The 46325-nt window shown below is 38.3% G+C and carries 51 protein-coding genes, 1 pseudogene and 2 riboswitches; of the genes and pseudogenes, 9 read left to right on the forward strand and 43 right to left on the reverse strand.

Translation table 11 applies throughout. From position 1 onward, the window contains the following. Positions 1-328: 328 nt before the first annotated feature. From HF078_RS08415 to HF078_RS08445, 7 genes are all read right to left on the reverse strand, one after another. A complete protein-coding gene (locus HF078_RS08415; protein ID WP_169290730.1) occupies positions 329-583 on the reverse strand; it encodes a hypothetical protein in 255 nt (84 codons plus the stop codon). A 146-nt stretch (positions 584-729) separates the two neighbouring features. After that, the gene (locus tag HF078_RS08420) at positions 730-1695 is read right to left on the reverse strand and encodes an ABC transporter permease (protein ID WP_169290731.1); all 966 of its coding nucleotides are present in this window, start codon (positions 1693-1695) and stop codon (positions 730-732) included. Positions 1696-1697: 2 nt separating this feature from the next. After that, positions 1698-2615, reverse strand: coding sequence for an ABC transporter ATP-binding protein (locus tag HF078_RS08425; protein WP_169290732.1), 918 nt, complete (start codon positions 2613-2615; stop codon positions 1698-1700). A 14-nt stretch (positions 2616-2629) separates the two neighbouring features. Continuing rightward, a complete protein-coding gene (locus HF078_RS08430; RefSeq protein WP_169290733.1) occupies positions 2630-3403 on the reverse strand; it encodes a hypothetical protein in 774 nt (257 codons plus the stop codon). Positions 3404-3414: 11 nt separating this feature from the next. Continuing rightward, positions 3415-4107: an ABC transporter ATP-binding protein gene (locus HF078_RS08435; RefSeq protein ID WP_169290734.1), complete on the reverse strand. Its 693-nt coding sequence runs from the start codon at positions 4105-4107 to the stop codon at positions 3415-3417. Then, on the reverse strand, positions 4104-4481 hold the full coding sequence (locus tag HF078_RS08440; RefSeq protein ID WP_169290735.1) for a GntR family transcriptional regulator: 378 nt from the start codon (positions 4479-4481) through the stop codon (positions 4104-4106). Before HF078_RS08440 ends, HF078_RS08435 begins: the two co-directional genes overlap by 4 nt. Further along, positions 4478-5257, reverse strand: coding sequence for a hypothetical protein (locus tag HF078_RS08445; protein ID WP_169290736.1), 780 nt, complete (start codon positions 5255-5257; stop codon positions 4478-4480). The genes HF078_RS08440 and HF078_RS08445 overlap by 4 nt, the downstream gene beginning before the upstream one ends. 292 nt (positions 5258-5549) lie before the next feature. Here HF078_RS08445 and HF078_RS08450 point away from each other — a divergent pair, with 292 nt between their 5' ends. Continuing rightward, a complete protein-coding gene (locus HF078_RS08450; RefSeq protein ID WP_169290737.1) occupies positions 5550-5705 on the forward strand; it encodes a hypothetical protein in 156 nt (51 codons plus the stop codon). Between the two features lie 44 nt (positions 5706-5749). Here the strand turns inward: HF078_RS08450 and HF078_RS08455 are convergent, their stop codons facing one another. From HF078_RS08455 to HF078_RS08485, 7 genes are all read right to left on the reverse strand, one after another. Beyond that, positions 5750-6094, reverse strand: a complete 345-nt coding sequence (locus HF078_RS08455) for a TIGR04104 family putative zinc finger protein (protein ID WP_169290738.1) — start codon at positions 6092-6094, stop codon at positions 5750-5752. 121 nt (positions 6095-6215) lie between these two features. Next, positions 6216-6596: a cytochrome-c oxidase gene (locus HF078_RS08460; RefSeq protein WP_169290739.1), complete on the reverse strand. Its 381-nt coding sequence runs from the start codon at positions 6594-6596 to the stop codon at positions 6216-6218. A gap of 88 nt (positions 6597-6684) precedes the next feature. After that, positions 6685-7644, reverse strand: coding sequence for a nucleoside hydrolase (locus HF078_RS08465; RefSeq protein ID WP_169290772.1), 960 nt, complete (start codon positions 7642-7644; stop codon positions 6685-6687). Between the two features lie 58 nt (positions 7645-7702). Next, a complete protein-coding gene (locus tag HF078_RS08470; RefSeq protein WP_169290740.1) occupies positions 7703-8779 on the reverse strand; it encodes a Ger(x)C family spore germination protein in 1077 nt (358 codons plus the stop codon). After that, positions 8766-9875 carry a GerAB/ArcD/ProY family transporter gene (locus tag HF078_RS08475; protein ID WP_169290741.1) on the reverse strand — a complete coding sequence of 370 codons (1110 nt, stop codon included), beginning with the start codon at positions 9873-9875 and terminating at the stop codon, positions 8766-8768. Before HF078_RS08475 ends, HF078_RS08470 begins: the two co-directional genes overlap by 14 nt. 17 nt (positions 9876-9892) lie before the next feature. After that, positions 9893-11413, reverse strand: a complete 1521-nt coding sequence (locus HF078_RS08480) for a spore germination protein (RefSeq protein ID WP_169290742.1) — start codon at positions 11411-11413, stop codon at positions 9893-9895. Between the two features lie 142 nt (positions 11414-11555). Then, complete coding sequence (locus tag HF078_RS08485) at positions 11556-11882, reverse strand: hypothetical protein (RefSeq protein WP_169290743.1); 327 nt, start codon at positions 11880-11882, stop codon at positions 11556-11558. Positions 11883-12086: 204 nt separating this feature from the next. Between HF078_RS08485 and HF078_RS08490 the strand changes: the two genes are divergently transcribed. Beyond that, positions 12087-12560, forward strand: coding sequence for a sigma-70 family RNA polymerase sigma factor (locus HF078_RS08490; protein ID WP_169290744.1), 474 nt, complete (start codon positions 12087-12089; stop codon positions 12558-12560). A 264-nt stretch (positions 12561-12824) separates the two neighbouring features. Here HF078_RS08490 and HF078_RS08495 read toward each other — a convergent pair whose 3' ends face one another. Next, the gene (locus HF078_RS08495; RefSeq protein WP_169290745.1) at positions 12825-13019 is read right to left on the reverse strand and encodes a hypothetical protein; all 195 of its coding nucleotides are present in this window, start codon (positions 13017-13019) and stop codon (positions 12825-12827) included. A gap of 355 nt (positions 13020-13374) precedes the next feature. On the opposite strand from HF078_RS08495, the gene HF078_RS08500 reads away from it, so the two are divergent. After that, positions 13375-13557 (forward strand): YkvS family protein, encoded by a 183-nt coding sequence (locus HF078_RS08500; RefSeq protein ID WP_148986847.1) that lies wholly within the window; start codon positions 13375-13377, stop codon positions 13555-13557. A gap of 49 nt (positions 13558-13606) precedes the next feature. Here HF078_RS08500 and HF078_RS08505 read toward each other — a convergent pair whose 3' ends face one another. The 8 genes and pseudogenes from HF078_RS08505 to queC form a co-directional block, all read right to left on the reverse strand. Beyond that, on the reverse strand, positions 13607-13921 hold the full coding sequence (locus HF078_RS08505; protein WP_169290746.1) for an AbrB/MazE/SpoVT family DNA-binding domain-containing protein: 315 nt from the start codon (positions 13919-13921) through the stop codon (positions 13607-13609). Positions 13922-14003: 82 nt separating this feature from the next. Continuing rightward, the gene (locus HF078_RS08510) at positions 14004-14672 is read right to left on the reverse strand and encodes an oxidoreductase (protein WP_169290747.1); all 669 of its coding nucleotides are present in this window, start codon (positions 14670-14672) and stop codon (positions 14004-14006) included. A gap of 59 nt (positions 14673-14731) precedes the next feature. Then, positions 14732-15307, reverse strand: coding sequence for a DUF3231 family protein (locus tag HF078_RS21185; protein WP_481748007.1), 576 nt, complete (start codon positions 15305-15307; stop codon positions 14732-14734). Further along, positions 15293-15559 (reverse strand): annotated as a pseudogene (locus HF078_RS21050) (DUF3231 family protein); the annotation flags it as partial. The gene HF078_RS21185 and the pseudogene HF078_RS21050, both read right to left, overlap by 15 nt. Before the next feature lie 266 nt (positions 15560-15825). Next, positions 15826-16323 carry a preQ(1) synthase gene (gene queF / locus HF078_RS08520; RefSeq protein ID WP_148986851.1) on the reverse strand — a complete coding sequence of 166 codons (498 nt, stop codon included), beginning with the start codon at positions 16321-16323 and terminating at the stop codon, positions 15826-15828. Positions 16324-16341: 18 nt separating this feature from the next. Beyond that, positions 16342-17061, reverse strand: coding sequence for a 7-carboxy-7-deazaguanine synthase QueE (queE, locus tag HF078_RS08525; protein WP_169290748.1), 720 nt, complete (start codon positions 17059-17061; stop codon positions 16342-16344). Next, complete coding sequence (gene queD, locus HF078_RS08530; protein WP_169290749.1) at positions 17058-17498, reverse strand: 6-carboxytetrahydropterin synthase QueD; 441 nt, start codon at positions 17496-17498, stop codon at positions 17058-17060. Before queD ends, queE begins: the two co-directional genes overlap by 4 nt. Continuing rightward, a complete protein-coding gene (gene queC, locus HF078_RS08535) occupies positions 17495-18166 on the reverse strand; it encodes a 7-cyano-7-deazaguanine synthase QueC (protein WP_169290750.1) in 672 nt (223 codons plus the stop codon). Before queC ends, queD begins: the two co-directional genes overlap by 4 nt. Before the next feature lie 128 nt (positions 18167-18294). After that, a riboswitch (PreQ1 riboswitch) is annotated at positions 18295-18340 on the reverse strand. A gap of 130 nt (positions 18341-18470) precedes the next feature. Between queC and HF078_RS08540 the strand changes: the two genes are divergently transcribed. After that, entirely contained in the window at positions 18471-19811 is a 1341-nt protein-coding gene (locus HF078_RS08540; protein ID WP_169290751.1) for a DUF2254 domain-containing protein, read from the forward strand. Positions 19812-19843: 32 nt separating this feature from the next. On the opposite strand, the gene HF078_RS08545 is transcribed toward HF078_RS08540, so the two are convergent. From HF078_RS08545 to HF078_RS20880, 3 genes are all read right to left on the reverse strand, one after another. Beyond that, on the reverse strand, positions 19844-20302 hold the full coding sequence (locus HF078_RS08545; RefSeq protein ID WP_169290752.1) for a hypothetical protein: 459 nt from the start codon (positions 20300-20302) through the stop codon (positions 19844-19846). A 17-nt stretch (positions 20303-20319) separates the two neighbouring features. Next, positions 20320-21084, reverse strand: coding sequence for a hypothetical protein (locus tag HF078_RS08550; RefSeq protein WP_169290753.1), 765 nt, complete (start codon positions 21082-21084; stop codon positions 20320-20322). A 121-nt stretch (positions 21085-21205) separates the two neighbouring features. Then, positions 21206-21325, reverse strand: a complete 120-nt coding sequence (locus tag HF078_RS20880; RefSeq protein ID WP_010193219.1) for a DUF6254 family protein — start codon at positions 21323-21325, stop codon at positions 21206-21208. A gap of 106 nt (positions 21326-21431) precedes the next feature. Between HF078_RS20880 and HF078_RS08555 the strand changes: the two genes are divergently transcribed. Both HF078_RS08555 and HF078_RS08560 read left to right on the forward strand, forming a co-directional pair. Next, positions 21432-22040: a CPBP family intramembrane glutamic endopeptidase gene (locus HF078_RS08555; protein WP_169290754.1), complete on the forward strand. Its 609-nt coding sequence runs from the start codon at positions 21432-21434 to the stop codon at positions 22038-22040. Positions 22041-22106: 66 nt separating this feature from the next. Then, on the forward strand, positions 22107-22508 hold the full coding sequence (locus HF078_RS08560) for a hypothetical protein (RefSeq protein WP_169290755.1): 402 nt from the start codon (positions 22107-22109) through the stop codon (positions 22506-22508). A gap of 415 nt (positions 22509-22923) precedes the next feature. Here HF078_RS08560 and HF078_RS08565 read toward each other — a convergent pair whose 3' ends face one another. The 4 genes from HF078_RS08565 to HF078_RS08580 all read right to left on the reverse strand — a co-directional run bounded on the left by HF078_RS08565 (position 22924) and on the right by HF078_RS08580 (position 27667). Continuing rightward, complete coding sequence (locus tag HF078_RS08565) at positions 22924-23946, reverse strand: hypothetical protein (protein WP_169290773.1); 1023 nt, start codon at positions 23944-23946, stop codon at positions 22924-22926. 110 nt (positions 23947-24056) lie between these two features. Then, on the reverse strand, positions 24057-25262 hold the full coding sequence (locus HF078_RS08570) for a homoserine dehydrogenase (RefSeq protein WP_169290756.1): 1206 nt from the start codon (positions 25260-25262) through the stop codon (positions 24057-24059). Further along, the gene (metX, locus tag HF078_RS08575) at positions 25250-26332 is read right to left on the reverse strand and encodes a homoserine O-acetyltransferase MetX (RefSeq protein ID WP_169290757.1); all 1083 of its coding nucleotides are present in this window, start codon (positions 26330-26332) and stop codon (positions 25250-25252) included. The genes HF078_RS08570 and metX overlap by 13 nt, the downstream gene beginning before the upstream one ends. Positions 26333-26347: 15 nt before the next feature. Beyond that, positions 26348-27667: an O-acetylhomoserine aminocarboxypropyltransferase/cysteine synthase family protein gene (locus tag HF078_RS08580; RefSeq protein WP_169290758.1), complete on the reverse strand. Its 1320-nt coding sequence runs from the start codon at positions 27665-27667 to the stop codon at positions 26348-26350. 70 nt (positions 27668-27737) lie between these two features. Then, positions 27738-27851: riboswitch (SAM riboswitch) on the reverse strand. A gap of 319 nt (positions 27852-28170) precedes the next feature. Here HF078_RS08580 and HF078_RS08585 point away from each other — a divergent pair. Continuing rightward, positions 28171-30303, forward strand: a complete 2133-nt coding sequence (locus HF078_RS08585) for an ATP-dependent Clp protease ATP-binding subunit (RefSeq protein ID WP_169290774.1) — start codon at positions 28171-28173, stop codon at positions 30301-30303. 370 nt (positions 30304-30673) lie between these two features. On the opposite strand, the gene HF078_RS08590 is transcribed toward HF078_RS08585, so the two are convergent. From HF078_RS08590 to HF078_RS08635, 10 genes are all read right to left on the reverse strand, one after another. Beyond that, positions 30674-31006, reverse strand: a complete 333-nt coding sequence (locus tag HF078_RS08590; RefSeq protein ID WP_169290759.1) for a hypothetical protein — start codon at positions 31004-31006, stop codon at positions 30674-30676. A 79-nt stretch (positions 31007-31085) separates the two neighbouring features. Then, positions 31086-31985 (reverse strand): polysaccharide deacetylase family protein, encoded by a 900-nt coding sequence (locus HF078_RS08595; RefSeq protein ID WP_169290760.1) that lies wholly within the window; start codon positions 31983-31985, stop codon positions 31086-31088. 126 nt (positions 31986-32111) lie between these two features. Next, a complete protein-coding gene (locus tag HF078_RS08600; protein ID WP_169290761.1) occupies positions 32112-33602 on the reverse strand; it encodes a UDP-N-acetylmuramoyl-L-alanyl-D-glutamate--2,6-diaminopimelate ligase in 1491 nt (496 codons plus the stop codon). 183 nt (positions 33603-33785) lie between these two features. Further along, positions 33786-35480: a M3 family oligoendopeptidase gene (locus tag HF078_RS08605; protein ID WP_169290762.1), complete on the reverse strand. Its 1695-nt coding sequence runs from the start codon at positions 35478-35480 to the stop codon at positions 33786-33788. A gap of 126 nt (positions 35481-35606) precedes the next feature. Beyond that, a complete protein-coding gene (locus HF078_RS08610; RefSeq protein ID WP_169290763.1) occupies positions 35607-36053 on the reverse strand; it encodes a MarR family winged helix-turn-helix transcriptional regulator in 447 nt (148 codons plus the stop codon). A 111-nt stretch (positions 36054-36164) separates the two neighbouring features. Further along, entirely contained in the window at positions 36165-37745 is a 1581-nt protein-coding gene (locus tag HF078_RS08615) for a bifunctional metallophosphatase/5'-nucleotidase (protein WP_169290764.1), read from the reverse strand. Positions 37746-37824: 79 nt separating this feature from the next. After that, a complete protein-coding gene (gene phnE, locus HF078_RS08620) occupies positions 37825-38622 on the reverse strand; it encodes a phosphonate ABC transporter, permease protein PhnE (RefSeq protein ID WP_169290765.1) in 798 nt (265 codons plus the stop codon). After that, positions 38622-39356, reverse strand: a complete 735-nt coding sequence (gene phnE, locus HF078_RS08625) for a phosphonate ABC transporter, permease protein PhnE (RefSeq protein WP_205831565.1) — start codon at positions 39354-39356, stop codon at positions 38622-38624. Before phnE (HF078_RS08625) ends, phnE (HF078_RS08620) begins: the two co-directional genes overlap by 1 nt. An 80-nt stretch (positions 39357-39436) precedes the next feature. After that, a complete protein-coding gene (gene phnC, locus HF078_RS08630) occupies positions 39437-40210 on the reverse strand; it encodes a phosphonate ABC transporter ATP-binding protein (RefSeq protein ID WP_169290767.1) in 774 nt (257 codons plus the stop codon). Between the two features lie 78 nt (positions 40211-40288). Beyond that, positions 40289-41233, reverse strand: a complete 945-nt coding sequence (locus HF078_RS08635; RefSeq protein WP_169290768.1) for a phosphate/phosphite/phosphonate ABC transporter substrate-binding protein — start codon at positions 41231-41233, stop codon at positions 40289-40291. A 396-nt stretch (positions 41234-41629) separates the two neighbouring features. Between HF078_RS08635 and HF078_RS08640 the strand changes: the two genes are divergently transcribed. After that, complete coding sequence (locus HF078_RS08640) at positions 41630-42361, forward strand: ZIP family metal transporter (protein WP_169290775.1); 732 nt, start codon at positions 41630-41632, stop codon at positions 42359-42361. Between the two features lie 34 nt (positions 42362-42395). On the opposite strand, the gene HF078_RS08645 is transcribed toward HF078_RS08640, so the two are convergent. Beyond that, positions 42396-42569 (reverse strand): aspartyl-phosphate phosphatase Spo0E family protein, encoded by a 174-nt coding sequence (locus HF078_RS08645; RefSeq protein ID WP_169290769.1) that lies wholly within the window; start codon positions 42567-42569, stop codon positions 42396-42398. A 231-nt stretch (positions 42570-42800) separates the two neighbouring features. Here HF078_RS08645 and HF078_RS08650 point away from each other — a divergent pair, with 231 nt between their 5' ends. Next, entirely contained in the window at positions 42801-43574 is a 774-nt protein-coding gene (locus HF078_RS08650; RefSeq protein WP_169290770.1) for a divergent polysaccharide deacetylase family protein, read from the forward strand. A 51-nt stretch (positions 43575-43625) separates the two neighbouring features. Here the strand turns inward: HF078_RS08650 and cbpA are convergent, their stop codons facing one another. Both cbpA and HF078_RS08660 read right to left on the reverse strand, forming a co-directional pair. After that, complete coding sequence (gene cbpA / locus HF078_RS08655) at positions 43626-44264, reverse strand: cyclic di-AMP binding protein CbpA (protein ID WP_168863443.1); 639 nt, start codon at positions 44262-44264, stop codon at positions 43626-43628. A gap of 129 nt (positions 44265-44393) precedes the next feature. After that, on the reverse strand, positions 44394-45731 hold the full coding sequence (locus HF078_RS08660) for a CoA-disulfide reductase (protein WP_169290771.1): 1338 nt from the start codon (positions 45729-45731) through the stop codon (positions 44394-44396). Between the last annotated feature and the right edge of the window lie 594 nt (positions 45732-46325).

Consider the following 46325-nt stretch of genomic DNA (forward strand, 5'->3'; position numbering starts at 1 on the left):
AGAGGATCAATTCGGTTTTAATTGATCCTCTAAGTAGAGGCGTGCAAGCGAAGTGAATACGTAGCGCGGAAGAAAAAAATACGCCAATCCTATACGTATTGATGTCTATTTTATTGACAGAACTCCAATTATGACCGAACACATCGTTATGCCATCCTCTTTTTGTCCAAAGAAAGTATCAAAGTGTCCGAACCATATATTCACGTCTAAAAAGCACCTAAAAAGAGGCTACTTTTATAAAAATTACAGGATTTTCTCTCATTCGTTTCCTACGCTTTTTCCATTGGTCCTCTCAAAGACCACTCACAAAAAAGAGGCACCTACACTATCAGGCACCTCCCACTCCAGTATCCGCTCTTTTCCTTTTCCGATAGAATGCTTCTCTCCCCATATAACTGTTAAAAAGCAGTTCCATTTTCTCCAAATCTTCCTCTAACACCACTGGGTCTCGTTCATCCCAATAAACATAAGAGACAAAATAATACTTCCGGATAGGAGAAAAAAGCACCTTGGAATGCGGAAACTTATCAAAGAAACCTTGTATCTGCCCTTTTTTCATATAGGAAATATTCACCAGTTCCATCAACATCACCTACTTGTTTAAAGGATAGTCGAATTCGAATTAAAGGCAAAGGGCTTATAGTTGTAATACCACAATTACACGTTAAATACACCATTTTAACTGTTAGCTAAACTATGTCAACTAGTTCCGTCCCACAAGCTAAAAAGTTAAGCTGCAATATCACGTTTCACAAATGTCCAGAAGCTTACTACATGCAACAACACAAAATAGATTAAAAACATGACAGCAGAAAAGCCAAAACTAACTCCTGGTACAATTTGCACGCCTTCAAGCAATGCTTCAAAGTGAATGTTTGCAAACGGAGAATATTTGGCCCATTCAAACTTCATGGCAATAAGCGTTGTAATCTGGGTTCCTGTAAATAAGAGAAATAACGAAATTCCGATTGCAAGCGAGTTATTTCGGAAAACACTCGATATCATGAATGCAATAGTAGCAAACATAATTACTCCCAAGCTGCTCAACGCCAGTTTCAATAGTAAATACAAGAATGGATGAACTTCAAGCACTTCACCACCAACATACAATAGGGAAGGCGTGCTATCAAAACCAAAAGCAATGGCACCTGTCACAAAAGTACTCACAAAAAGGATTGTATAAAAAATGACCATAAACACAAGTACACTGATGTATTTTGCCAACAATATCTTACTTCTGCTAATCGGTCTGATCATTAAGAGTTTAATGGTCCCCCAAGTAAACTCACTAGCTATCATACCAGCTGCAATGATGACAACGAATAGCGTTACTAGACTTGTTAACCCAAGATTTTCATTCATATAAGTCCAAACTGTATTTCCAGTTGCTGGTTCCCTATCATTTTCCAAACGGTGCTCATTGATTGCTAACTGTCGCTCTAGCGTGGATCTATCCCCTTCATCTGACTCTTTAATCGTCATTTCAAGGTACTGATTTTCCTGCTCCAAAGATTCCTGCCAGCTAAGCTCTTGCCCATTAGTACCACCTTCACTTCTCGCATCATCAAGCATCGACCCCATCATGATGGTAAAAATGACTCCAACGGCTGATAATAGCACCAATATCGCACTCATCACGTAAAAGCTTGGCCTTCTAAACCACTTAATCAACTCATTTTGAATTAGATTTTTCATTGTTAGACACCTCGCTCTTGTGACGTTTTTTCTAAAAACTTATCTTCGAGTGTTTTTGTAACTTCTTTCACTTCAAAAACAGCAATCTCTTTTTCTACTAAGCTTTTAATAAATACTGGGACAGTTGTACGATCCATTTCCACCTGTAGTCTGCCCTCTGTAAGATTATGAGGCATTTCCATTTCACGCATTAATGACATCGCCTCTTCCACCGGCTCACAGTCCAGTTGAAATAGCGTCTTGCCTCCATCGTTAATAAAGTCCCTGATACTTTGAATATCAATTAGCTCACCCTTTTGAATAATGCCGACCCTATCACACATCAATTCCATTTCAGATAAAAGATGGCTTGAAACAACAATCGCCATTCCTTCTTCCCTTGCTAGACTTCGCAAATAATCCCTTATCTCCCGTATACCTGCTGGATCCAGTCCGTTCGTTGGCTCATCAAGAATTAACACTTTTGGTTTATGTAATAGTGCCTGCGCTATTCCTAAGCGCTGTCTCATTCCCAGAGAATAAGTCTTTACCTTTTCCCGGATCCTTCCGGTTAAGCCGACCAGTTCTATCACCTCATCCAGTCGTTCCGATGTTATGCCTGGCATCATCCGAGCATATTGTTTCAAATTCTGATATCCCGTAAGAAACTTATACATTTCCGGATTTTCTACGATAGCGCCAACTTGGCGGACGGCCTTCTCATACTCAGTTTTGATGCTTGCTCCATCGATATGAATATCACCTGAAGTAATACTCATCAGTCCTACCATCATTCGGATGGTTGTCGTTTTTCCAGCACCGTTTGGTCCAAGAAAACCAAACACTTCTCCTTTATATACCTCGAATGAAACATCCTTGATGATCTCTTTGCTTCCGATGTCCTTGCAAACATTTGTCAGCTTTACTGCAGCATCATTCATGATCATAGCTCCTTTTAAACTTCTATTTTCTTCACATTCCTGACGGTAAGAAAAAACAATATCATACTGATAAGTGTGAATACCGCTACCAAACCAAGGGAAAAATCGGACATTGTCACTCCCATCGATATTTCCTGATAACCATCTTCAGATTCTAATACTTTCGTACCAATTGATACAGCTGGAAAGCTGCCAACTTCGTTGAGGCCTTCAAACCAAATACTTCTTCTGAACCCCTCATGTACTTGAAAGGCAACATACGCTATTACCCCTCCTATGATTGCACGTATAAATTCACCAGGCTTTCCTCTTGCTGCTGCAAAACGCGACCAAAAATAGACTGCCCATACACAAAGGTACAAACCAAAGCCCAATATAGACCAAATCAGCGCTAAACCCTCAATAAACATTTTTCCTTGAAGAAAAGGCTGCCCACTTATAAAGGTTGAAATTGCATAAAAAACAATTGCAATAGAAATAGATATTAGACAATGGACCAATGAAATAACTAATTTACTAGAGATAAGAGAACGTACAGGGTTTGGATTATGAAGCCAAATTTTTAATCTTTGTTCTTTTACAAGGTTCATCACCATGTCAGTGCCCATATAAAAGATATGGATGCTCACTATAGTCAGACTTACCGCAATGGCAACACTTGGTTGGTTTAAGCTAAATGAAGCTCCTATCCCAACTAGCCAGAAGATCAAGATAAATAAATAATTCTGCCATAGTCCTTTGAGCGATACCTTCCATTCTTTTGACATTAACCCTAAATAATAGCTCATATCTTCACCCCCTATTCCTGTAAATTTGCAATCATCCAGTCTTTAACCGACACTCCATCCGATTCCCTAATCTGTTCTACGTTGTGATGAGCAATAAAGTTTCCATTTTTTATTAACACCACTTCATCTAGCAATGATTCTATTTCATCTATTTCGTGCGTGGCAATGATAATCGTCTGTTTACCGAAATTCAAAAAAGTCAGAAGTCCCTTTACAATTGAATCTCTCACCATGGGGTCCAATCCTGAAAACGGCTCATCCAACAGAATGTAATCCGCTTGCCTAGATAGGGCCAGCACAAGCTTTAACCTTCCTCTATTACCCTTGGACAATGCTTTTATCTTTTTGGTTGGCTCAAGTTTCATAAACATCAAAAGCTCTTTCGCTTTCTTCTTGTCGAAATCTCCGAATTGGGATGCATAGAATTTGACCATGTCCTCTACCGACAAGGCATCATAAAATACGTCAAGTTCTGTCATATAGGCTACCTTTCTGGCAATCTGGCGGTTTGCTATTTCTCCATCCACTGTCACCTTACCTTTATCTGGTCTAACTAACCCGGCTATCATCTTGAGACTGGTAGATTTTCCGCTACCGTTTGGACCAAGCAGTCCAATAATTTTTCCTTTTTCAAATGACAGATCCCCATCCTTCACCGCAATATCTGTGCCGTATTTTTTACTAACCTGTTCGAATCTAATCATTTCTGATTTTCCCCCTTCTCCAAGAATCTTTCCACACTTTCAACCATCTCCCTTTTTGATGCACCTATTTCTCTCATGCTCTGGACAAAGCTTTCTACGACTTTTGTTTCCATGTCTTTTTTCAATCGCATGAGCATCCCCTCATTTTCTGTTACGAATGTCCCTTGACCTCTTTTGGTTTCCACGATTTCCATCCTCTCCATTTCACTGTATGTTCTTTGAATGGTATTCGGATTCACACCTGACTGAATTGCCATTTCCCGAACGGAAGGAAGCTTATCTCCAGGCTTTAACACACCTCGGACGATTTCTTTACTTATACGATCAATGATCTGCAGATATATTGGTTTATCAGCATCGTATTTTACCGTCATTTTACCTCCACCGCCTTATTTAACAACAAACTTGATATGAAAAAGAGAACCGTTATCTTTATAGATGAAATTAACAAGCCTGCCAATGAAATCTTTTCACTACCAGATTTAACCCCGAGGCCATCTTCTTCTATATAGACATTCATAAATTTTGTCAGTTCAATTGGAACAGGTAGAACTGATTGCAGTCCTGCCAACAACTGATTTTCTAGAAATAGGATCAAAATGATGCTAGCAATAATAAATAAAGTGAAAAGGACCTTTTTAAACTTGGCTACAAAAACGAACTTCCCCATCGAATGGTAAACTGTCCAATAAAACGTGTAAAAAATGGCGAGTTCCAATCCGCTGAATGTTAATTGTATACACATTTGAAATAAAGATCCTGCAGTTAAGAAGTTCTCACTCGGACTGTCTAAAATAATCACCGTTAACCCTAATAATATGCAAGCCAGAAATAGGCTGATGAATTGGAGCAAAATCCCTGTCAGAAGTTTACTGCCTAAGATCATAGATGTAGAACGTGGATTATGTAGCCACATTTGCGACTTTTCCTCCAAGCTCAGTCCTGAACCTACTATCATGGTGATATATATTACATGAATACCGACAATCATGGATGTCGCAATATACAAAAGTTCAGGGTTCTTGGTGATCACACTCCCCCCCAATACAACAGCCCAAATAAAGAGCTTGAAACATAAAAGAAGTATGAAAGTGTTTTTAGATAGCAGCCATTCTTTTCTCATCAATCCTTTAAATGCATTTGTTTCCATTAAAACTCCCCTTTTTGTTTTAGTGTTCTAGTTAGATAGTACACTAAGACAAACTGGAGCGTCAATCCTTTAATTCAATTTTTTTACAATAAGTATCTTGCCGAAATTCATGTTAAACATTTCAATCATTATACCGATAAAATAAATACCTCTTTTATATAAGTGTGGTAAAATGACACTGGTGTACATATATTTAGTTTTTTTTACAAAATTCTACTTAATTACTTATTATTTGTTAGAATATTTTGTATAATATACTTACAAATTTCTTCATGTGTGTAGGAGTGAAGTGATGGATACGAGAGCTAGAAGAATTGTACGTAATAATAAAAAAAGCCAATTCCATTATTTAATTGTATTAAAAGATTTTATCGGTTCTTTTATACTTCATGCTATTTCACTGGTCATTGTGGCTGCTTTCCTGATTTGGGTATTAGATCAGGTGTAAAAACAAAATAAAAAACGAGAAGGAATCAAAATCCTTCTCGTTTTTTATTTTGCTTTTTTCTCTTCCTTTTCCTCCATTGGCTGTTGTAGCGATTTTCTATATCGCACTTTGGTTGCTGCATAAAACACACCTGCTGATCCAAAAACCAATACAATTAGCACTTGACTCCACCTTGTATGTAAGACTCCCATCATCGCACTTAACATATAGGCAATGAGAATTGGGATTAGGACTGTATAAAGAGATAGGATGAAACGGAATTTTTCATCTACTTCATAAACGGTACCGCAACTCTCACATTTAATAGGTCGATAGCCAAAAAACACTGAGGTTAACTTGGTTTTATATTTTATTTCTTCTTGACAGGTAGGACATTGATGAAATGACATGTACTCGACCCCTTTTAAGTAATTCTTCTTCCATTCATCATATCAAAAGCCATGCTGAAGGAGTAGTTGAAATACAAAAAAGATCCAGTACACTACCTAGGGTACTGGATAGAACAATAAATTATTCATTTTCAGTAGCTTGTTTAACGTTCTTGAATACATTTATCACAAATAGCAACACACCTAGGGTTGTTAAATTCGCCCCGATAATGGTCAAAATCAATAAAGTATCATTACCATGCACCACAAAAGCCAAGCCTACCATCATCATCAGCAAGCCTATATTGTGTAACCAAAAATGCCATGTAGCAAGCCTCGTTTTTCCCGCTGCAGGAAATAAAATATAAATGATACCAGCAAGTGTCAAAGCGGTCCAACCAAGAAGATTAATATGAACGTGTACAGGTGTCAAATTGTATGCATGTGCCGTTGACATATAATAACCAATCCCCACACCTATCAAAAAATAAATAACAGAAATCTTAATCAATCTAACTCCCATCGCCAACCCTCCAGTTCTAAACGTTCACGCATTACTATCGTACGTACAGTCATGAGTCTATAGAACTGGTTAATTCCAAATATTACAATTATTGATTGTTGTTTGGATTAGTAGAAGACATGATTCTAACAAAATTTTCAGCGAAATCATCTGTATTTACTTCTAATGCAACGGTCACTTTATTTCCTTTTTCATCTGGTTTTGGGCGAAAGTCTGCTATACTAACTCCTCTAAGGTTTCCTTCATTTAACCCCACTGTAACTACTTTCTCGACATATTTGAAAGCTTGCGGCGTTGTTACAGCAAACAATGTCATCACATCATGCAAAGGGCTTCCATCTATACCCGGAACAAGCTTCTGGTAAGCTTTAAAATAATAATCAAATATGTCTTTTATTAGGTTTTGATACGGATTGTTTTGTTGTTTGCTAATCTCATTAATCATTGTAGGAGTGATAATTGCATCTTTTGTGACATTCAACGGGTAAAGCACACCATTTTTTACTTTTTCCATCACAATACCAGCTGCAATCGGATCGCCATAGAAATTTGCTTCTGCTCCAGCTGTTACATTTCCTGGTATAAGGAAGGCACCTCCCATTAAATAATACCCCTTAACTGAATTCATCGTATCTGCACCTGCTAGATTAAAGGAAATGGCAAGGGAAGTTGACCTCCCAACATCTACAATGATTAATTCCTCTCCATATTCCTCAATCAATTGAAAGATCGCATCAAAATTCAGCAACTCTCCCTTAATTGTGGCTGGCGGGTTAATAGGCCCTAATCCATCTTCTCCATGTATCTCTGGATAATAGGATGCAAACTCACCAGATAGCGGTGTCTTTGCTCCACCAATTAACACAATATCCTTTCTGCCTCCTAGTTCCAGAAGATATGCCACATTTTGAGTGGCTTGCTCTTGATCGACATTGCCATAGCTTGTCACAACACCAACCAGTTCAATTTCCGGATTAAGTAGTGCATAAATGATGGCTAGCGAATCATCAATTCCCGGATCACAGTATAAAAGAACCTTCTGAGGCATCATTCTCCCCCTCTATTGGTTGTTATCCAATTATATTCACCGGGATCGTGAAATTGACCTATTCAATAATTCCAGAGCTGATAAGTCTTACTTCTGCCTCAACTTGTACAGTTATAGTTGGATAAGTAGAATCTTTCCATTTTTTAAAGTCAAATCCTCTTTTTCGAGATTTTGCTTCATATCCTAAGCCAATTGGGTCTACACCTTTTTCCTGGAATTCCTTTATCATTGATTCTGATTCCTTGATGATCTTTTCTTCCATCATCTTCTGAAACTCCTTCAACTCCTTAGGTGTCACTTTATTACCTGTATACTCTCTCACTGCTCCATCCAAGCTTACAATCATCCTAATAGATGGAATGTCGTCTTTCCATTTCACCTTAAACTTCCTGTCTGTCTTTATACTTCTGATTGAAACGAATTGTTCCTTATCTTTCACTTTCAATGAAACGGTCCCGTCTGCATGCTTGTCAACGAGTGTTTTAAAATAAAACAGTTTTTCATTTGGAATGGTCATTTCATATTTATCTTCTTTCAATACTGCCGCACCAACAATTTCTGCACTTTTTTCTGTCTTCTTCAAAATTGGTAAGTTTGGGTCTTTCCCTTTTTGATAAAAATCAGACAAAAAAATATGCAAGTTGGTTTCTGGCACATCTCTTCGGTCAATATTATGTTTTAAAAGATTATATAAGTGATCTCCTGTGCCTCTTGTACCAAGATCTTGCTGCAGGAGGTCTTTTGTGTCCCCTTCTACAATCGCCAAATATAATCCTGTACCAATACTTGCATCGCGCTGTAAACCATCTACAAGATCGATAACACCTTTTTCCGCCAATGCTTTGTTGAACAAAACCAACTCTAAGCTTCCATTAACAATTGGTGCAGACGATTCCTTCTGCGCATTCCTCAATATATCTTTATTTAAATTAGAGATTCCAGTAAATCTTTCATTCACTATGGTTTGATCAGCTTTATAAACAGGGACGACAAAAATACCCTCCACTTCATTTTCTCCAATTAAATCAAAGCCTTCTACTGATTCAATATTAATATCATCGACAATTTCCTTTTCCAGGCACCCAGTTAGAGACAGACAGATTGTAATAATCCAGATGATATTATGACGAGGCATTTTCTTTTTTCCCCTTTCTCCAATATATAAAGGTAATGAATAGGAATAATATTGGAATATATATATAAACCATATAAAATCCGACTTTTCCAAGATAACTGTTCAAATCATTAATTAATTTTCTGTCTTCAAATTGATTCATAAGAATAAAAACGACAATTGTAATGATCATTAATGAGGTTCTGTGTTTTAGCTTGGTCATCCTTTTCGCAAGCCTACTAGAACACCATAGAAACAAGCACACATTTGGAAGAATAATTAGACACCAGTTTGCAATCCCGATGTATTCTACACGCTCTACGAAAGGAAGCTCAATGATTTTCCAAATGGATAGTGTTGCCCAAATACTCTTCTGCAGCTTACCTTCACTGAAATAGGCAAACGTAATTAGGGCAAATATGAGATAAATGGAAGAGGTGACGAACACCCCTAAATGAGCCCATTTTTTCGATTGCTGAGGTTTGCTAATGAATGGATAAAATACTAATAGTGTCTCAAAACCAAGCATACTTAAAGTCATATCCTTACCGGAGAGGAAAATCTCCTTAAACGAGTGATCAAAAATTGGTAACAGGTTACGAAAATTTGCATATTCCAATGGTAGCACAATGGTTAGAAATAAATAGGAGGGTAGCATAACACCCAAAAATGCAACTCCTGTAATGACCCTGAACCCACCAGTAATAATATAATAAACAAGTAGTAAAAATAACAAAGAGAAAAACCATGTACTCAAATCTGGGAACAACCAAACTTGAACTACCTCTATATAAGTTCTGAGCACTGTTACAACTGTCATGATAAAGTAAAAAACAAAGAAAAGGTTTAATAGGTTGCCTATCCATTTTCCAAAAGCAATTCGGTGCGCACTCGCCAAATCACCATCGCTCTTTTCACAAATCTTATAAATCATATAAATGATGATATGAGTAAAGAAACCAAATAGAATAATTCCCATCCATGCATCATAGCCGGCAGACATTGCAATGACCCTCTGATAACCAAGTGCCCCAACTCCAAACTGTGTGCTATGAATTAAATAAAACACTAAAAAAGGTGATATTTGAAAATTTTTAGGAACTGTTTGCAATGTCATACCTCCCTTCTATTTCTTCACTCATCAATATCTTTTTTGGGCTTGGTTTTTGTCTTAGTCGTTCGTTGTGGTTTATTGGTTCTTAATTGCCCAGGTCTTTCTGTTTGCATGGAGAATGGTAACCGTAACAGAGCATCTTTCATATCTTTAACCCTTGGAGGGTAAATGGGCTCCAAATAAGGCCTTCCGAGAGATGTCAGCCTTAACAAGTGAGCTGCCAAGATACAGAAACAAAAAACAATGCCAAGCAATCCCCATAATTCTGCAAACAAAAGAAAAGGGAACCTCAATAGTCGAATGGTGTTACCCATTTTATAAACAGGTGTCGTAAAAGATGCTAGCGCAGCAAGCGCAACTATAATTAAGAGAACGTTACTTGTCAGACCAGCTTCAACCGAAGCCGTTCCAATAACGATTCCACCCACGATACCGATGGTCTGACCTACCTTTGTTGGAAGTCTTGCTCCAGCTTCCCGTAGTAATTCGATAGTCAATTCAAGAAAAACCGCTTCTAAAATAGGCGGCAAAGGAACCTCTCGCCTTGAAGAAATCAATGTGCTCAGTAGATCTTTTGGAATCAATTCATAGTGATAGCTTAAAACTGCTACATAGACCGGGGTAACCAAGATAGAAAAGGCAACACCAAACAGTCTTATTAGACGAAAAAATGAAGAAAGCCAATAACTTAAATAATAATCTTCAAAGGAAGAGAAAAATTCAACCAGAGTAGTCGGACCTATTAGTCCATGTGGGGAGCCGTCCACCATGATCACTACTTTTCCTTCAGTCAATGCCGACACAATTCGGTCGGGCCTTTCTGTGTCCAGAAGGAGCGGAAATATCGTATTACCGTCATCGGATATTAGTTGTGTGATATAAGAACTGTCATTAATATGATCGAATTCTACGTCATCAAGCCGTTGCGTTACAGTCTGAACATTATCCTTATTGACAATTCCATCCAAGTAGATTACAGCAATTCGTGTCCTAGAGATAGTACCTAACTTCTTTTGCTCCACTGTTAACATTGGAGTACTTAAGCGTCTTCTTATAAGGTTTATATTAGAATCTATATTTTCCACGAAGGATTCTTTTGGTCCAATAACGCTGAACTCTACTTCTGGCAAAGAAACAGCACGTGTCTGTACAAATTCTGAACGTACTAACAACCCTTTTTTGTCTTTCTCCCCAATCTGCACAAAAATGAATCCTGATAACAGCTTTTCTCTTACTTCCTTAGGGTCGGAGCTAATGGTCACTACTTCAATTGGTAAAATGTTTTTTAAATCTTGCAAATTGCTCCACGGTCTGGTGGAAATGCTATGTAATATGTCACGATGCAGGAAATCAGTATCTACTAATGTGTAGTAATAGTTAATCCACACTTTCCTATTGCCATCATTGGTCTCATTTGTAAATCTCAAAAAATCTATAGACTTCTCCATTTGTAATAATAATTGCGTTACAGTCATGTCTTCTACTTTGTTAGATGTTTCACCGTTTCTGGGTGAAAACAGTTTTTTAAGCAGTTTTTTCATCAAACTCCCCCCTCTCTTTAGGTACTGGACGTCACAATTCTTCTCTTATTTTTCCTATAAAGTTATGTAATATACCAACTGTTAAATGGGCAGATATTCAGGCCATAAAAAAAAGAGTCCTATTTGGACTCTGAAGTGCTGACTATTTTTGTGGCCGTCTAATAATCTCTACCACATCAAAAATACGAATATGATAAATGTTCTTATCCACATCTTTGATTGTAAGTTTGTTCGCTTTATAGCGGAAAGATTGTATACGACCGGTAATTTGGATGACATCTCCTTCAAACCAGATTGACATCTTGAAAATTTCCTTTGCCATATACATATGACGTAATAACTTCTTTATATATTGAATATCCGGAATATTTTCCGGGTACAACAGAAATCCTTGTACTGTCCGGTCCGCGTCATTTTTCCATAAATACATGGATTGATTTGATAGTTTATCTTCTTTTTTATGTTCCATGGCAATTACCCCTTTTCTTACAATATCGTTGATACACTCTTACAGGTAACCTCCATACACAACAGAACATATAACTATACAAGCCATATGCCATTTCTACTACACAGTTTATTCCTGATATCCTGACATGTCAACCAAACAACCGTGCACTATAGTGGATGTACCGGGAATAAAGAAAAGCTAGCTTTTCGTTAGGATCTCCTAATGAAACCACCTTTTGAAAGTGTATTAGATGAGTACACTCCTATGATACACCATATCATTAAGACTTTGAACATATACAAAGATAAAGATCGATACGTTCATGAAGCAACAATCGCTTTATGGGAAGCTTACTGTTCTCAAGACTGCTCAAAGGGGTCATTTACTTCTTATGCTTATTCATCCATAAGGGGAAAATTGCTAAATTATTTAAAAAAAGAGGTGCGTTGGGAAAATACACACATGTTTGTAGATGAGCTGCCGAAAACTTCAACTGATTTTTTTAATCCATCGATGGGTAATTTGGAGGAATACACTTGCTATTTAACAGAAAAGCAGAAGAAGTGGGTCGTTGAATGCATTATTAAAGGCAAGAAATTGGAGGAAGTTGCGGTACAGGAAGGGGTTACGGTTAGTGCGGTTAAGTCTTGGCGGGCAGAGGCACTGAAAAAGCTTAGGAGAGAAATTTCAAAGTAACAATAAGAAACTTTAAGGGGGCCACTGAAAAACTCTTTGAATTTAGATGTTGTTTAGACACCGCTGTTGATTTCCGCAAATGGCTTCGCTTTCCTAGGGGCGCTGCTGGAGCCTCCTCGGCTTCGCCTGTGGGGTCTCCACCTAGCGCTATCTCCCTAAGGAGTCTTCGCCTTTTGCTCCAATCACCAGCTAGGAATCATTAAAAACTTTACGTTATCAATTTCTCAGTGGCCCCATAAAAAGCTGGCTCCGATCCGCTTCTTTTTAGCTTCTTGCTTCTTGCATATATTGATAGACTACCTCACCATTGTGCTTGGCAATGCCTCTAAAGTGTTTAAAGTCCTCACGAGCAACCAGCACTTTACGAAAAATCATGAAATCCTCTTTTTGAATTTTATATTCATGAAGCTCTCCAGTTTTAAGCTTGTCCAATATTTCTGTTGCTAAATTTTCATTCACAATCATCACTCCATCTTTCCAAAATACTATTGTATATTTTATCACTGTAGACCTGATGTGAAAATAAGAAGCAAAAAAACCCCTTCTAAAGAAGGGGTTTTATGGGGGATAAGGAATAAAATGAATGGGGCAATTAGGTAGCCCTAGTATTATATATGCTATTCATCCATTAACGGTCACAAAGCAGAACAAAATAAATTAAAAGAAAATTTAGAAAAAATAGTATGAAACTATTTACGTTTCTGCAAAAATAATGCAAACTGTATGTAACACTTTTAAATCCACTATTTCACAAAAATAAAAAGCCAGACAGAGTAAGTAGCTGTTGGTGAACACTATTTAGGGGGAGATATCGTTGAAAAAAGCAGAAGTGGGAAACATCATAGAATTTCGTGAAGGTCTTCAAGGGGTAGTAGAGAAAGTAAATGAAAACTCTGTCATAGTTGACCTAACCTATATGAACAATTATCGTGATTTAGAATTGGAACAACGAACCGTGGTTAATCATAAAAACTATAAGATTGTAAAATCCGTATAGAATAATGCCAAAAAAGACTTCCCAAAATTCTAAGGGGAAGTCTTTTTTACTAACCAGTTTCCTCTTCTAAAATTTCCAAAACGACGGCTGATCGCTCTTTATCAAGGCGAACAGAAAAATGTGTTTCTTCATTGATATTTAAGTTGCGCCTAATCTCAATAGGAATGTTAACTTTTCCGTTATTGGAAACAATGGATTCATTAAAAATGTGCTCTTCATTAATTGGTTTCATGACTAACCCTAAAGGTTGTTCCATAATCATCAAGACATCGCCATCGGAAATATCAAGTTGTTCTCTTATTGACTTGGGAATGGTTAAATGGCCAGATTTACGAATTCTCCTAAGCTCTTTCGTTTGGCTCATAAGGGACACTCCTATTTTTTATTTCTTATTCCCTGCTATGCTGAAATGAAAACGAACTTTGCCAATAAAGATATAATAAGGGTCAAAGGTCACCTATTTTTGCAATAAGATCTGATTCTACAATATGCACACCGTTTCTTCCATCTTTTAAAAATCTTACCATCGCTTTTGCAACTGTTTGTCCATGTACAGAACGGTATTTTTTCAACTTTCCACGCAATACTGGCTGAATGGCAGTGCCTAGAACTTCTCCAATTCTTTCCCCCAGTCTAAACTCCTCTCGATCTCCAAGAAGTAAGGAAGGCCTAAAGAAATAGGTAGACGGAATGCCAATTGCCGAAACGGCTTTTTCCATCTCACCTTTTACATGATTGTAGAAAAATCTAGAATTTTCATCGGCTCCAATAGCTGATACTACAGCGATTCTGGTTACTCCATTTTCTTTGGCAAGACGGGCTGCTTCCACTACATAATCAAAGTCCACTTTTCGAAAGTTTTCTTGTGTGCCTGCTTTTTTCTTAGTTGTTCCTAAACAAACGAAGAGATCATCGACCTTAAAATGTTCCTTATAGTCAGACATTTTATCGAAATCAATTTTCACTTCATTTAACTTAGGTTGAGTCTCAGTCGTTTGCTTCCTTACAAATGTGGTAAGGTTTTCGTAATCAGAATTTTGCGAAATCTCCCTCTTTACGTATGCTCCTACTAAACCGGTTGCACCAATTAATAGAGCGCTTCTATTTAAATTCATATAAGGTTCTCCTCTACCTTTGTTATTTACTTTATAACAGAATTAGCGTTTTCCTACAACTATTCACGCTCTTGAGACAATTCCTCTCTATCAGCGGTTGAAGGTGGTTTTTCCATCCAGCGATTGTTAACCATAATGTCAGCACCTGACTTTGCAAGTAACGCTGACTCTGAAGAAAGTTTTTCATATTTCATCGCAAGATCTGTCCGTTGACTTGCAGCGAAAGCAGTAGCATAATTCCCGATTCCAGCTGCAACCATCAAACTATTATGAAACATCATTAATTTATCAGAAAATGGTGGAATGTGAGAAGCAGTTACGGAATAGTCTGCTGCCATAGGTGCTTGGATATCATCTTTCAGCAATATATCTACAAAAGCTTTTATATGAGAATGAGCTAACTGTTTCGCAGATACCATAAACTCACGAACCTCACTGCTGACAGCTGTCTGGGAAAAGGCAGTACAAAGAAGCATTCCAATCTGATTAGTTTCGATATTCAGACTTAAATGAGTGACTTCTATTGTATTTAATGTCCGTTTGTTTACAAGAGGGTTTAAGCCGCTGAAATATTTTTTGCTTTCTACTAAATATGCTCGATTAGGAATAACCGTATATGGCTTCTTAATATATATACCTCTTTCTAATAGAAGGTCTGTTGTTATATCAAAAATTTCGATAGTTCTCTGCAGGAATGTCGTAAAAAGCGTTCTGATATCTTTATTGAATACTGCGCTTAGACTTGCGCTATATGTAGCCATTCCAATTTTGGCCATTTGGAGTACATAAGATAGTTGGAATGTGTCTGAAAATAGCCTCGGCGCTTTAAGATTTATGTCATTTTCCGAGAATGCAATTGGAAGGGGATATTTCCCTTTCCAGAAAACGGCCTTTAGTTCAGGTGGAGACCCCGCAGGCGTAGCTGAGGAGGCTCACGTCAGCCCCTAGGAAAGCGAAGCCATTTGCGGAAATCAACAGCGGTGTTTAAAGAAATTCTAAAAACAATGACTTTTTCAGCGGCCTCCATCGGAGTGAGGAGACTCACGGACCGCCCGCAGGCAAGCGAAGCGCCTGGAACGGAAATCAACTGTATTTAAAACTTGCTTTATTAAAAAAAAGAAAACACAAAAGGAGCTGTGTTTTCTTAAGTGATTTATCTGTTATCGATTTTTTCTGGATATAGGTCGTGGTTCATTAGGCGGTATTGTGCCATTTCCTCATATTTTGTTCCCGGTTTTCCGTAGTTAGTGTACGGATCGATGGAGATGCCACCACGCGGAGTGAATTTGCCCCATACTTCTATATAGCGAGGGTCCATTAATTCAATCAGGTCGTTCATAATAATATTCATGCAATCCTCGTGGAAATCTCCATGGTTACGGAAACTGAATAGGTACAGCTTCAATGATTTGCTCTCCACCATCAACTCACCCGGGATATAACTGATATAAATGGTTGCAAAATCTGGCTGATTCGTTTTTGGACATAAGCTTGTGAATTCAGGGCAATTGAATTTCACAAAGTAATCTCTGTTAGGATGCTTGTTTTCAAAAGTCTCCAAGACGTCCGGGGAATAGTTGAACAAGTAATTTGTCCCTTGATTCCCTAGCAATGTTACACCTTCTAATTCTGAATCTTTTCTTCCTGACATTTACAATCTCTCCTTTAATTAAACTCCTCGTTTGTTACCCCATACTAGTGTGTGCAGTTGTGGCAACACGCGGACGTTATTCATTTCATCATCTTTCATTACTTGATCGATTAACCACTCATATTTACCCAACAATTGGTTGACTAATTTTTCATCATCCTCTGTGGTGGTATCATCATTTCCGACTTGCACATAAAAAGCTACATCCGGATACTCTTTGTGAACTTTCTTTGCATAAGTCAAATCGTCCTCATCAAATACCACTACTTTTAGAGATACACTACTTTTATTAACTTTTCCGAGCAGGTCACTCAGTATCGAAAAGTTTGTATCCATTCCGGAGCTTGGCGGTTTAGGAGAGATGGTTAAGTCATCTATTTCCATTAGCCAATCCTGCCATTTGCTTCCTTGTGTTTCAAGTGCCACCTTAATCTCGTTTTGATGCAGGAGCTTTACAAGATCCCCTATATTTTTTAGAAGAGCTGGATTCCCTCCAGAAATAGTGACGTGATTAAAGGCTTTCCCACCAATCTCACACAATTGACTATAGATTTCTTCCGGAGACATCATCAAAATATCGTCCTTAGCACTGCCATCCCATGTGAACGCAGAATCACACCAAGAGCAGCGGTAATCACACCCAGCAGTCCGAACGAACATCGTTTTCTGCCCGATGACCATTCCTTCCCCTTGGATTGTAGGGCCGAATATTTCTAAAACTGGTATCAGGCTGCTCATTGTTTTTTCCCCTTCTTAGGTCGGTAAATACAATAACTTGTCGGTGTTTCCCGTACATATACTTGAAGACAGGTTGGTTTGGATGGCAAAGTCTTCAAATGATTTTCTATCGTTTCCCACATGACTCTTGCCACCACTTCCGTTGTTGGGAAAAAATTCGGGTCCTGGTCATTAAAGACATCTTTATGGTCATTAAGAACGGTATGATCAAATTTGTCGTGCAAAAGCTTTTTTAACACTTGAAAATTAACAAGAAAACCAGCCTCATCGAGTTCATCTCCTGCAACTGTTACATTGACGAAGTAGGTATGCCCATGTACTTGTTTGCATTTCCCGGCAGCATCTGTTGGAACAAAATGTGCCGCTGCTATTTGCATATCCTTGTTTAATTCATAGCAATAATCATGTTGTACTTGTGGATAGATTTGTTGCATCATGAGGACACAACTCCTTTATCTTTTTTAGCAAGATAGTCATCCAACCCACGTTTTCTTAGTTTACATGCAGGGCACTCTCCGCACCCTTCCGCAATAACTCCATTATAGCAAGTCAAAGTCTTTGTCCTTACAAAGTCTAGGGATTCAAGATCATCTGCAAGTTTCCATGTTTCTTCTTTGTTTAGCCACATTAAAGGCGTGTGGATGACAAACGGATAATCCATTGAAAGATTTAATGTAACATTCATGGATTTAATAAAAACATCGCGACAGTCAGGGTAACCGCTGAAGTCTGTTTCACATACTCCTGTTACTATATGTCTCGCACCTATCTGTTTAGCTGCAACCGCTGCAAAAGATAGGAATAAAAGGTTTCTTCCGTCTACAAAGGTACTTGGAAGTTCCCCTTCTTTTTCTTCAATTTCAATATCATTTCTTGTAAGAGCATTTGGTGTTAATTGTCCTAGAAGGGACATATCAAGAATTCGGTGTTTTACTCCAAGTTCTTTTGCAATATTTTTCGCACAATCAATTTCTAGTTCATGTCGTTGTCCGTAATGGAACGTGACTGCTTCCACTTCATCAAATTCTTTCATTGCCCAAATTAGGCAAGTAGTGCTGTCCTGCCCGCCACTGAACACGACCATCGCTTTTTCCTGTTGCTTCATCGTGTCTTCACTCCTTTAATCTTCTCAATCTATAGTCATAGAAAAAACGCTAACCAAAAATAATGGAGGCTAGCGCATAACATCGGAAAAAATAAAAAAACTATATCCTAAGGAATATAGTTTGGTATCTGTCCTTAGTTTTTTATAGAGGGTATTTGCTAGAACCTCTCCTGACGCTAATATCGGCGTAAGACTTTATTCAATTTAACTTTGTTACTATAACATATTAAGATAAAATATTCTACTTTTACTTATGTGAATGATTTGTATTTATTCCAGTTTATTAAATAAAAGGAGTGTTAGTATGGCACGTTCTGTGAATATGTTGCGTTTAAGGACCAACTTTTGGTTCCTGCCCGTTTTTTATGGCGGGGTGGCACTTCTTTTAGCAATAGGAACCCTTCTATTAGATCATTATATTATGTCAGGGAAAGTCGAGAAACTAATTCCCTCCATCTTCTTATCAAATATTGATCTTGCACAAACAATATTAAGTTCGATTGCTTCTTCTCTCTTAACAATGACAACCATTACTTTTTCGACCATCCTTGTTGTATTGACCACTTACCTTTCGCAGTTTTCTCCAAGAGCCCTGCAAAATTTCATAACGGACCATGCTACACAAAGAGTACTTGGTATTTTTACAGCAGGTTTTATCTATTCCATTATTCTGCTGTTATTTCTTAAAGAAACGAGAGAAGAACAGCTTTTTCTTGTCCCTTCCTTTGCGGTCGCTATAGCTATTCTTTGTCTAATAGTATTCGTTTTTTTCATTCAGCATGTTACAACATGGATTCAAGTAAGCAATTTATTACACAACATAACCGTAGAAACTTTGGAATGTATGGAAGAGTTATTTAATGATAGTGACAACTCCACCCAAGATGCTCCTTGGGATGATTGGGAGAGTAAAGAAATAACCACAAAGGAACCCATTACCATCATGTCGGACAAACCTGGCTATGTACAATATATTGATATAGACGCACTAGTAAAAATTGCATATGAAACGGATTGTATTGTTCGTGTGGAAAGACAACAAGGTGATTATATAAATGAGCATACGCCTATGCTTTCCATTTGGGGTTCAGGTGAAAAAATCCAAAAAGATGTCTTCCGATCTTTAATTACCGTTTCCATAGCAAGAGCTCCTCTTGAAGATGTAGAATTTGGAATAAGAAAGGTAACAGAAATTGGAGTCAGGGCACTTTCACCGGGGATAAATGATCCAAGCACAGCAGTTCATTGTATTGAGCAATTAGGCACTCTTCTATCTAAACTTACTTCTATGAAAGGCATTAAACCTTATTTCAATGATGTTTATAGGAATTTGCGGGTAATTGTAAAAACACCCGATTTTTTTAGTTATCTTGATATCGCTTTTTCTCCCATTGTTCGCTATGGAAAAATGGACTTTGATGTTATGCATTCTGTTCTTGATGTTCTCAAATTGGTTTCCGATCACTCTCCCCCTTTTCGAAAAGAAGCTATTTGGAAGTATACAATACATACGATTGAATCAATAAAGAAAGAAAAGTATCTCGAACTGGAAAGAGAGAGATTAAATACAAATATTAAGGATTTATGTTATTCACTTGGATACGCTAAAGACATTGAAAGAATGAAGTTGAAAAACAATCTTTAAAGGCCTTTCCTATTAATAGGAAAGGCCCTTTGTCATCTATTCAAAATACCCACACCCAGCACCATGTTGTTCCACAGAACATCCTCCACTTTTTCCTGCTTTTCTTTTGGGCATTGAATCATGATCACCATATCAGCATCCGATCCACGTTTACTAAATGATTTCTCGCTTTTTTTAGTAAAATAATAATCAATCAAAAAACCGAAGATACCTCCAAACACTAGCCCAAAAAGCCCCCAGAGAATTGGACCCAAGTAAAAGATGTATCCGTAAATGACTCCCAACAACATAAAAATGATACCGAAAATAGCAGCTAAGTCGACTAGACTTCTCCCATCAGATCGATGCATAGAGTCAATCGCTTTTGTTTGGTATTTAATCTTATCCAGTGGTACTACTAAGATTTGCTCTTTCGTTAGGCCAAGCTCTTCTAATTCACGTAATGTAAGTTCCATTTCCATGTTGTATTTAAATGTGGCGAAAATGTACATTACTTTCCAGCTCTTTTCTATATCGGCATTTTAAACTGAATATCCTGGTATTTATCTTTCAATTCTCTAGATAAATACTTATCAATAAATTTATTGAGTTCCACTGCACTCACATAGGAATCATATACTGCAAAACAATAAATAGAAGGGACAAATAAGAGCCACTGAGGCACCAAAATATCCGTAGCCCCTTGGAAATTGCCAACCAATGTCATGTGAATGGCTGGAAAGACATTTGCTTCATATGTAATAATTACCCACCAAGTTAAGAAGAAGATTACTGACAAGATTCTTGTTACATAGAGATTACCTAACCCAGGAGTTAATAAAGACCAAATAATTGCAAGCAAAGGATTCTTTTTGTCAAGAACATTTATTTCTATATAAGATGTATTATTAATCAGTAGTGGAAACTCTTCATGGTAGGCTAATGTATAATGCTTATTCAATTCAATCGTGAGCCGGTAACTGTCCCATATTGAAAACACATACATGCAAATATATAATATGATCCAATGTTGGTCCAATACCGCAATCGCCTCTTCAAATCGTCCTGTCATGGAAAAGAAAATAGCTTCGTTTAAATGTGAGAACGAATTAATTACTACTTCCCATGTAATTAATATGAAAGCTGTCAGGTATTTCGATAACATAAAATGCCCAAACCCTGGAAATGCAGCCCCCCACCACGCAACAACAAAAGGTTTGCGATAATGTATAAGACTTGTAGTATATGGGCTAAAGATGCCAACATATCTTTTTTTATCATGCTGAAAACCCATTCTCTAAGCCTCATTTCTGTAATATCTTCCAATAGTATGCATTTATCCTACCCTCAATATACACTGCTCGTTTATAAAAACAGAGGTCATCCCCAAATTTGGAATGACCATCGGTTGGGATTTATTTATTTTTTCCAGCTTCATCTGCAAGCTGTTCAAAACTCTTTACTTTTCCATGTTCATTTTGCGACTGCTTTCTCACTTTTCTTTGTCTTTCCTGCTGGCTTTTGGATTGAGTCATCTTTCCCATCTCCTTACATATATTAAGTATTTACCCCAATAGTATGTACGTTTCTTCAATCGAGCTTTCCTGTTAAAATAAGGGCAACCCCTACTAGGAGAAAATTATGATGAAAAAGACTTTTATGATTTTGGTATTAGCAAACCTTTTACTTGCAAGTAGCTTTCTGCTAACTGATTATTTTTGGACGCTCTTTCCTGTTTCGTTATTCATCCTTATTGTTATTAGCATGAATGAAAAGAAAATTGAACGCCCTTTTGTGCGATTTTTCAACTTCCCTAAGATCTCCTATGGTATCTTATCAGGAACCATATTATACGCAATATTTTTAGTGACCTATTTAATACTAAAAGTACTTCCCTTTCCGCTGATAATTTTTGTGGAAGAATTATATCTGATTGTAGGGCCAAATAGTTGGTGGCATTACTTCGCATTGATTCTTATCATTATTCCAGGAGAGGAAATTTTCTGGAGATGGTATCTTCAATCCAAGCTAGTAGATCGATACGGTCAGTTATTGGGGGTTGTGGCAGGCGCATGTCTGTATGCCTTAGCTCACATTTGGACAGGTAATCCGATGTTGGTTGCCGCAGCAGCTACGGCAGGTGTTGTGTGGGGCACCTTGTATGTATGGAAAAACTCTCTTCCTCTTGTCATCCTCTCCCACCTTGTATTTGATATATGGCTACTCATCATTTTCCCTTTAAACTTCTGATATCTCAATTGGAAGTTTTCAGGTAAAATATAAACTTATTGTGTATTTTTTAGGAGGAGATGTTTCGTGGATGCTTTATACTTATTTGTTATAGCTGCCGTGATTGCAAGTTTTGGGATCTCAATTGTATTACGTTTTAATATGGAGAAACTTGTGTTAGAGCCAGAAACCTTTGCACAAATACAAACCAGGTTCTTTATTTATGTTGCTGTCATTGAAGCCCTGCCAATCATTCTAATTGTTTTCGGGTTTATGTCATTGATGGAATCAACGGTTAATGTATTCATCCCAATTACAATTGTCGCAGTGAGTGTGTTAGTGAACTTTATTCTTAACATTATTAAAAAGAATGAACTTGTAAGCGGTGCACCGGAACTGCAAGAAAAACTTATGACATTCTTCCTGATCGGCAACGTCCTAATGACCGCCATCCCACTAGTCGCAATCGTCGCTACATTTGTACGATAAAACACCATATTATATTGAACAAAACGAATCAGGGAGTTAGAGAGATATACATTGAAGATTACTATCCACCCTGTTGACTGAAGTGCAAGGTGTGAGACTCCTGTGGGGGATAACGGTAGCTTGAGACCCCGCAGGCGAAGCCGAGGAGGCTTAAGCACCGTCCTCTGGATAAGCGAACACCTGGAACGAAAGGAAACAGGGAGTTAGAGAGATATCCGTTGGAGATTTCTATCCACCCTGTTGACTGAAGTGCAAGGTGTGAGACTCCTGTGGGGGGTAACGGTAGCTTGAGACCCCGCAGGCGAAGCCGAGGAGGCTCAACCACCGTCCTCTGGATAAGCGAACACCTGGAACGAAAGGAAACAGGGAGTTAGAGAGATATCCAGTGAAAAAACATGTCCAACCTACATCCCACTCACTTCCTCGCAACCAACAACACCAAAAACGCCATACTCACATACCCAAAAAACGGATACAAATGCTCAATCAAACTACCATACCCAATCTGACTTATCATATAAATAATACTCACCAACACAATCGTCACCACATACCTAGACACCCTCAACATACTCTCCAACTGCCGCTGCAACCCAAAAATATCACTCACAACAGACGTAAATATCTCCCCATAAATCACAAAAACATAAATACCAAAAAACGAAAGCATACTCAACTTCACCACTTCTGCCATCGGTATTTCAAACGTATGGAAATCAGGAAGAGAAGCAATCGATATATGACAGGTTAATAAAATAAAACATAAAACCAATCCACCAATGAACCCGCCACGCTTAATAATCCAATCATCCTTCGCTTCCGTTGCCAACGGGACAAGAACCGGCTGTGCCATGGCAAGATTGAATGACACATACATAAAAGGTGCCAACCATCCCTTTAAACTATCCTGTACAGGCGTGAGACTTAAGAAAGATAGCCCATTATCAGCAATCGAATTTCCTGCAATAATAAAACTGAAAATAATCATGACCGGTACTACAATAACATTGACCCCAACCAACCCTTTTACACCAAAAAGGACAACACCTACAGAGAGCACAACTGTAATGAGCAAACCAAGCTGAAAGGACCAACCCAGTTGTTCCTCAAAAACTGCACCTGCTCCAGAAAGCATTACTGCCCCCACACAAATCAAAATGACTAACATAAAGAGATTCACTACCGTTCCGGCAGACATACCAAATAAATACTCGTTAAACTCTTTATAGGAATTTGCTTTGATTCTTTTGGAAATCAGCATCATTTTTGTTCCCAGCCAAATAAATAAAAAACCGCTCATAAGTATTGTGATAAAACCCATCCATCCATATTGAGTAAAAAACTGAACAATCTCTTTTCCTGTTGCAAAACCTGCCCCTACAATGGTGCCTACATACACCGCCCCTATCTGACAAGCACTAAGCCAGCTGCGTTTCACGATTGCCACACCCTCTTCTCCCTAAACATTCCACCAAAATAAAACCAGCTTGTCACATATATATGAGACAAGCCGGTAAGAAAGAAGAGAGATTTACATCAGCCTAAAGATTATACGTTTACTTTTTCAACTGTATGTCGATAATTCCCTTTAAGTTTAAAGGAGGCTACATATGGGTTTTCTAATAGAATCCTATCAACTTCCTCTGTTTCCACTACAGCCGCTTTATCAGATAAACGAGCTAAAACATGGATGTCATAAGGTATATCTAGTTTTCCATTCTTACTAAAAAGCACCCATTTAAATGAAGGTTCGGAGTCCTCTTGATACTCTACATAAGCTGGTTTTGAATAAACAGGACGGCCAATTTGAATGATATCTTCAAGAATAGCACTTGCTGTTGGATACATACCTGCTCCAGGTCCTTGCAGTTGAACATTTCCAACAAGGTCGGTCTCAATGGAAATCGCGTTTTGCACACCATCTACTTGATAAAATGGATGTTCTACTGAAATTAAAGCCGGCTCTACCCTGCACTGTACCCCTTTTTCCCCTTTAAATAATGTGACAATATGCCTGAATCGTAGTCCAAGCTCATCGGCTATTTCCACATATTCTGCCGTGATTTCTTTAATTCCCTTGCGTATAATGGACTGCTCAACTGGTTTTTCTCCATAGATTAGCCCGCTCAAAATCACTCCCTTGTAATAGGCATCAAACCCCTCAATATCATTGGCAGGATCAGCCTCTGCAAATCCATTTTCTTGAGCTGCTAGTAAAGTCGCTTCAAAAGAATGGCCATCTTTTCTCATGCTAGATAAGATGAAATTGGAAGTTCCATTTAATATTGCTTCTACTTTTTGAATCCGATTTACCTGCAACAGTTGCCTTAGAGTCTGAATGATAGGGACTCCACCAGCTACTGTTGCTTCAAAGCCTACCGAAACTCCCCTCTTTTTAGCCAAGGCTAGAAGCTCTTCTCCATGATGGGCAAACATTTCCTTGTTCGCCGTCACCACGTGAATCCTTTTTTCTATTGCCTGTTCTAAATAGGTGCGTCCTGGCTCACATCCCACAATTGCATCCACTATTACATGCAAGTTTGGCAATTTAATTATCTCTTTAAAGTTCGTCGTTAGCAGAATCCCTTCCTCACGAAATTCTTGATGTTTTTCGAGATTTTTAACAAGGATTGCCACAACCCTCACACGTTTCCCCAAAACCTGCTCTAACCTTTTTTGGTGTGATTTAATGGAGTGATGGACTCCTTTGCCTACTGTACCGAATCCAAGGATTGCTATATTTAAGTCAGACATTCTGCCACTTCCTTTCTTTCTAATATGTTTTTGACATGATGGCCCCATTTCTCAAATTCTACAAGAAACCCGTCATGCCCAAACCTCGTCTCCACATGTAAATATGTTGCATCTTTATTAAGTTCCTTCATTTCTTTAACGAGTTCCTCTGCTAGAGGTGGAGGATAAAGAAGATCACCATAAAAACTAAGCATGAATATTTTTGCCTCGACCCGCTCCAGCGCTCTTTGCCAACCGCCTCTATTGAGACCGATATCGTATTGATCCATAGCCTGAAGAAGAATCAGGTAGCTATTCGCATCAAAGCGTTCTGAAAATTTTGTTCCCTGGTACTTTAGATAAGAGTCAACCTGATATTCAATCTCCACTCCTTCTTTTCTTTCCCTCTTAAAACGATCATTAAATAAACTTTCTGATCGGTAGGTAACCAGGCCTACCATTCTTGCGATTTCCATGCCTTTAATGCTCGTTCCTTCCGAATAATTTCCGTTATCCCAAAGTGGATCTGACTTTATCGCATGGCGACCAATGGAATTGTAAGCTAAGGCATAATCCGTGAAATATGGCGACACTGCCATTGGTATAAGTATTTCTGAGAATTGAGGATATAAATGTCCCCACTCAAGTACTTGCATTCCACCAAGCGATCCGCCGATAATCGCTTTTACTCGTTTTACACCTAACTTTTGTAAAGCTTTATACTGAGAATGCACCATATCTCTGATAGTTACGGCGGGAAAGGTGGCGCCATATTTTTTATCCGTTTCGGGGTTTATGCTTTTTGGCCCTGTGCTACCATTACATCCTCCAAGTACGTTTATTGTTATAACTTGGTATCTGTTTGTGTCAACATAAAGACCAGGGCCGATAAATTCACTCCACCAACCTGGTGATTCTTTTGAACCGACAGTGGCTTGATTTCCAGATAGTGCGTGGCAAACCACAATAACTTCACCAGCCAGGTTACCTTTTCGTTCATACGCAATCTCCACATTAGGGAGATTAATTCCGTTTTCTAAAAGCAACGTTCCGATCGATACCTTATTGGTATGTTCCGATTGACAGCTCACAAATCCCACTCATTTCTATATGTTTTGACTGACTGTAGCATGTTTAGATTTTCCGGTAGCAACAAATAGTGCTTGATCTAGGTCATTTTGAAGATCCTTTAGAGATTCAATTCCAACAGACAAACGAATTAGATCTTCTGTCACACCGGATTTAATTAAGTCCTCACCTGTTAGCTGTTGATGTGTTGTAGAAGCAGGATGAATGATCAGCGATTTTGCATCACCGACATTTGCGACATGAGACCAAAGTTTAATACTGTCAATAGCTTTTCTCCCTGCATCCCTTCCACCTTTGATGCCAAAGTTTACAATGGAGCCGTTTCCGTTACCTAAATATTTTCTGGCAAGTGTATGAGCAGGATGTTCTGGAAGTCCAGGGTAAGAAACCCACTCTACAGCAGGGTGATCCTGTAAGTATTTCGCTAATTCCAAGGCATTCTCATTATGCTTTTCTACTCGTAAATGTAAGGTTTCAAGCCCCTGTAGAAGTAAAAAAGCATTTTGAGGACTTAAGCATGCTCCAAAATCTCTTAAAAGTTGAACTCTTAGCTTCACTGCGAATGCAAGATTGCCAAAAGTCTGTGCATACTTGATGCCGTTATAACTTTCATCAGGCTCCGTGAATCCAGGGAAGTTTGGATGGTCCCAGTTAAAATTACCGCCATCCACTACAATTCCGCCAATGGTTGTTCCATGGCCCCCAATCCATTTAGTTGCAGAGTGAACAACAATGTCTGCTCCCCACTTGATAGGGTTGCAAAGGTAAGGAGATGCAAACGTATTATCAATGATTAATGGTATATAGTTATCATGGGCTACCTTTGCTACTGCTTCCACATCCAGTACACGCAAACTTGGATTTCCAATAATCTCTCCAAATATCGCCTTCGTTTTCGGTGTAATGGCATTGCGAAAATTCTCCGGATCTGTTGCATCTACAAACTTCACCTTAATACCATACTTAGGAAGTGTTACAGCAAAGAGATTATAGGTCCCGCCATATAAATTTTCTGCAGCTACAATTTCATCTCCAGCATGCGCAATGTTCAAGATGGCAAACGCGATTGCTGACATTCCTGAGCTTGTAGCAACAGCTGCCACCCCACCTTCTAAAAGAGCAAGTCTTTTTTCTAGCACATCTACCGTAGGATTCATAATTCTTGTGTATATATTACCGAATTCATTTAACGCGAAAAGATTTTGCGCATGGTCGGTGTTATCAAAAACATAAGAAGTCGTTTGGTAAATAGGCACTGCCCTTGAACCTGTCGTCGGGTCTGGCGTTTGTCCTCCGTGCAATAATACTGTCTCCACATCATAGTTTTGTTTGGTCATCCTTCATTCCTCCTATTTTCTAATTTCCACAAAATAAAAACCCCTTCCTAAGAAGAGGTTATACTTCCTCCTCTTATCTCTCAGGCTACTTTGCCTGCAGGAATTAGCACCATCTCAAGAAAATTATTTCTTGAAGGTTGCCGGACTTCATAGGGCCTGATCCCTCAGTCACTCTGGATAAGAGTTATTTAGTTGGTTAATACGTTAAAACATAATAGTTTATAATCTACGTTATTCTAAGGAGAAATAATTATTACTAAAACTTTTTGCAATTATAGCAACTGAAAAGCCATAAAGTCAATAAAATATTCTGAAATTTTCAACACAACTTATAATTTCCACTAACTTCCTGAAAGCAAACTACTTGAAAGTCAAAAAAGGTCAAAGTATAATAACTATACAACCTTTAAAGGTCAAAATAAGTCAAACTTTTATCAAGGGTGACATGTTTCCCTTTCAACATGATGGGGCATATCACAACAATATGAGGAGGTAGCATGATGATGAAATGTCAAAAATGTGAAGTGAATAACGCAACCATTCAATTTAAATTTCGCTCAAATAACGAGCAAACACAGCTAGTCTTATGCTCTTCCTGCTTTGAAGAAGTAAGAGCACAAATGAAAACTCCGACCCCAAACGGTTTTTTCTCTGACTTTCCTTTTATGAGCGGGTCGTCCAATGAGAAAGATGAGTGGAACGCTGCAACTCAACAACCGCCATCAGGAAACAACAAAAGTGGAAGCATACTTGATGAGCTTGGAAAAAATATAACCAATATTGCCAAAACAGGTCTTATCGATCCTGTCATTGGACGTGATAAAGAAATTAAACGTGTTATTGAAATACTGAATAGAAGAAATAAAAATAACCCAGTCTTAATTGGGGAACCAGGTGTAGGGAAAACTGCCATAGTAGAAGGCTTAGCCCTGAAAATTGTAGAGGGTGAAGTCCCTTCAAAATTAAAAAACAAGGAAATTTATTTGCTGGATGTAGCTTCCCTTGTTGCAAACACGGGAATTCGAGGTCAATTTGAAGAACGCCTCAAACAAGTGATTGCAGAACTACAAAATAGAAAAAACGTCATTTTATTTGTGGATGAATTACACCTCATTGTAGGCGCTGGCTCTGCTGAAGGCTCTATGGATGCAGGAAACATCTTAAAACCTGCATTGGCAAGGGGCGAGCTTCAGTTGGTAGGGGCAACGACTTTAAAAGAATACCGTCAAATTGAAAAAGATGCCGCACTTGAACGCCGCTTCCAACCGGTAACTGTGAAAGAGCCGTCTACAGACGAGGCATTAAAAATTATCAAAGGAATTCAGTCAAAATATGAGGATTACCATCAGGTTTCTTATACTGAAGATGCCATTAATGCGTGTGTAGAGTTATCACATCGTTATATCCAAGATCGTTTCTTACCAGACAAAGCGATAGATCTTTTAGATGAAGCAGGTTCAAGAAAAAATCTGACTTTAAATACGATTGATTTGGAGCAAATTGATGCTCGTCTGAATCAAATCGAAAAAGAAAAAAAGGCCGCGTTATCTAAAGAGGATTACGAAACTGCAGCCAAATTAAGGGATGAAGAAGAAAAGTTAGAAGAAAAAAGAAACTCTAACAATCATGTAGATTCTGAGCGCGGTCAAGTAACCCTAGAAGATATCCAACTCATCATGGAAGAAATGTCAGGAATCCCTATAGGTAAGTTGCAAGTTGATGAACAAGAAAAGTTAAGAAACCTTGCAACAAACCTCAACAAAAAAGTAATAGGACAAGAACAAGCAGTTAATAAGATTACCAAAGCAATTCGCAGAAGCCGTGCTGGCTTAAAAAGAAAGGAGCGTCCAATCGGTGCATTCTTATTCGTGGGACCTACAGGTGTAGGGAAAACAGAACTGACTAAATCACTCGCCGAAGAGCTATTCGGAACGAAAGATGCGTATATCCGCTTTGATATGAGTGAATACATGGAGAAGCATGCAGTTTCCAAACTGATTGGCTCCCCTCCAGGCTATGTTGGTCACGAGGAAGCAGGACAGCTGACAGAAAAAGTTCGCCGTAATCCTTACAGCATCATTTTGCTTGATGAAATGGAAAAAGCTCATCCAGACGTTCTGCACCTGTTCTTGCAGGTTATGGAAGATGGCCGTTTAACCGACAGTCAAGGAAGAACGGTAAGCTTCAAGGATACGGTTATCATTATGACAAGTAATGCAGGAGTGACGGACAAGAAAATTTCCGTTGGGTTTGAAAAGCAGGACTCTCCTGAAACGAGTTCCGTTATCGAAAGCTTATCTAACTATTTCAAACCGGAATTCCTAAACCGTTTTGATGGCATCATCGAGTTTTCACAACTGCAAAAAGAACACTTATTATCCATTGTAGATATTATGCTCGGTGAATTAACTGAGATGTTGAGTCAAGAACGTAAGTGTGAACTATCGATTTCAGATACTGCAAAGGAAAAACTGATTGAGCTTGGGTACAATCCTGCTTACGGTGCAAGACCATTGCGCCGCATTATCCAAGAACATGTGGAAGATCCAATTACAGACCTACTGTTAGATGGAGATACTCTTGAGAAGATACATGTGGATGTTACGAATAATGAAATCGAAGTAAACGGAAAATAATATAGTAAAGACTGTCCAAATCGGGCAGTCTTTTTTTAGATAAGAAAATATGAAAACTGTTTATTTCCTTTTCAGGCGCTTCGCTTGCCTGCTGGCGTCTGCGCGCCTTTCACTTCATCAACTAGGGAATCTATTTCACCACAAAATAAAAAATGCGTTCTATATGAGTTACTGTAATAGCATACCCTTTGTTTCTAGATTTCCAGCTGTGGATTGGAGCAAATGGCGAAGAGAGGGAGATAGCGGTAGCTTGAGACTCCGCAACGAAGTGAGGAGGCTCAAGCACCGCCCCTAGGAAAGCGAAGCCAATTGCGGAAAGGAACAGCGGTGATAAGCCATTAACAAATGTTTTATACCTTATTTTTGTTACCTATACATCCAGTTCACCGTTTAGATCCAGTCCTAGTCCTCTTCTGTAGAAACGGAATCCCCGACTTTTAAATTCTGGAATATAAAATTTCATCTTGGAGTTACCCAAGTTGCCGATAAATATTAAATTGTATCTAGTGATACCTTGAAGAGTCAATGAACGAAGAGGTTCCCTCCTATCATTGTCCGGATCTATGATTACATCCACTATCTCCTGCTGGATGATCTTTTCATTCATAATGGAATTGGCGTTCTCCACTTTAGTCTTCGATTGACACGCCGACACATTAAAAAGCAACACAATAGAAAATACTACATGAAACATACAAGCCACGATACTAACCTCCCACTCTTATCGTGACCCTAAGCTCCATCATTATGTGATTTCCCATCATTTGTTACAAAACTGTAATCTACTCTAAATCATACTCATGTAAATGAACAAAGCTAAAACCTTGCTCCAATAAGGCCAATACAGCATCTTCAACTCCTTCTGCTGTATCACTTTGAGGTTGATTCATATGCAAAATGATGATAGAACCTGGATTTGCTTTTAACATTTCTTGTGTTACTTCCTCCTTCGTAAAAGTTGCGCCACCATCACCAATGACATCAAAGTTAACCACTTGTACACCTAAGTCTTCCGCAATTTGAACAGCTGTATCATCATAAAATGCCGTACCCGAGCGAAAATATTGTGGTATCTCTCCTGTTATCTCAAATATTTTTATTTGGTTTTCCATTATTTCTTCCACTATTTCAACTTGGGAAGAAGTACTGGAAATTCCCCAAGCACTTCTTGGAGTAACGGAAAGCGGCTTATGTTCTGTTCCATGGTTTTGAATCGTGAAGAGTGGGTTTGCTGCAAGATCTACAAATGCCTCATATTGTTCATCAATCCACCTTGCATTGACAAAGAGGTCTGCCTTTATATTGTTTTCTACTAGAAAAGAAATTAGGTCTTCATCATATCCGCTCCCATTTTCACCTCCACATGCATCTAAAGTAAGGGTGATTACTTTTTCATCTGTTTTTAAGCGTGTTTTGACCCCTGTTACATACTCTGAAAATTGCGACGAATCACTATAGACTTGTCCGTTTACTTCTAATGCGAGGTCCTCCAGCTCTTGTTTCTTTGAGTCTTTCTCTATGTTTTCACTGTCTTTATTTTCCTCCAGCTTAGGAACATTCTTTTGTTCTTGAGCACCGTTAATTTCCTTAACACTATGTTCTGTTACCTTCGTGTTTGTGAACGATGTACAACCCATTGTTATTATCAACATAAACATAAATACCACAGACTTTTTCCCCATTTTTCTTCCATCCCCTGTGCATTTCGACTTTTGATTACAAAGATAAAATCCAAAAAAAGATGACTAGGTAACTGACTCACTTTATAACAAGTGAGCCAATCAACTAGTCAGCCTATACCCTTTTCTCTATGTTGTAGGTATTGTTTCTGTCAGTGGAAAGGCCTGTATTGCTTTTAGCGTAATTTCTTTTTCATCAAATGGAACGGATTCTTTCCCAATCAATTGATAATTTTCATGACCCTTGCCGGCAATGAGGATAACATCCCCTTCGCCAGCAATTTCAACAGCTCGGATGATTGCTTGTTCGCGATCAGGTATACACTCAAAGTTTTCGTGAATGGCTCCAGAAGCCATCCCCTGGACAATTTCTTCTCCAGGCTCATCTAGTGGATTATCCGTAGTAAAGATGACATATTCTGATTTTTCGGTTGCAATTCTACCCATTTTAGGGCGCTTATCTTTGTCTCTTCCTCCACCTGTGCCGATAATGGAAATAATTTTTTGCTTAGAGAACATGCGTATGCTGTCCAACGCTTTTCCGATTGCATCTTCGGTATGAGCATAATCGATAATTACATTACGCTTGTCACCAGTCTTTAGAGTTTGCATGCGTCCACTCGGAGGAGTAGTCTCTCTTAGGTGATTTAAGATACGCTCAAAAGGCATCCCCTTATCCCAAAGTACACAAATGACGGATAAAATATTGTAGACATTAAACTCCCCAACGAATGGAATTTCCAATTCATATTCGCCAAAATTAGTTTCTAGGATGAAGTTTGTCTTATTTTCGAAAAATTTAATGTCACGCGCTTTGAAATCCGCATCGTTTTTAATTCCGTAAGTGATGATTCTTGCACCTGTCATTTGTATATAATCTTCGGTTGCCGCATCATCTACGTTCAAAATTGCCGCTTTGTCTTTACGGAGGTCTTGGCCTAATTGAGCAAAAAGTAGACCTTTGGCGTTTTTATAGTTCTCCATTGTCCCATGAAAGTCGAGGTGGTCTTGTGTTAGGTTAGTGAATACACCGTTTTGGAATTCCACTCCGGCAAGACGGCCGAGAACTAGACCATGTGAGGATACTTCCATTACCACATCCGTTACGCCGGCTTCCACCATATCTTTTAGCATTCGCTGCATGGTTAATACGTCACTTGTCGTATTTTTACTTTCGAACTTTTCTCCGTCTATATCAATTTCAATGGTACCGCTTAGTCCTGTTTTATACCCTTCTTTTCTCATTACATTATTAATGACACTTGATACGGTCGTTTTACCATTGGTTCCTGTAACACCAACAATTCGAAGTTTGGTGGATGGATAGTCAAAGAATACATTGGCTAACTGACCCAATGCGCGCTCTGTGTCTCTTACGTGCACATAGCAAATTCTCTCATCCAATTGTTCCGGCAGGTCCTGGACCACAATAACACTTGCGCCTTTTTCTATTGCTGATGGTATGTAGCGGTGCCCATCCACCGTATAGCCTTTTATACAAACAAATACTGAATCTGTCGTAACTTGTCTAGAATCAGAAAAAATATTAGAAACGGACAAAGGGAAATCACCGTATACTTTAAGGGTTGAAACATTGGAAAATAATACATTTGTTTTCATAACAGTCACTTCCTTTTCTGATACTAAAAATGATAATGATAGTATCTTCATAAAATCTTATGTACCTTACAAATTTTTTTATCGGATTTTACATCTATTTTGGTTAAAGTATACCCTTTATTCTACAAAATTTGCGGTAAAAGTGAAAGAAAAAGCTGCCGAAGAATACGACAGCTTTTTCTCTTATAACGCTTTATCATTCACTTCATTCAAATAGCTTTCAATCTCGCCTACAACTGACTCTACGCAACCATCTTCAAACGGAGAGCGAAGTCCAGCGAATTTCACTAGGTCGACAAACGACTTGCTTCCACCTTGTTTGCAAAGCTCCAAATAAGAGTTCCATGCAGATTCAGGATTTTCTTGTGAAAGTTTCCAATATTGCAGGGCACAAATTTGAGCCAAAGTGTAATCAATATAATAAAAAGGTGTACGATAAATGTGGCCTTGACGTTGCCAGAACCCACCTGCTTCTAAATAGGAATTCCCATCGTAATCACGACCCGGCAAGTATTTCTTTTCAATTTCTCTCCAGGCTTGATTTCTTTCTGCTGGCGAAGCCTCTGGATATTGGTAAACATAATGTTGGAATTCATCAACTGCTACACCATATGGCAAGAAGGAGATCGCTCCACTTAAGTGAGAGAACTGATACTTTTCTGTATCCTCTTTGAAGAACAGGTTCATCCACGGCCAAGTAAAGAATTCCATGCTCATAGAATGGATTTCACAAGCCTCATATGTTGGCCAGTTGTACTCAGGCACATCAAAATCACGGCTCATATAAACTTGAAATGCATGTCCAGCTTCATGTGTTAAAACGTCTATATCTCCGCTCGTTCCGTTAAAATTCGAGAAGATATATGGTGCCTTATAAGTCGGGATATATGTGCAATATCCTCCAGCTTCTTTGCCTTTTTTGGCAACAAGGTCCATCAAGTTCTTATCAATCATAAATTGGAAGAACTCTTTTGTCTCTTCCGATAACTCTTCATACATTTGTTTCCCATTTTCAATGATCCACTCAGGTGTTCCTTTTGGCTTTGCGTTACCCGTTTTGAATTTAAATCCTTCGTCATAATACTTCATGGAGTCTACACCGATTCGCTCCTGCTGCTTTTTAGAAAGTGTTTCTACTAAAGGAACGATGGAATCTTTTACTTGATCTCGAAATTTAGCAACCATCTCCGCATTATAATCGGTACGGGTCATACGCGCATATCCCAGCTCCACAAAACTATCATAGCCAAGCTTCTTTGCCATTTTAGTACGAATCTTGACAAGTTGATCAAAGATCTCATCAAACTCTTCTTGGTTCTCTTGGAAGAAACCAAACTTGGCTTCACTTGCTTGCTTGCGAACGTCACGATCCTCTGACTCTGTATAAGGATCTAATTGTGCAAGCGTAAGTTCATCGCCGTTAAAGTTAATCTTTGCGGAAGCAACCAACTTGGAGTATTTAGTGGTAAGTTTATTTTCAAGCTGGAGGTCTTCGATGATCGCATCATCAAATGTTTTCAATTCACATTCTGCCAAAGCAAATAGCTGTGTTCCCCATTTTTCTTCAAGCTCGTTTCTAAATGGTGATTTAACCAACGCTTTATAAAATTTTGTTTCCAAAGATTTCGTCAGCGGTTCGATCTCATCAAGGAAATCCTGTTCTTCTTTGTAAAACTCGTCGTTCGTATCAATGGAATGTCGAATATAAACTAGGTTGAAATCTGTACTCAACTGATTTCGAACATCATTGATTTCTCGGATCGCTTCTTCCTGCATTGCAACAGATTCTGCCGCCTCAAACCTCTCAACAGCAGCCATAAACCTCTTCTCCACCTCATCCATATTAGGACGAGAATAACCAAACTCTTCAAATCTCATATGTACTATCCCCTTTACAAACAGACTTCACCTTACTTAATATTCGACATGAATCAAGAAATTCCTTGTGGGGTCTGACCCCACAAAGGAATTTTTTTTGCAACAAAAAAAACCAACCTTTAACGGTCAGTCTTTTTGTTGGGCGTTTAGGCCGAGTTTTTTCATGAGTTGGATGGCTTGTTCTTTTTCTTGTTGGGTAAGGCCGTCGACTAGGGTGTGGATGTGTTGTTCGTGTTTTGGGAATATTTCATTCAGTAGTTGTTTTCCCTCATCCGTTATTTGTGCATAGGTTACCCTTCTGTCTTTAGGACAAGCTTTCCGGGCTAAGAGTCCTTTGTTTTCCAATTTATCAACCACATACGTGATGCTGCCACTTGCCAATAATATCTTTCCGCCGATTTGCTGTAAAGGTTGTTCTCCTTTGTGGTAGAGTAGTTCTAGCACTGCGAATTCGGTTGGATTCAAATTAAAGCTTTGGATAGATTGGTTCGCTTTGTCATTCAGTGCACGAAACGCTCTGGATAGAACGATAAATAATTTCAATGAAGTATCGAGTTCGTGTCTTTCTGCCATAAAACTCATTCCTTTTTATAAAATATCTTGAATTAAAACTAATGGTATAGTAATTGAGGTGATTCGTCAATTACAATTCAAGAAAATGTAAAATTCCACACCATTCAATTATCATTCGTCATCTTCTTTCCAGATAACCTTCCAGTTACGATTGACTGATGCATTTATCACCTTTTCTTCAAGAATATAGTTGGCAATCAGTTCGGACATATCCATAGGTATATCCTTTACCACTGGTTTGTCCCGATACATAACATAGTCACCGCCACCACCAGCACGGTAGTTGTTCATCACCACTTCAAATTCTTGATCTAAGTCCACTTCCTGCCCATTTCTTGTTAATTTCACTACTCTCTCCCCAATCGGCCTCCTTATGTCCAAAATATATTCAATACCTTCCCACATGTCGTAATTATAGTGTTGTGGTTTTGGGGTGATAAAGGAAGGGTTCACCACTACCTCTCCACCTTTTCCAATCATAAAGTAGGAGGCGGATCGTTCTAGTCCATCCTTTATATCTTGACCTGTAAGCTGAATTACCTTCAAAGTATTTGGATAGATATAATTAGAAACTATATCTCTCATTGTTACATTGGCAGGAAATCCTGGAGAGTTATTATGAAAAAGAGCCGAATTAGAAATCTCGGCACCGGATACTTTCATTTGTACCTTATTAATGAATTCAATTAGTGCGTTATCGCCTAAGCGTAGTTGATGCGCATCTTCCACCATCATATCACCTTTGATTTTTCCCATCGGGATATCAAGCCATTTTTGGGTGGCTGTTTCATAGTCTTGTATTAATTCGATAACATACTGATCAGCTTCCACTTGTTCTACTGATTTTAGCTCCGCTTTCTTATCAACAATTTTCCACATTCCTGCTTCTTTTTCAAACACAATGGTTGCTTTACCAACCATCTGGCCATTGACGCCAGGTTGAAGGACAAGCACATTATTAATATATGTCGCAATGGTACGGTGCTGGTGACCTGTGAGAAGGATATCAATACCGGCTATTTTTTGGCAAATTTCATAGCCTTGGTTTTCTCCAGTCAGATTTTCCGTTATTTTACCAGTAGTAGGATCTTTTTCAAAGCCCCCATGGTAGCTGACAATGAGCAGATCAGGCTTTTCTTTTTCCTTAATAAAGGAAACCCACTTCTGAGTGGATTGCAATACATTTTCAAACGTTAAGCCTTCTATATGGGCAGGATTTTCCCAATTAGGAACGTAATGCGTAGTCACGCCCAAGACAGCCACTTTGGCAGAATCGTATTGTTTAATAATATAAGGCTTTCCTAAAAAAGGGTTCCCACTTTGCTCTTCTAAAATATTGGCACTTAACCAAGGAAAGCTTGAATGTTTGACAGCTTGTTTTAAGACATCCATACCATAATTAAACTCGTGGTTCCCAACTACCGCAGCGTCATAATTAAGGTGGTTTAACACACGAATCATCGGATTTTCTTCATAAGATTGTTTTTTTACATAGTGATAGGTTAATGGCGTTCCTTGAATCAGGTCTCCATTGTCTAGGACTAATACGTGTTGCTCCTTTGTTCGTTCTTCTTTTATGATGGTAGATACCTTTGCCAAACCCAGTGGTTCATATTTATTATTTCCATAGCCTAAAGGCATGATGGAGCCATGGATATCACTCGTTTCTAGTATGGTTAAATTAAGCTTCAAAACAGATGCCTCCTTTACTTCATTTTCTGGAATGAAAGATAGGGTTGATCAATATATGATCAACCCTAATTAATTGAAATTATACGATTCTTTTACGGATTGATGCAGAAAGGAAGTCAATGATGGTAACCACCACGATGATGACCAAAAGAATTAGTCCCATTTGTTCCCAATTTCGATTCATTTGTGCAAACTGGATAAGTGTCCCGATACCTCCTGCACCTACGATACCAAGAATCGTAGAAGCACGAACATCAATCTCAAAACGGTAGATGGCATAGGATAAGAATTCAGGAATGATTTGCGGTATCACACCGTGGAACAAAATTTGTACTTTATTTGCCCCACTTGCTTCCATTGCTTCCACAATGTTCATATCTATGGATTCCAATACTTCGGAATACAATTTTCCTAGCATTCCTGTAGACCCAATAGCAATAGCTAATACCCCAGCAAAAGGATTAGGCCCTACTGCTACAACAAACAAAATGGCCAGTATTAAATCTGGAAATGCTCGAATTCCACTAAGGATCCATTTCCCAAATGTGGTCAATACTTTACTTTTTGTCATATTTTGAGCTGCCAAAAATCCTAGTGGAATAGCAAGGATTGCTGCCATTAAAGAACCGGCAAAGGCAATGTATAATGTCTCTACCATCGCTGTCCAAACTTTCCCTATGGAAGCCCATTCTGGATTGAACAATTTAGGAATAACACGTTGGAAGTTATTCACCATTCTGTCAAAAGCCCGTCCCCAGTCAATATCAATTCCTGTAAAAGTCCAAATGTACATAACGGTAAGGAAAAGGAATATTCCCCAATTTCTTATCGTCTTCCATCCAGATTTTTTCTTTTTGGGAGGTAATACAAGTTCCATTATACAATCGCCTCCCTGATTTTAGTGGAGATGTATTCAATGACTACGACCAGCACAAATATAACGAGGATAATCAACATCGCATTCGGATAATTGTAAAATTTCAATTGTTGACTCAATACAATACCGATTCCTCCAGCTCCAACTAAACCTAGAACAACGGAGGCACGAATATTGATTTCAAAAACATACAGGACAAAAGAAACAAACTGAGGCAACACTTGCGGGATAAGTGCAAAAGAGATTTTTTGCAATGTGTTCGCTCCAGATGCGCTCATTGCTTCCATTGGATTCATATCAACGGATTCAATTGTTTCACTGATTAACTTTGCTAAAATTCCTAATGAGAAAATGATAAGTGCTAAGATACCTGGTAAAACACCGATTCCGAATAAACCAACGAAAATAACAGCAAGAACCAAGTCTGGAATTGTACGCAGAATATTTAATATGGAACGAACAAACGTATAAACAAATTTATTGGATGTTACATTTTGTGCAGCTAATAAACTTAGAGGAATACAAAGAAAGGCTGCAACTGTTGTTGAAATTATGGCCATTTGAATAGTTACCGCCAATGGCTCAATAATATGGATAAAAACATTAAAATTAGGCGGGAAAAACTTCACGACTACTCGACCCATATTGGGTATTCCGTCAAGCAAGTCCCCTATTGTTGCTCCCGTTTTAACAGTGCTAAGTATATAGAATCCAATTACAGCAGCAAAAATCATGGAAATTCTGGCTTTCGTTTTGGCAGGTAGAAGGGATGGTGCGTATTTTTTGTCCTCTAACTTCACTTGTTCCTCTAACTTCACTGTTCGACACCTCCGCGCAAATCGTCTTCACGAATTGCACGCCCATAGATTTGTTCGAATGTTTTCTCGGACACTTCCGATACCGGACCGTCGAATACTACCTCGCCTGCTCTCATTCCAATTATGCGATCTGCATACTCCATCGCCATATCAATAAAGTGAAGGTTCACAATAGTGGTGATCTTATCTTCTTTATTGATTTTCTTTAAATAAGTCATAACCTGATGGGAAGTTGGTGGGTCTAAAGAAGCAACCGGCTCATCTGCTAAAATGTATTTAGGCTTTTGTGTCAATACACGGGCAATGCTTACACGTTGCTGTTGACCTCCACTTAATTCATCTGCACGGTTATAAAGTTTTTCTTCTATGTTTACTCTCTTCAAGCTTTCATAAGCAAGTGCAAGATCTTCCTTCTTGAATAAATTAAAAGTGGAACGGAGTGTTCCTGTATATCCTAATCGACCGGCAAGTACATTTTTCAAAACATTTGATCTTTTTACAAGATTGTAGTTCTGAAAAATCATCCCCACCTTAGTTCGTAATTTTCTCAAGTCATTGTTGCGATATTTCAAAATATTTTCATTGTCTACATTCAGCTCGCCATCTGTCGGAGTAACCAGTCTGTTAATGCTTCTTATAAAAGTAGATTTACCTGCACCAGACAAACCTACAATGACGACAAATTCGCCTTCATTAATCGTTACATTTACGTTCTTCAACCCTTGTGTTCCATTTGGGTATACCAAGGAAACATCTCTGAACTGTATCATGTTGAAACCCCCTCAATTCATCACTTACACAACAAAATAGGGGAAGCAACCTCCCCCTAGATTGCAAAACATATTCAATTAGAAAGAAATGGAATCCTTGAATTTCTCATATGTTTCCTTTACAATTTTGTATTCTTCATCAGTAGCTTCACTGATTTCATCCCAGCTGTATACTTCGTTCATGATTTCAATCATGTCTTTATCTTCATTGAAAGATAGGAATGTATCTTTAATCTTTTGTACTAATTCATCATCTAGTTCTTTTGTTACAGAAATTGTATCGTTAGGAATTTCATCTGTGTAACCAATAACTTTAGTTTTTTCCATAATGTCTGGGTATTCTTCTTCTAATCCAGTACGAACATCTTCGAAAGTTGTTGCAACATCAGCATCACCTTCGTATACAGCGATTGCAGCCGTGTCATGTGCACCTGATTGTACAGTGTCACTGAAAAAATTAGTTTGTAAATCTTGTGCACTTGCAATGTCAAACTCGTCCATTAATTGAGAAGCAGGGAATAGGAATCCAGATGTAGAAGCTGCATCTGGGTATGCCCAAATTTTGCCCTCAAGGTCAGCAAATGATTCAATACTGGAATCCGCTCTAACGATGTACTGAGCTTTGTATGTACCACTACCATATCTGATAGACTTTAAGATTACTTCTGCACCATATTGCTCATTGGCCAATACATAACCGAACGCAGGTATAAAACCAACATGTACTTCATTTGATCCCATTGCTTCAATTAGAGCAGTATAGTCAGTCATAACTCGACCTTCCACTTCAATACCAAGCTCTTCTCCTAAACGATCTGCCAATGGCTCTACAGTGTCAGCAATAGTGTCTGATTCTTGAGATGGTACAAATCCCATAACAATTTTTTCAGGTGTAATTTGCTCTCCACCAGTTGCAGAGTCTGAGTTAGAGTTTGTGTTATCTCCACTAGAGTTGTTACTGCCACATGCAGCCAGGCTGATTGCAAGAATAGCAACCAAAAAGATTGATAAAAACTTCTTCATGTTTCTTTTTCCCCCTAAGAAATTATGATGGTGTTTCTCTCACATATAAAAGTATAACGAACTCAAGTTGGATACGGCTACAATTTTTTCAGTTTTTTTACAAAATGTTAAAAATATTTACTTTTTATTGCAGTATTTCTATTTTAACAATGTTATCTTCATATAAAATTTACAAAAATCTAGTGTATTCGATAAATTTTTCTCTTTTTCAAAGAAAAATAGCTGATAGTTGTCTGATGATAGATGAGAGACGTCCTGTCAGGAATTTAGTGTGTTTTGTTTGAATCGCCTTACTTTGTATATAAAAATAATAATTGGTACAATACCTTTAGTACATAAAAAATGAAAGTTCTCAATTTGAGAACTTCCTGATAAAGACTAGAAAGGAATTATATGATGTCAGAAGTAATAATAGGAAGTGTTTTAGCTGCGATGTCCACAGGCTTGGGTGCCTTGCCAATTTTATTTTTAAATAACACATTGACTCACAGATGGAGAGACACACTCCTTGCATTTACAGCCGGGATCATGATGGCTGCAGCGACGATGAGTTTAATTCCTGAGGCTCTTTCATACGGAGGTTTTGTTCCATTAGGAATTGGGTTGCTTCTAGGTGTCATTACTTTGACCCTTTTAGAAAGGTCCATTCCTCATATAGATTTGGAGCATAATCGAAAAGGAATCGCTTTTGATCAAAAAGCAATGCTTATTGTTGCAGCGATAACATTGCATAATATACCAGAGGGACTTTCTGTTGGGGTAAGTTATGCATCAGATGTAGCAGACACCGGGAACTTAATTGCATTTGCGATCGGGTTACAAAATGCACCAGAAGGTTTTTTGGTGGCATTATTCTTAATTAATCAGAGGATTACAAAACTGAAAGCTTTTATCGTTGCGACTCTAACCGGGGCTGTCGAGATTCCAATGGCTTTATTAGGATTCTATCTCACTTCAGTTGTATCATCTCTTGTCCCATATGGACTTGCTTTTGCAGCAGGAGCGATGCTTTATATCATCTATAAAGAATTGATTCCTGAAAGTCATGGTGATGGAAATGAAACAACCTCCACCTATTCTTTCATCATCGGATTACTTTTCATGATTTTTCTAACACAGATATTCTAACCGTCTCTTTAGGGCGGTTTTTTTATATGCAATATTATTTTTTCTCATATATTATTTCTTGGTATTTGTAAATCAACTTATCTAAATCCTGGCTACATTTTACCGTTTGATCACTAATATAACCAGTCTTGTTGGCGACTGCTATCATCGTATCTCTTTTCTCTTTAATTAATATTAACAGTTGATCTACATACCCTTCATAAGACATGCTACTCGCCCCTTCTCCATCAAATTCCACAATAGAAATTATTTCAATAATTTCTATAATTGTAAATAGAATCGCAAAGTTAGACATTTTTTTTATAGAATTTATTTTTAATCATATGTAAAAAATAGGACAAAGTATCTAGAGAGAGTAGAGTCTGATTCACCTCTTTCCATATACCCATGCAAATTTTGTCGAAGCAAAAAATACATAATTAGACAAGTAGGTGCAAAAATGAAAGTGATCGTAGTTATCATGTTGAGTAGCATGTTTATCTTTTGTTTCCCTTCTACTAAACCTTCTGCCGAAGAACTCCCTAGCAATAAAGTGGCCATTGTTATTGATGATTTTGGCAATAACATGAGGGGTACCGAGGAAATCCTCCATTTACCCGTGCCGTTGACTGTTGCAGTCATGCCTTTTCTTTCTACCACCAAACAAGACGCTGAACTGGCTCACCAATTAGGCCACGAAGTGATCCTTCACCTTCCCATGGAACCATTAAAAGGCAAAAGAAGCTGGCTAGGACCAGGTGCTATTACCTCTAATTTATCTAATGAAGAAATATATAAAAGAGTAAATGACGCCATTGATTCTGTACCTTACGCGGTAGGAATTAATAACCATATGGGTTCTAAAATTACTGCGGATAAGCGAATCATGAAAATTATTCTAGGGATCTGTAAAGAGCGAAATCTATACTATTTAGATAGTAAAACAACCAAAAAGAGTGTGGTGGCAGAATTAGCAACAGAGTTGGGGGTTCCTTTTTTAGAGAATGAATTATTCTTTGATGAGGTCTACACCACTAACCACATTGTAAAACAAACGAATCAGCTCATTAAAAAAACAGAAGTAGATGATTCCATCATAGCCATTGGCCATGTTGGAATTGTAGGGGAAAAGACAGCAAGTGTCCTAAAACAGTATATCCCTAAACTGCAAGAAAAAGCGGAAATTGTGACATTGTCAAATATACTAATTGATAAAGAGATCTTACTGCATTAAAAGGATTCAAAGAACAAAGAGCAGCCTCCAATTTAGGGGCTGCTCTCTTCTTTATTTTTGCACATCAATTTGATCGACATGTGTGACTCTGAATTCTTTTTCTCCTAGTTTCTTCACTAATTTGTTTACCTTTTCTTGCGGCAATTCAGCTGGTAAATTGACAATTATCCTACGCAAATATTTTTCACCATTATCAAGTGTGAGCATTCCGTCAATATTAACGTCCTTTAACATGGAAACAAGGTCCTTGATTGCCCCCTTATGTTCAATCGTAGCGATAGTAAGGGTGTAGCCACCTGTTTTCATACCAAATGAATCAGCTAGTACATCCATGACGTTCGCATGCGTCAGTATCCCGAGAAACTCATTTTCCTCATTTAGCACTGCGATAAAAGGCAGTCGTTTAATTGTGAAAAATGCTTTAAAGAATGAATCTTCTTCAAAAATAAACGCATCTTGGTTTTTAATCAGTACTTCTACGGAATCATCGGGGCTCCCTTTTTGTTCGTATAGATAATCCAATAAGTGAACTTTGTAGACTAAGCCTAAGAATGTATTCCCATCATTAGAAAGAATAGGTATACATCTGTAGCCTGTATCCTTTATTTTTTCATAAGCTTGTTTAATGGTGTAAGTTGGTTCACAGAACTCTACATCATGCTTTGGCACAAAATTGTAACGCACCTTCATATCTCTCACTCCTTAGGCAAATTCTCTCTAGAATATGTATGTTATAAAACTATTATAACAGTAGCACATACGTCTTCTAAGGTAAAGAAAATTCATAATATTAACGCAACTTATTTACAATTGATTAGATTATTTAGCTGCATTAGCTGCAACTTGTACAGCATCCCATACGGTAGCATATGGAGGAGCATAACTCAAATCCAACATGCCAATTTGCTTGGTGGTCAAACCGCATGTAATGGCTGTCGCATAAACATCAAGTCTCTTAGCGATGGATTCATCCTTACCAATAAGTTGTGCTCCCAAAAGCTTTAGTGATTCTTTTTCATATACCAGCTTGATATGAATGTTTTCTGCACCAGGATAATAAGAGGCATGGTTATTTGTTTTAATTACGATTTTTTCAACATCTAAGCTTTCCTGTTTTGCTTGTTTTTCAGTAATTCCGGTCATAGCTGCCGTCCATTCTAGAATTTTTACCACATTTGTTCCTAGAATTCCATCAAATGTGGAAGGGATGCCTGCAAGATTGTCGGCGGCCACCCTTCCATGTTTATTGGCCGTCGTACCGAGTGCTATGTTTACTGGTTTATCTAATAAAAGGTGATTGCTTGTTGCACAATCTCCTGCAGCATAGATAGACTTGCTGCTTGTTTCCTGGTGGGAATTTACAATGATCGCGCCGTTTTCAAGCATTTCTAAGCCCAGTTCTTTAACAAATTCCGTGTTTGGTTTTATTCCTATATTTACAATAACCGCATCGACTTCGTATGAATTCTTGTCTGTCACGATGCTTGTAACTTTCCCCTCTGACATTTTTAGTTCCTTTACTTCTTCTCCTGTTCGGATTCCAACTCTATCTTGGAGGGATTCAGAAATAATTTTTGCCATTTCCTCATCGTAATTTGGTAGAATCTGATTTTGAAGCTCTATGACAAACACCTCTTTGCCAAGCTCTACCATGGTTTCGACAAGCTCCATGCCGATATAGCCTCCACCAATGATACCGACTTTCTTAATACTTTCATCTTGATAAAACCTACGCATTTTAATTCCATCATTCAGTGTCTTTAATGTATGAACATTGCTTGCTTCTTTTGGAATAAAAGGCGGAACGATTGGTTTGGCACCTGTTGAAATCAATAGTTTATCATAGTGGACGTAGGTTTCCTCTCCGGATTCAAGGTTTTTTACCTTCACCCTTTTGTTTGAGGAATCTACTTTTGTTACTTCATGATGGATATGAACCTGTATATCTCGTTCTTCAAATTCTTCTACCGTTCTTGCCAGCAGATCTTCATGAGATTCTGTCACACCAGATATGTAATATGGCAATCCACACGCCCCGTAGGAAACATATTCATCTTTTTCAAATACACTAATTTTTACTTTTTTATCTAATCTTCTAAGCTTAGAGGCAGCACTCATTCCCCCCGCAATGCCACCAATTATCACCACATGCTCCATTTAGTCTTCCTCCTAAATCTATCTCTGTTTTCATACCATTATATTCCCTCATGGCAGATAAAGTAGTCATATAACATAAAGAAAAAAATTTAGTTGGTTGGGTATTCACCGCTGTTCCTTTCCGCAAATGGCTTCGCTTTCCTAGGGGCTGACGTGAGCCTCCTCGGCTTCGCCTGCGGGGTCTCCACCTACCGCTATTTCCTTCAGGACAAGGAAGGCTTCGGCAGCGCTTCTTCGCACGAAGAAAATGCGTAGCATTTTCGAGGAGTCTTCGCCATTTGCTCCAATCCACAGCTAAAAATTACGAAATCGGAACGTTAATGCTTTTTCAGTTAACTCGGTTAGATGCATTTTCATAGTCCCTCGTGAATGAAGCCATCTAGTTGATTGAAGTGGAAGGCGCGTAGACGCCCGCGGGAGGAAGGGACAGGTGATACCCAGGAAGGCGAAGCCTGAGGAGGCTCACGGACCGCCCGCAGGCAAGCGAAGCGCCTGGAACGGAAATCAACCGGATTTTCAATTTCTTAGATTAATGAAAAACAAATGACCCTGCCAAGGCAAGGTCATCTGTTTTATATTAGTTATTTACTTCCT

The sequence above is a fragment of the Bacillus sp. RO2 genome (assembly GCF_012911845.1).
In the GTDB taxonomy this organism is placed as follows: Bacteria; Bacillota; Bacilli; order Bacillales; family Bacillaceae_I; genus Sutcliffiella_A.

Excerpts from the sequence above, each read along its gene's own strand:
- HF078_RS08415 (WP_169290730.1), bottom strand. The coding sequence starts at position 583 with ATGGAACTGGTGAATATTTCCTATATGAAAAAAGGGCAGATACAAGGT.
- HF078_RS08420 (WP_169290731.1), bottom strand. The coding sequence starts at position 1,695 with ATGAAAAATCTAATTCAAAATGAGTTGATTAAGTGGTTTAGAAGGCCA.
- HF078_RS08425 (WP_169290732.1), bottom strand. The coding sequence starts at position 2,615 with ATGAATGATGCTGCAGTAAAGCTGACAAATGTTTGCAAGGACATCGGA.
- HF078_RS08430 (WP_169290733.1), bottom strand. The coding sequence starts at position 3,403 with ATGAGCTATTATTTAGGGTTAATGTCAAAAGAATGGAAGGTATCGCTC.
- HF078_RS08435 (WP_169290734.1), bottom strand. The coding sequence starts at position 4,107 with ATGATTAGATTCGAACAGGTTAGTAAAAAATACGGCACAGATATTGCG.
- HF078_RS08440 (WP_169290735.1), bottom strand. The coding sequence starts at position 4,481 with ATGACGGTAAAATACGATGCTGATAAACCAATATATCTGCAGATCATT.
- HF078_RS08445 (WP_169290736.1), bottom strand. The coding sequence starts at position 5,257 with ATGGAAACAAATGCATTTAAAGGATTGATGAGAAAAGAATGGCTGCTA.
- HF078_RS08450 (WP_169290737.1), top strand. The coding sequence starts at position 5,550 with ATGGATACGAGAGCTAGAAGAATTGTACGTAATAATAAAAAAAGCCAA.
- HF078_RS08455 (WP_169290738.1), bottom strand. The coding sequence starts at position 6,094 with ATGTCATTTCATCAATGTCCTACCTGTCAAGAAGAAATAAAATATAAA.
- HF078_RS08460 (WP_169290739.1), bottom strand. The coding sequence starts at position 6,596 with ATGGGAGTTAGATTGATTAAGATTTCTGTTATTTATTTTTTGATAGGT.
- HF078_RS08465 (WP_169290772.1), bottom strand. The coding sequence starts at position 7,644 with ATGCCTCAGAAGGTTCTTTTATACTGTGATCCGGGAATTGATGATTCG.
- HF078_RS08470 (WP_169290740.1), bottom strand. The coding sequence starts at position 8,779 with ATGCCTCGTCATAATATCATCTGGATTATTACAATCTGTCTGTCTCTA.
- HF078_RS08475 (WP_169290741.1), bottom strand. The coding sequence starts at position 9,875 with ATGACATTGCAAACAGTTCCTAAAAATTTTCAAATATCACCTTTTTTA.
- HF078_RS08480 (WP_169290742.1), bottom strand. The coding sequence starts at position 11,413 with ATGAAAAAACTGCTTAAAAAACTGTTTTCACCCAGAAACGGTGAAACA.
- HF078_RS08485 (WP_169290743.1), bottom strand. The coding sequence starts at position 11,882 with ATGGAACATAAAAAAGAAGATAAACTATCAAATCAATCCATGTATTTA.
- HF078_RS08490 (WP_169290744.1), top strand. The coding sequence starts at position 12,087 with ATGAAACCACCTTTTGAAAGTGTATTAGATGAGTACACTCCTATGATA.
- HF078_RS08505 (WP_169290746.1), bottom strand. The coding sequence starts at position 13,921 with ATGAGCCAAACGAAAGAGCTTAGGAGAATTCGTAAATCTGGCCATTTA.
- HF078_RS08510 (WP_169290747.1), bottom strand. The coding sequence starts at position 14,672 with ATGAATTTAAATAGAAGCGCTCTATTAATTGGTGCAACCGGTTTAGTA.
- queF (WP_148986851.1), bottom strand. The coding sequence starts at position 16,323 with ATGTCAGGAAGAAAAGATTCAGAATTAGAAGGTGTAACATTGCTAGGG.
- queE (WP_169290748.1), bottom strand. The coding sequence starts at position 17,061 with ATGAGCAGCCTGATACCAGTTTTAGAAATATTCGGCCCTACAATCCAA.
- queD (WP_169290749.1), bottom strand. The coding sequence starts at position 17,498 with ATGATGCAACAAATCTATCCACAAGTACAACATGATTATTGCTATGAA.
- queC (WP_169290750.1), bottom strand. The coding sequence starts at position 18,166 with ATGAAGCAACAGGAAAAAGCGATGGTCGTGTTCAGTGGCGGGCAGGAC.
- HF078_RS08540 (WP_169290751.1), top strand. The coding sequence starts at position 18,471 with ATGGCACGTTCTGTGAATATGTTGCGTTTAAGGACCAACTTTTGGTTC.
- HF078_RS08545 (WP_169290752.1), bottom strand. The coding sequence starts at position 20,302 with ATGTACATTTTCGCCACATTTAAATACAACATGGAAATGGAACTTACA.
- HF078_RS08550 (WP_169290753.1), bottom strand. The coding sequence starts at position 21,084 with ATGGGTTTTCAGCATGATAAAAAAAGATATGTTGGCATCTTTAGCCCA.
- HF078_RS20880 (WP_010193219.1), bottom strand. The coding sequence starts at position 21,325 with ATGACTCAATCCAAAAGCCAGCAGGAAAGACAAAGAAAAGTGAGAAAG.
- HF078_RS08555 (WP_169290754.1), top strand. The coding sequence starts at position 21,432 with ATGATGAAAAAGACTTTTATGATTTTGGTATTAGCAAACCTTTTACTT.
- HF078_RS08570 (WP_169290756.1), bottom strand. The coding sequence starts at position 25,262 with ATGTCTGACTTAAATATAGCAATCCTTGGATTCGGTACAGTAGGCAAA.
- HF078_RS08580 (WP_169290758.1), bottom strand. The coding sequence starts at position 27,667 with ATGACCAAACAAAACTATGATGTGGAGACAGTATTATTGCACGGAGGA.
- HF078_RS08585 (WP_169290774.1), top strand. The coding sequence starts at position 28,171 with ATGAAATGTCAAAAATGTGAAGTGAATAACGCAACCATTCAATTTAAA.
- HF078_RS08595 (WP_169290760.1), bottom strand. The coding sequence starts at position 31,985 with ATGGGGAAAAAGTCTGTGGTATTTATGTTTATGTTGATAATAACAATG.
- HF078_RS08600 (WP_169290761.1), bottom strand. The coding sequence starts at position 33,602 with ATGAAAACAAATGTATTATTTTCCAATGTTTCAACCCTTAAAGTATAC.
- HF078_RS08605 (WP_169290762.1), bottom strand. The coding sequence starts at position 35,480 with ATGAGATTTGAAGAGTTTGGTTATTCTCGTCCTAATATGGATGAGGTG.
- HF078_RS08610 (WP_169290763.1), bottom strand. The coding sequence starts at position 36,053 with ATGGCAGAAAGACACGAACTCGATACTTCATTGAAATTATTTATCGTT.
- phnE (WP_169290765.1), bottom strand. The coding sequence starts at position 38,622 with ATGGAACTTGTATTACCTCCCAAAAAGAAAAAATCTGGATGGAAGACG.
- phnE (WP_205831565.1), bottom strand. The coding sequence starts at position 39,356 with ATGATTTTTGCTGCTGTAATTGGATTCTATATACTTAGCACTGTTAAA.
- phnC (WP_169290767.1), bottom strand. The coding sequence starts at position 40,210 with ATGATACAGTTCAGAGATGTTTCCTTGGTATACCCAAATGGAACACAA.
- HF078_RS08635 (WP_169290768.1), bottom strand. The coding sequence starts at position 41,233 with ATGAAGAAGTTTTTATCAATCTTTTTGGTTGCTATTCTTGCAATCAGC.
- HF078_RS08640 (WP_169290775.1), top strand. The coding sequence starts at position 41,630 with ATGTCAGAAGTAATAATAGGAAGTGTTTTAGCTGCGATGTCCACAGGC.
- HF078_RS08645 (WP_169290769.1), bottom strand. The coding sequence starts at position 42,569 with ATGTCTTATGAAGGGTATGTAGATCAACTGTTAATATTAATTAAAGAG.
- HF078_RS08650 (WP_169290770.1), top strand. The coding sequence starts at position 42,801 with ATGAAAGTGATCGTAGTTATCATGTTGAGTAGCATGTTTATCTTTTGT.
- cbpA (WP_168863443.1), bottom strand. The coding sequence starts at position 44,264 with ATGAAGGTGCGTTACAATTTTGTGCCAAAGCATGATGTAGAGTTCTGT.
- HF078_RS08660 (WP_169290771.1), bottom strand. The coding sequence starts at position 45,731 with ATGGAGCATGTGGTGATAATTGGTGGCATTGCGGGGGGAATGAGTGCT.